66 protein-coding genes and 2 tRNA genes are annotated in these 52,204 nt (G+C 66.8%); 20 read left to right on the top strand and 48 right to left on the bottom strand.

The genetic code is table 11. The features are described 5' to 3' along the window. Positions 1 to 45: 45 nt before the first annotated feature. A complete protein-coding gene (locus tag ACK4JY_RS03945; RefSeq protein ID WP_409603025.1) occupies positions 46 to 1,581 on the bottom strand; it encodes an alpha/beta hydrolase in 1,536 nt (511 codons plus the stop codon). Positions 1,582 to 1,931: 350 nt separating this feature from the next. On the opposite strand from ACK4JY_RS03945, the gene ACK4JY_RS03940 reads away from it, so the two are divergent. Beyond that, entirely contained in the window at positions 1,932 to 3,362 is a 1,431-nt protein-coding gene (locus tag ACK4JY_RS03940) for a tyrosine-type recombinase/integrase (RefSeq protein ID WP_409603023.1), read from the top strand. On the opposite strand, the gene ACK4JY_RS03935 is transcribed toward ACK4JY_RS03940, so the two are convergent. Further along, complete coding sequence (locus tag ACK4JY_RS03935) at positions 3,359 to 3,541, bottom strand: helix-turn-helix domain-containing protein (protein ID WP_409603021.1); 183 nt, start codon at positions 3,539 to 3,541, stop codon at positions 3,359 to 3,361. The two genes, ACK4JY_RS03940 and ACK4JY_RS03935, sit on opposite strands and share 4 nt — an antisense overlap. Positions 3,542 to 3,804: 263 nt before the next feature. Between ACK4JY_RS03935 and ACK4JY_RS03930 the strand changes: the two genes are divergently transcribed. Continuing rightward, complete coding sequence (locus ACK4JY_RS03930) at positions 3,805 to 3,981, top strand: hypothetical protein (protein ID WP_409603019.1); 177 nt, start codon at positions 3,805 to 3,807, stop codon at positions 3,979 to 3,981. Here ACK4JY_RS03930 and ACK4JY_RS03925 read toward each other — a convergent pair. The 3 genes from ACK4JY_RS03925 to ACK4JY_RS03915 are packed head-to-tail and all read right to left on the bottom strand — an operon-like array spanning position 3,953 to position 5,369. Then, a complete protein-coding gene (locus tag ACK4JY_RS03925) occupies positions 3,953 to 4,462 on the bottom strand; it encodes a hypothetical protein (protein ID WP_409603017.1) in 510 nt (169 codons plus the stop codon). The two genes, ACK4JY_RS03930 and ACK4JY_RS03925, sit on opposite strands and share 29 nt — an antisense overlap. Continuing rightward, positions 4,459 to 4,623: a hypothetical protein gene (locus ACK4JY_RS03920; RefSeq protein ID WP_409603015.1), complete on the bottom strand. Its 165-nt coding sequence runs from the start codon at positions 4,621 to 4,623 to the stop codon at positions 4,459 to 4,461. Before ACK4JY_RS03920 ends, ACK4JY_RS03925 begins: the two co-directional genes overlap by 4 nt. A gap of 41 nt (positions 4,624 to 4,664) precedes the next feature. Further along, entirely contained in the window at positions 4,665 to 5,369 is a 705-nt protein-coding gene (locus ACK4JY_RS03915; RefSeq protein ID WP_409603013.1) for a hypothetical protein, read from the bottom strand. 124 nt (positions 5,370 to 5,493) lie between these two features. On the opposite strand from ACK4JY_RS03915, the gene ACK4JY_RS03910 reads away from it, so the two are divergent. Further along, a complete protein-coding gene (locus ACK4JY_RS03910) occupies positions 5,494 to 5,778 on the top strand; it encodes a hypothetical protein (protein WP_409603011.1) in 285 nt (94 codons plus the stop codon). 315 nt (positions 5,779 to 6,093) lie between these two features. On the opposite strand, the gene ACK4JY_RS03905 is transcribed toward ACK4JY_RS03910, so the two are convergent. From ACK4JY_RS03905 to ACK4JY_RS03895, 3 genes are read right to left on the bottom strand one after another with little or no spacing between them, the layout of a single operon-like run. Beyond that, positions 6,094 to 7,395 carry a hypothetical protein gene (locus ACK4JY_RS03905; RefSeq protein WP_409603009.1) on the bottom strand — a complete coding sequence of 434 codons (1,302 nt, stop codon included), beginning with the start codon at positions 7,393 to 7,395 and terminating at the stop codon, positions 6,094 to 6,096. A 3-nt stretch (positions 7,396 to 7,398) separates the two neighbouring features. Next, positions 7,399 to 7,545, bottom strand: coding sequence for a hypothetical protein (locus tag ACK4JY_RS03900; RefSeq protein ID WP_409603007.1), 147 nt, complete (start codon positions 7,543 to 7,545; stop codon positions 7,399 to 7,401). Continuing rightward, a complete protein-coding gene (locus tag ACK4JY_RS03895) occupies positions 7,545 to 8,078 on the bottom strand; it encodes a hypothetical protein (RefSeq protein WP_409603005.1) in 534 nt (177 codons plus the stop codon). Before ACK4JY_RS03895 ends, ACK4JY_RS03900 begins: the two co-directional genes overlap by 1 nt. A 285-nt stretch (positions 8,079 to 8,363) precedes the next feature. Between ACK4JY_RS03895 and ACK4JY_RS03890 the strand changes: the two genes are divergently transcribed. From ACK4JY_RS03890 to ACK4JY_RS03880, 3 genes are all read left to right on the top strand, one after another. Next, a complete protein-coding gene (locus ACK4JY_RS03890) occupies positions 8,364 to 8,903 on the top strand; it encodes a hypothetical protein (RefSeq protein WP_409603003.1) in 540 nt (179 codons plus the stop codon). Positions 8,904 to 9,015: 112 nt separating this feature from the next. Beyond that, positions 9,016 to 9,504: a hypothetical protein gene (locus ACK4JY_RS03885; RefSeq protein WP_409603002.1), complete on the top strand. Its 489-nt coding sequence runs from the start codon at positions 9,016 to 9,018 to the stop codon at positions 9,502 to 9,504. 125 nt (positions 9,505 to 9,629) lie between these two features. Further along, a complete protein-coding gene (locus ACK4JY_RS03880) occupies positions 9,630 to 10,172 on the top strand; it encodes a T4SS efffector SepA family protein (RefSeq protein WP_409603000.1) in 543 nt (180 codons plus the stop codon). 123 nt (positions 10,173 to 10,295) lie between these two features. Here the strand turns inward: ACK4JY_RS03880 and ACK4JY_RS03875 are convergent, their stop codons facing one another. After that, positions 10,296 to 10,541, bottom strand: a complete 246-nt coding sequence (locus tag ACK4JY_RS03875) for a hypothetical protein (RefSeq protein ID WP_409602999.1) — start codon at positions 10,539 to 10,541, stop codon at positions 10,296 to 10,298. A 136-nt stretch (positions 10,542 to 10,677) separates the two neighbouring features. Between ACK4JY_RS03875 and ACK4JY_RS03870 the strand changes: the two genes are divergently transcribed. The 6 genes from ACK4JY_RS03870 (at position 10,678) to ACK4JY_RS03845 (ending at position 13,849) form a co-directional block, all read left to right on the top strand. Further along, positions 10,678 to 11,598 (top strand): hypothetical protein, encoded by a 921-nt coding sequence (locus tag ACK4JY_RS03870; protein WP_409602997.1) that lies wholly within the window; start codon positions 10,678 to 10,680, stop codon positions 11,596 to 11,598. Next, positions 11,598 to 11,852 carry a hypothetical protein gene (locus ACK4JY_RS03865; protein ID WP_409602995.1) on the top strand — a complete coding sequence of 85 codons (255 nt, stop codon included), beginning with the start codon at positions 11,598 to 11,600 and terminating at the stop codon, positions 11,850 to 11,852. The genes ACK4JY_RS03870 and ACK4JY_RS03865 overlap by 1 nt, the downstream gene beginning before the upstream one ends. Continuing rightward, positions 11,849 to 12,046, top strand: a complete 198-nt coding sequence (locus tag ACK4JY_RS03860; RefSeq protein ID WP_409602993.1) for a hypothetical protein — start codon at positions 11,849 to 11,851, stop codon at positions 12,044 to 12,046. The genes ACK4JY_RS03865 and ACK4JY_RS03860 overlap by 4 nt, the downstream gene beginning before the upstream one ends. Positions 12,047 to 12,418: 372 nt before the next feature. Beyond that, positions 12,419 to 12,751: a hypothetical protein gene (locus tag ACK4JY_RS03855; protein ID WP_409602991.1), complete on the top strand. Its 333-nt coding sequence runs from the start codon at positions 12,419 to 12,421 to the stop codon at positions 12,749 to 12,751. Then, positions 12,751 to 13,305, top strand: coding sequence for a hypothetical protein (locus ACK4JY_RS03850; protein WP_409602989.1), 555 nt, complete (start codon positions 12,751 to 12,753; stop codon positions 13,303 to 13,305). The genes ACK4JY_RS03855 and ACK4JY_RS03850 overlap by 1 nt, the downstream gene beginning before the upstream one ends. 10 nt (positions 13,306 to 13,315) lie before the next feature. Then, positions 13,316 to 13,849, top strand: coding sequence for a hypothetical protein (locus ACK4JY_RS03845; RefSeq protein ID WP_409602986.1), 534 nt, complete (start codon positions 13,316 to 13,318; stop codon positions 13,847 to 13,849). Between the two features lie 3 nt (positions 13,850 to 13,852). Here ACK4JY_RS03845 and ACK4JY_RS03840 read toward each other — a convergent pair whose 3' ends face one another. Next, positions 13,853 to 14,263: a hypothetical protein gene (locus tag ACK4JY_RS03840; RefSeq protein ID WP_409602984.1), complete on the bottom strand. Its 411-nt coding sequence runs from the start codon at positions 14,261 to 14,263 to the stop codon at positions 13,853 to 13,855. 83 nt (positions 14,264 to 14,346) lie between these two features. Between ACK4JY_RS03840 and ACK4JY_RS03835 the strand changes: the two genes are divergently transcribed. Further along, entirely contained in the window at positions 14,347 to 14,946 is a 600-nt protein-coding gene (locus ACK4JY_RS03835; protein ID WP_409602982.1) for a hypothetical protein, read from the top strand. On the opposite strand, the gene ACK4JY_RS03830 is transcribed toward ACK4JY_RS03835, so the two are convergent. From ACK4JY_RS03830 to ACK4JY_RS03655, 36 genes are all read right to left on the bottom strand, one after another. Further along, complete coding sequence (locus ACK4JY_RS03830; RefSeq protein ID WP_409602980.1) at positions 14,918 to 16,045, bottom strand: DNA-methyltransferase; 1,128 nt, start codon at positions 16,043 to 16,045, stop codon at positions 14,918 to 14,920. The genes ACK4JY_RS03835 and ACK4JY_RS03830 overlap by 29 nt on opposite strands. Positions 16,046 to 16,112: 67 nt before the next feature. Further along, positions 16,113 to 17,309: a glycine-rich domain-containing protein gene (locus ACK4JY_RS03825; protein ID WP_409603294.1), complete on the bottom strand. Its 1,197-nt coding sequence runs from the start codon at positions 17,307 to 17,309 to the stop codon at positions 16,113 to 16,115. 62 nt (positions 17,310 to 17,371) lie between these two features. After that, entirely contained in the window at positions 17,372 to 17,752 is a 381-nt protein-coding gene (locus ACK4JY_RS03820; RefSeq protein ID WP_409602978.1) for a hypothetical protein, read from the bottom strand. Positions 17,753 to 17,755: 3 nt separating this feature from the next. Further along, positions 17,756 to 18,292 carry a hypothetical protein gene (locus tag ACK4JY_RS03815; RefSeq protein WP_409602976.1) on the bottom strand — a complete coding sequence of 179 codons (537 nt, stop codon included), beginning with the start codon at positions 18,290 to 18,292 and terminating at the stop codon, positions 17,756 to 17,758. 229 nt (positions 18,293 to 18,521) lie between these two features. Then, positions 18,522 to 18,905, bottom strand: coding sequence for a hypothetical protein (locus tag ACK4JY_RS03810; protein WP_409602975.1), 384 nt, complete (start codon positions 18,903 to 18,905; stop codon positions 18,522 to 18,524). A gap of 105 nt (positions 18,906 to 19,010) precedes the next feature. Continuing rightward, entirely contained in the window at positions 19,011 to 19,358 is a 348-nt protein-coding gene (locus ACK4JY_RS03805) for a hypothetical protein (RefSeq protein ID WP_409602972.1), read from the bottom strand. 110 nt (positions 19,359 to 19,468) lie between these two features. After that, positions 19,469 to 19,657 (bottom strand): hypothetical protein, encoded by a 189-nt coding sequence (locus tag ACK4JY_RS03800; RefSeq protein ID WP_409602970.1) that lies wholly within the window; start codon positions 19,655 to 19,657, stop codon positions 19,469 to 19,471. 10 nt (positions 19,658 to 19,667) lie between these two features. Then, on the bottom strand, positions 19,668 to 20,423 hold the full coding sequence (locus ACK4JY_RS03795) for a hypothetical protein (RefSeq protein ID WP_409602968.1): 756 nt from the start codon (positions 20,421 to 20,423) through the stop codon (positions 19,668 to 19,670). A 3-nt stretch (positions 20,424 to 20,426) separates the two neighbouring features. After that, complete coding sequence (locus ACK4JY_RS03790) at positions 20,427 to 20,696, bottom strand: hypothetical protein (protein WP_409602966.1); 270 nt, start codon at positions 20,694 to 20,696, stop codon at positions 20,427 to 20,429. Next, positions 20,696 to 24,511 carry a phage tail protein gene (locus ACK4JY_RS03785; protein WP_409602964.1) on the bottom strand — a complete coding sequence of 1,272 codons (3,816 nt, stop codon included), beginning with the start codon at positions 24,509 to 24,511 and terminating at the stop codon, positions 20,696 to 20,698. Before ACK4JY_RS03785 ends, ACK4JY_RS03790 begins: the two co-directional genes overlap by 1 nt. A gap of 3 nt (positions 24,512 to 24,514) precedes the next feature. Continuing rightward, a complete protein-coding gene (locus ACK4JY_RS03780; protein WP_409602962.1) occupies positions 24,515 to 24,934 on the bottom strand; it encodes a DUF6950 family protein in 420 nt (139 codons plus the stop codon). A gap of 24 nt (positions 24,935 to 24,958) precedes the next feature. After that, a complete protein-coding gene (locus ACK4JY_RS03775) occupies positions 24,959 to 25,600 on the bottom strand; it encodes a hypothetical protein (RefSeq protein WP_409602960.1) in 642 nt (213 codons plus the stop codon). Next, positions 25,600 to 26,187 carry a hypothetical protein gene (locus ACK4JY_RS03770; protein ID WP_409602958.1) on the bottom strand — a complete coding sequence of 196 codons (588 nt, stop codon included), beginning with the start codon at positions 26,185 to 26,187 and terminating at the stop codon, positions 25,600 to 25,602. The genes ACK4JY_RS03775 and ACK4JY_RS03770 overlap by 1 nt, the downstream gene beginning before the upstream one ends. Then, on the bottom strand, positions 26,188 to 28,656 hold the full coding sequence (locus ACK4JY_RS03765) for a phage tail length tape measure family protein (RefSeq protein WP_409602956.1): 2,469 nt from the start codon (positions 28,654 to 28,656) through the stop codon (positions 26,188 to 26,190). Between the two features lie 4 nt (positions 28,657 to 28,660). Beyond that, positions 28,661 to 28,834: a hypothetical protein gene (locus ACK4JY_RS03760; RefSeq protein ID WP_409602954.1), complete on the bottom strand. Its 174-nt coding sequence runs from the start codon at positions 28,832 to 28,834 to the stop codon at positions 28,661 to 28,663. Positions 28,835 to 28,923: 89 nt separating this feature from the next. Further along, positions 28,924 to 29,220: a hypothetical protein gene (locus ACK4JY_RS03755; RefSeq protein ID WP_409602952.1), complete on the bottom strand. Its 297-nt coding sequence runs from the start codon at positions 29,218 to 29,220 to the stop codon at positions 28,924 to 28,926. Between the two features lie 51 nt (positions 29,221 to 29,271). Then, the gene (locus ACK4JY_RS03750) at positions 29,272 to 29,706 is read right to left on the bottom strand and encodes a phage tail tube protein (protein WP_409602950.1); all 435 of its coding nucleotides are present in this window, start codon (positions 29,704 to 29,706) and stop codon (positions 29,272 to 29,274) included. Positions 29,707 to 29,725: 19 nt separating this feature from the next. Beyond that, the gene (locus ACK4JY_RS03745) at positions 29,726 to 30,109 is read right to left on the bottom strand and encodes a DUF3168 domain-containing protein (protein WP_409602948.1); all 384 of its coding nucleotides are present in this window, start codon (positions 30,107 to 30,109) and stop codon (positions 29,726 to 29,728) included. Positions 30,110 to 30,114: 5 nt separating this feature from the next. Further along, positions 30,115 to 30,648: a hypothetical protein gene (locus ACK4JY_RS03740; RefSeq protein ID WP_409602947.1), complete on the bottom strand. Its 534-nt coding sequence runs from the start codon at positions 30,646 to 30,648 to the stop codon at positions 30,115 to 30,117. Further along, positions 30,645 to 30,953 carry a head-tail adaptor protein gene (locus ACK4JY_RS03735; RefSeq protein WP_409602945.1) on the bottom strand — a complete coding sequence of 103 codons (309 nt, stop codon included), beginning with the start codon at positions 30,951 to 30,953 and terminating at the stop codon, positions 30,645 to 30,647. The genes ACK4JY_RS03740 and ACK4JY_RS03735 overlap by 4 nt, the downstream gene beginning before the upstream one ends. Before the next feature lie 2 nt (positions 30,954 to 30,955). Then, positions 30,956 to 31,234 (bottom strand): hypothetical protein, encoded by a 279-nt coding sequence (locus tag ACK4JY_RS03730; RefSeq protein WP_409602943.1) that lies wholly within the window; start codon positions 31,232 to 31,234, stop codon positions 30,956 to 30,958. Then, positions 31,227 to 31,391 carry a hypothetical protein gene (locus ACK4JY_RS03725; RefSeq protein WP_409602941.1) on the bottom strand — a complete coding sequence of 55 codons (165 nt, stop codon included), beginning with the start codon at positions 31,389 to 31,391 and terminating at the stop codon, positions 31,227 to 31,229. The genes ACK4JY_RS03730 and ACK4JY_RS03725 overlap by 8 nt, the downstream gene beginning before the upstream one ends. A 2-nt stretch (positions 31,392 to 31,393) precedes the next feature. Beyond that, a complete protein-coding gene (locus ACK4JY_RS03720) occupies positions 31,394 to 31,678 on the bottom strand; it encodes a head-tail connector protein (protein ID WP_409602940.1) in 285 nt (94 codons plus the stop codon). 3 nt (positions 31,679 to 31,681) lie between these two features. Continuing rightward, positions 31,682 to 31,837 carry a hypothetical protein gene (locus ACK4JY_RS03715; RefSeq protein WP_409602938.1) on the bottom strand — a complete coding sequence of 52 codons (156 nt, stop codon included), beginning with the start codon at positions 31,835 to 31,837 and terminating at the stop codon, positions 31,682 to 31,684. A gap of 116 nt (positions 31,838 to 31,953) precedes the next feature. Further along, entirely contained in the window at positions 31,954 to 33,207 is a 1,254-nt protein-coding gene (locus tag ACK4JY_RS03710) for a phage major capsid protein (protein WP_409602936.1), read from the bottom strand. An 18-nt stretch (positions 33,208 to 33,225) separates the two neighbouring features. Next, on the bottom strand, positions 33,226 to 34,086 hold the full coding sequence (locus tag ACK4JY_RS03705) for a head maturation protease, ClpP-related (protein ID WP_409602934.1): 861 nt from the start codon (positions 34,084 to 34,086) through the stop codon (positions 33,226 to 33,228). Continuing rightward, complete coding sequence (locus tag ACK4JY_RS03700) at positions 34,087 to 35,379, bottom strand: phage portal protein (RefSeq protein ID WP_409602932.1); 1,293 nt, start codon at positions 35,377 to 35,379, stop codon at positions 34,087 to 34,089. Positions 35,380 to 35,381: 2 nt separating this feature from the next. Then, on the bottom strand, positions 35,382 to 37,097 hold the full coding sequence (locus ACK4JY_RS03695) for a terminase large subunit (protein ID WP_409602930.1): 1,716 nt from the start codon (positions 37,095 to 37,097) through the stop codon (positions 35,382 to 35,384). Between the two features lie 169 nt (positions 37,098 to 37,266). Further along, positions 37,267 to 37,743, bottom strand: coding sequence for a phage terminase small subunit P27 family (locus tag ACK4JY_RS03690; protein WP_409602929.1), 477 nt, complete (start codon positions 37,741 to 37,743; stop codon positions 37,267 to 37,269). Between the two features lie 130 nt (positions 37,744 to 37,873). Continuing rightward, positions 37,874 to 38,236, bottom strand: coding sequence for a hypothetical protein (locus ACK4JY_RS03685; RefSeq protein ID WP_409602927.1), 363 nt, complete (start codon positions 38,234 to 38,236; stop codon positions 37,874 to 37,876). After that, on the bottom strand, positions 38,217 to 38,420 hold the full coding sequence (locus tag ACK4JY_RS03680; RefSeq protein WP_409602925.1) for a hypothetical protein: 204 nt from the start codon (positions 38,418 to 38,420) through the stop codon (positions 38,217 to 38,219). The genes ACK4JY_RS03685 and ACK4JY_RS03680 overlap by 20 nt, the downstream gene beginning before the upstream one ends. A gap of 197 nt (positions 38,421 to 38,617) precedes the next feature. After that, positions 38,618 to 38,884: a hypothetical protein gene (locus ACK4JY_RS03675; RefSeq protein WP_409602923.1), complete on the bottom strand. Its 267-nt coding sequence runs from the start codon at positions 38,882 to 38,884 to the stop codon at positions 38,618 to 38,620. Between the two features lie 572 nt (positions 38,885 to 39,456). After that, on the bottom strand, positions 39,457 to 39,783 hold the full coding sequence (locus ACK4JY_RS03670) for a hypothetical protein (RefSeq protein ID WP_409602922.1): 327 nt from the start codon (positions 39,781 to 39,783) through the stop codon (positions 39,457 to 39,459). An 88-nt stretch (positions 39,784 to 39,871) separates the two neighbouring features. Further along, a complete protein-coding gene (locus ACK4JY_RS03665) occupies positions 39,872 to 40,378 on the bottom strand; it encodes a transcription termination/antitermination NusG family protein (RefSeq protein ID WP_409602920.1) in 507 nt (168 codons plus the stop codon). Positions 40,379 to 40,511: 133 nt separating this feature from the next. Further along, complete coding sequence (locus ACK4JY_RS03660; RefSeq protein WP_409602918.1) at positions 40,512 to 41,423, bottom strand: hypothetical protein; 912 nt, start codon at positions 41,421 to 41,423, stop codon at positions 40,512 to 40,514. Between the two features lie 196 nt (positions 41,424 to 41,619). Continuing rightward, positions 41,620 to 41,694: transfer RNA gene (locus ACK4JY_RS03655), tRNA-Asn, on the bottom strand. A gap of 68 nt (positions 41,695 to 41,762) precedes the next feature. On the opposite strand from ACK4JY_RS03655, the gene ACK4JY_RS03650 reads away from it, so the two are divergent. Continuing rightward, complete coding sequence (locus ACK4JY_RS03650) at positions 41,763 to 42,560, top strand: TrmH family RNA methyltransferase (protein WP_409602916.1); 798 nt, start codon at positions 41,763 to 41,765, stop codon at positions 42,558 to 42,560. A gap of 234 nt (positions 42,561 to 42,794) precedes the next feature. Here ACK4JY_RS03650 and ACK4JY_RS03645 read toward each other — a convergent pair. After that, positions 42,795 to 42,868: transfer RNA gene (locus tag ACK4JY_RS03645), tRNA-Cys, on the bottom strand. 142 nt (positions 42,869 to 43,010) lie between these two features. Between ACK4JY_RS03645 and ACK4JY_RS03640 the strand changes: the two genes are divergently transcribed. From ACK4JY_RS03640 to ACK4JY_RS03620, 5 genes are all read left to right on the top strand, one after another. Beyond that, a complete protein-coding gene (locus ACK4JY_RS03640) occupies positions 43,011 to 43,640 on the top strand; it encodes a protein-L-isoaspartate O-methyltransferase family protein (protein ID WP_409602914.1) in 630 nt (209 codons plus the stop codon). 123 nt (positions 43,641 to 43,763) lie between these two features. Next, positions 43,764 to 45,305, top strand: a complete 1,542-nt coding sequence (locus tag ACK4JY_RS03635) for a TolC family outer membrane protein (protein WP_409602911.1) — start codon at positions 43,764 to 43,766, stop codon at positions 45,303 to 45,305. Between the two features lie 144 nt (positions 45,306 to 45,449). Further along, the gene (locus ACK4JY_RS03630) at positions 45,450 to 46,118 is read left to right on the top strand and encodes a DUF2497 domain-containing protein (RefSeq protein ID WP_409602909.1); all 669 of its coding nucleotides are present in this window, start codon (positions 45,450 to 45,452) and stop codon (positions 46,116 to 46,118) included. Positions 46,119 to 46,204: 86 nt separating this feature from the next. Further along, positions 46,205 to 48,922 carry a valine--tRNA ligase gene (locus ACK4JY_RS03625; protein ID WP_409602907.1) on the top strand — a complete coding sequence of 906 codons (2,718 nt, stop codon included), beginning with the start codon at positions 46,205 to 46,207 and terminating at the stop codon, positions 48,920 to 48,922. Next, on the top strand, positions 48,919 to 49,656 hold the full coding sequence (locus tag ACK4JY_RS03620; RefSeq protein ID WP_409602905.1) for a TlyA family RNA methyltransferase: 738 nt from the start codon (positions 48,919 to 48,921) through the stop codon (positions 49,654 to 49,656). The genes ACK4JY_RS03625 and ACK4JY_RS03620 overlap by 4 nt, the downstream gene beginning before the upstream one ends. Before the next feature lie 248 nt (positions 49,657 to 49,904). Here the strand turns inward: ACK4JY_RS03620 and ACK4JY_RS03615 are convergent, their stop codons facing one another. Further along, positions 49,905 to 50,684: a glycine zipper 2TM domain-containing protein gene (locus ACK4JY_RS03615; protein ID WP_409602903.1), complete on the bottom strand. Its 780-nt coding sequence runs from the start codon at positions 50,682 to 50,684 to the stop codon at positions 49,905 to 49,907. A gap of 162 nt (positions 50,685 to 50,846) precedes the next feature. Here ACK4JY_RS03615 and ACK4JY_RS03610 point away from each other — a divergent pair, with 162 nt between their 5' ends. Next, positions 50,847 to 52,088, top strand: a complete 1,242-nt coding sequence (locus ACK4JY_RS03610; RefSeq protein ID WP_409603292.1) for a class I SAM-dependent RNA methyltransferase — start codon at positions 50,847 to 50,849, stop codon at positions 52,086 to 52,088. The last annotated feature ends 116 nt before the right edge of the window (positions 52,089 to 52,204 follow it).

Below are 52,204 nucleotides of genomic sequence, written 5' to 3'. Positions count from 1 at the left end.
GCGCTCGCGTCGGGCTTTTTTTCTTGAGGCCCTGCTGGAGGTCCGTCAGGGCCTCGCCGCCGGCATCGGGCCCGGGTCAACCAGCGGCGAGTCCGGCCGCGCCCTACGCCACATTTGCCAGGCCATGACCCGGTGGAGAGCCTGGCGCTCCGTACCTTCGGAATAGAGATCGAAATGCCCCTTGCCCGGGGCGAAGGTGAAATCGGCCTGTCCGCCGGCGGCTTTCACCGCGGCCTCAAGATGGCGTGTGGATCGTTCAAGGCCGAACTCGTCGTTCGCGCCGACCCAGACGTGCAGTTTGCCGTCGAGATCGCGGTGCTGCGCCGGCCATCGGCTACGTACGATCTGCGAAACATCCCAGTTCTCTCTCCAGTGCCGCGCCACGTCCGGGTCGATCTCCCCCGTGATCCGGTCATAGAGTGGCATCGGCCGACCATCGTCGCCGCGCGGTGAGAAGACGGCCTCGAACGACGAGGCCTGCCCGCCATATGCACCGAGGACCGCTTCCATTCGACCCATCGGCGAGATGATGCGCGAGTCGGGCCGGGTGATGTCGACGCCCTCGAAATCCGTGAAGTCGGTGATATCCGGAGAACTGATCCAGGCGCCGCCGAACCGGTCCGGATAGTTGAGCTGCAGCCAGAGCATCGCCCAGCCGCCGGAGGAGTGCCCCATAAGGAAGCGGCTCGCCGGCGCCGGGTCCACGCGGTAGCGGCTTTCAAGGTCCGGGATCAGCTCGCGTATCAGCGCCGTCGCCCACGGGCCGTTGTTGACGCTGTCGGCGAACTCATGCGTGCCGAAGGGACTGCTCTGGTCCAGCATGACCCAGATCATCGGCGGCAGGCGGCCGGCATGGGTCGCGGTGAGTATGCCGACGGCGGAGTCGCTCAGCGACGTCATTCCGGCGGTGAACCCGTGGGTGAAATAGACCACCGGATAGGTATCCTTGCCGGCGTCGTAGCCCTCGGGCGTGATGACCAGGCCCCGCATGGTCACCGGTCGTCCCTGGAAGGCGCTGAGCGCCGGGCTGACGAATTCGAACGGCTTGATGCGCGCCTCGACGATCGCCCGGTCCTCGGCGCTGAACATCGGCCCCCGCGCCGTTTCCCACAGAGGGTAGTCAACGATGGTTTCGGACAGCGCGAGGATGGGCGTTGGTCCCGTCAGGGGCAGGGCGATCCTCGCTACCGGCGAAACAAGATCGCCCCCGTCCGGCCGCCCACGGTAGGCGTAGTCATGGTCGCGATCGAGGACGGTCTGCACCCAATAGTGCCCCGGGGCCAGGTCGTTCATCGACGCCGGATAGGCGCCGTCGTCGCCGTCGAGACCGATCCTGACGCCGGGCTGGATCCCGGCGATCTCGCGCGCCGCGACGAAATTGTTCTTCTTGAAGAAGGGGTCGGCGCTAACCGATGTCGGCGCCGCCGCCTCGGGATCCTCGACGCGTTCGGCGAAGAGAAGGAGGCGTCCGGGGCCGGTGGGCTCGTCCGTTTCGACTTCGACGCGGGGCGACTGCTGCGCCAGCACGGGGGAACTGAAAGCCAGAAGGAAGGCGAGGGCGGCGATCGTGCTGCGGGCCATGAAGACGCTCCGATTGTTCGGAAAGCCTAGGTGGGGGTTTGGCCCGGCCTCAAGTGAAGCTTCGGTAAGGTCCGGCTCGCTCCATGCCGGAGAACCAACGGAAGCCCACGACAAGGCCCGACATGACCACGCGCTCACAGCAGCGGGTCACTGAGTCTGACGACCATGAATCATGGGAAACCAGGACCGGAGTGGCTCCGCGGGTAGAGGCCTAGGCATGGGCAACGGTGTGCAATCCTAACAAGGCGTTGTAAAGGAATGTTCATTCCTAACAATCTGTTAGATGGCTTTGCACAGTCCTGCGCATCGCTGCCTGGACATGCACGCAGCGACCGAAAGTGGGGTCGAAAGTGGGGGAAGAACTTGCCTCCAGCACGGTGAAGCTGCGACATTGGGGAATGGCTAGAGCATTAAATCGACTGAACCCGAAGGCCCTCGCGGCGGTCAAAAATCCGCTGCCGCCCGGCAGGCACGCCGACGGCGGCGGCCTCTACGTCGAGGTCGACAAGCCGGGCGCCAACGGTCAACCGGGCGCCAAGCGGTTCATCTGCTTCTACCAGTGGAACGGCAAGCGCCAGCAGTTGGGCTTGGGCTCGGTGAACGCCGTGACCTTGGAGAGGGCGCGCGAACTGGCGAAGGAAGTGCGCGAGAAGGTCGCGGCCGACATCGACCCCAAGGTGGAGCGCGAGGCGGCGAAGGTGGAGCCGGTCGCCGTGCCGACGTTCGGCGCCTACGGCCTGGAGGTCCTGGCGGTGAAGAAGGTCGGCTGGTTCGGCCGGAAGACCGAGGCGCGCTGGCTGAACACGATCCGCAATCACTGCGCCGCGATCCACGACATGCCGATCGACCGAGTGGGGACGGAAGAGGTGCTGGCGGTGTTCGAGCCGATCTGGCGGAAGATTCCAGAGGGCGCCGAGAAGAGCCGCGCCACCGTTGAGACGATCTTGGACTCGGCGAGGGCGCGCGGTCTGCGCACCGGCGAGAACCCCGCCAGGTGGGACGGCCACCTGAAGGAGTTGCTGTCGGAGCGGGTGAAGGGGTCGAAGGGGCCGCACGCCGCTCTGGCGCATGAAGGCGTCGCCGATCTGATGGTCCAGGTGCGCGGACGTGAGGGCGTCGGCGCGGCGGCTTTGGAGTTGCTGATCCTCACCGGCGCGCGCACTACCGAGATTCGAGAGGCCGTCTGGCCCGAGTTCGACCTGGACGCGGCGCTCTGGACCATCCCCAGGAACCGGGTGAAGGAACGCAAGGCGCTGATCCGCGCCAAGGTCATGACCAAGCGCATCCCGTTGAGCCCGTCGGCCGTGGCGCTGATGCGCCGGCTGCGCGCCGAGTCCGACGGTGTCGGCTATGTGTTCCCAGGACCCGAGGTGGGCTCCGCCCTGGGCGACAACGGCATGTCGAGCGTGCTGAAGCGCCTGGGCGTGGCCGACGCGACGGTCCACGGGTTCCGTTCGACGTTCCGCGACTGGGCCGGCGCGGCGCGGATCACGCTGGCGAATGGCCGCAAGGTGCCCGCCTACTCGTTCGAGGCGTGCGAGATCAGCCTGGGGCACTCGGTCGGTAACACGACCACCCAGGCCTACTTCCGAGGCGATCTGCTGGATGAACGCCGCGACCTGATGACGGACTGGGCGCTGGTTTGCGCCGGCGAACAGCCGACCTATGCCGAGACAACGTCGGACATGGCGAAGCTGTTGGCGTTCCTTGCCCAGGAGCCCCAGTTTGCGGCGCGCTGGGCGGCGTTTCAGGCCGGGGGTGGTCTGGCGACTGCCGCCTAGTTCAGCAGCGCCTTGAGGGCGTCCGCGCGGATCAGGCGGCGCCCGCCGCGCTGGCTGTAGGGCAGGTCGCCCGACTTCATCAGATAGTAGATTTGGCGACGCGACACGCTGATCGCGGCGGCGGCTTCATCGACCGTGAAGGCCAGCTTGTCGACGTCGGGCTTGTGGGCGTAGGGCAAAGGCTTCTCGGGTCTGGTCGTCGTCCGAGATATGACCTTGGCCGCCGTCCGCGTCAAGAAAATGCACAGTAACAGAATGTTGGCGTGCGAGTGTTGACAGACAAAGTGGGGTCAGCGTGAGAGTGTTGACAGACAACCAGACAGCTAACCTTGGAGCGTGGTGAGAAAGCCTACACCAAGTGAGTGAAATCGGCTTGCACTGTCTTGCACGGTCCTGCGCGTTCGTCTTAGGTCGCTTCAAATCCGACCCCAAGGAGGGGACCATGCAACTGAACACCGATCGCGAACTGATCACCGAGAGCGCCGACCTTCATTTCCTGACGCTGGAGCCGCTGACCGACGCCAGCATGGCCGCGATGGGCGACCTGCTGGACCGGATGGAAGCGAAGATGCTGCGGTGGCGCGCCGCCGCTACGCCGCCGGCCAGGGTGCAAGCGTAAGGGGCTTCGGAGGCGTCAGCTTCAGCGACAGCGCGCCCCACAAGGCGATCAACGCCGCCTCGGCCCTGCCGTCGTCCTTCACCCGCGCGAACAGGCTGGCGGCGGACGGGAAGAGTGCGACCGCTCGGGCTCTCGCTTGGTTCTTGTCACGGGGGACTTGGAGTGCCGCCTTCCAGACCGTCGGCTTTACCGGCGTGAGCGAGGACGAAGCCGACGCGGCGCCGAGCACGATGCCCAAGCTGCGGCCGAACGAGAAGCTGGAGGCGACGCCGGCTTGTGGCGAACTCCAGACGTCCTCGACGAACGAGTAGTCGGCGTCAGCGGCGGCGATCGCCTGCGCGGTCAGCGTGGGCGAGACGCCCTTGCGCCCGGCCTTGCCCACCTCTTGCGGCATGTCCAGCACGGCGATGGTCCAGGCGTCGGTGTCGAGCAAACACAGACCACCGGTGATGCCCGGATCGACGCCCAGGATGCGGCTCACCAGTCGTTGTCCTGTTCGCGGACGCTGGAGGCGAGGTCGGCGTAGTCGCCGACGGGATCAGAGGGTTCTTCGTCCCAAGCGCGGGGGATCATGGCGGGGACGCGATCGAGCCAGTCTTCGACGGGCGCGCGGAACTTCTCGGTGTTGGGCTTGGGCTTCAAGATGGTGGGGTTCTCTTTGGGGTGGGGGTTGGGCGGCGGTGTCAGGCGGCGCGCTTCATCTCGGCTTCGACCGCGTAGCCGCCCCACTGGGCGGCCATGGCATCGGCGATGCCGCCGAACGTCTTCGATCGGACCGCCCACCGGTCGGGTCCGGGCGGTGCGCGGTGGATCGCCGACCACAACTTGTGTTCCGGGGTCCCAGTCTTGGGAGGCGTCAGGCGGTTGGTCGGCGTGAGCGGCGGAAGGCCGCGCAGGTAGAAGCCGGTTCCCTTGAAGGCGGGGTCGCCGAACCACCACGGCTGGACGGTCTGGGCGGCGGGCTCGAAGTTGCGGATCAGAGCCTTGGCGTGCTTGTGCATCACCGGGTTCTCGACCGCCACGCGCGGGATCGGGGCGTTCCAGCAGTCGGAGAAGAGGGCGGCGCCTTCTTCGAGTTCAGCCCACATCTGTTCGCGGGTCTTGCCCGGCGGCGGCGTGTGGAGCCACCTGACACCCGAGTTGCAGAGCCGCGTACAGGGCGGATGCATGACGGCCAGCAGGTCCCACCCGTCATTAAGATGATCACGGATGTCACCCCTGATGTGGCGGTTCGAGCCGTGGAGGTCCGGCAGGAGATCGCAGGACCACGCGTCGTGGCCCAGGTCCTGGAAGGCGCGGCGGACGGTGCCGGTGAACTCGCAGCCGATGAGAACGCGCAACGGGCGGACGTCGTTGATTGGAGGTAGGCGAGGGTGGTGGGTGTGCAAACTGAAGTCGACCTGGGCGGGGGTGAGGGGAGCGCCCGAGGTGTGATCGCTTGGACCACCGTCGAGCCTCTATTGCCTGCCACCGATCCGGCTGCTGTCAAGAATTCCGTGATATGGTCGAGCGATGCCAAAGCCGATCGACATGGAAACCATCGAGGGCTTCATCGAGGTCGTCCGGGCGGTCGGCGTCATCATTGTCCGCAAGCTGGCGGAGCGTGGGGTCCAAAGCGCCGACGACCTGACCACGGCCGAAGCTGGGGCTCTGCTGGAGGCGGCCTACCTCGAAATGCGGGAGTTGACTGGGTTGAGCGACGAGGCTGCGCGCATGACCGAGCGGCTGGCGGTCATCTTCGACGTGGCTGTCATGAACGGCATGGGCAACGCCCCGACCAGCAGCCGGCGCCAGTAGGTCGTTCGCCACTCGCTGGCCTTCGGCTGCGCTCGCTCGGGCTTCGCCCCCTCCGGTCAGCACCGCGTCACCGCGACCACCATCACCGAAGACCACCGGAAGGTCGGAAGGAGACCCGGTCCTCCACCCCTTCTTATAAGTGTGAAAATAGGTATGAAAGTCAGTATATATTAGGAGAAATGAGGGTTGATCGGCGGCGTTGTCCTAAATCCTCCTGACTTTCATACCTATTTTGAATAGTAGAGAATGGGGCCGAACTCGCCTTCGGGATTAGAACCTCCTAAATTCTCCTGATTTCCATACCTATTTTGAGTGTTAAACTTCGGACGCTTCGGTCGCGCGGCGTTCTTGGGCCTTCGTCACGACATCGAGCAAGCGAGCGTCTTCGACTCCACGCGGGCGGCCCTGCTGATATTCGAGTTCGCGGTCGCGCTTGGCGTCCCGAGCCCCCAAGGTCTCCCAAGTGGGTTGGACGCGCTCGATGCGGATGCGGGGTCCTCGGGTGTCGATCTGGAGGACGCCGCGACTGGCGCTGACCGGGTCGATGCCGAGCGCAGCCGCCAGCGTTTCGTAGAAGGAGACCGGCGCGCGCAGATGCAAGTTCGTTCCGTAGCCGACGCCGCCGACCTCGAACCGCTCCAACATGTCAGCCATCGCCTCGACGCTCTTGTGGGCTCCCCGCCGCTGATCTCGGAAGCCCTCCACCTCGTCCCTGGTGGCGCCGGCGGCGCGCATGGCCTCGACCTGCTTCGCCGTCTCGGCTCGGTGGATGCTGCGGTTGTTGCCGTCGATGGTGCGGTCGCGCGCCAGGTCGAGCAAGGCGGCGTAGACTGCCTTGCGGCTGGCGAGGTCCAGCAGTGTCAGCCCTCGGGCCTCGCGAGCGGTGGCGAAGACGTGACCGACACATGCGAACATGACGTCGCGTTCGGCGAAGTAGCTGCCCTCGCGCTTCAGGTCCTCATGGGTCGCCTTAATCATCAGCGCCTTCACGCTGCCGCGCAGCGTCAGCCCGTTCAGTTGGTCGAGCGGCAGGTTGTAATACTTGCACGCCCACTCACCGGTGCCGCCGATCTCGGGGTAGTCCTGCCGGATGCGCTCGCTGGTCCTCAAGACGTTGTTGATCTGCTTGTAGCCCCAGGTGTTGTAGGGGTCGAAGCGGGTCAGCTTTTCGTCGCCCGGCTTGTAGTTCTTCCAGAACTCCCGCTTGCGCAGGGCACGCAACTCGGCTCGCTCTTCGCCGTGGGGTCGTTCATCGAACACTTCCATGATCTCGGCCCACGTCGCGAAACCGCCGGCGTCGCGGATGATCTCAACGATCGACTGTTCGGTCGCGTCATACGACGACACGCCACCGCCCTTGCGGTTTACGTTGCCGTGGACCCGGTAGAGCCCCTTGCGTTCGGGATCGCGCTTCAGCTTCCCACCGGCCGCCATGTTGACCAGCGTCTTGCTGACCAGTGCGCGGCCTTCCTTGGTGTCCCACTCGGGGCCGAGGGCGAGGATCAGGTCCGGCATCGAGCCGGCGCCGTCTTCCATCCCGTTCAGGGCGTCGACGATCGCGCGGCGGAAGGCGGCGGCGGTCACCGGGACGCCGTTGACGGTCTTCTGTTGGGCCATGGCCTAGACCTCCCGCTCGACCGGCTCGGGTGCCGGGACGTAATCAGGGAAGACAGGGAAGATCGGCGCGGCGGGGCGGCCGGCAGCCCAGAGGTCGGCGGGCTCGCTTTCCACGGCTTCGATCAAACGGGGCGGGGCCTTGACCGTCATCAGGCGCGAGCCCCGGCGCCAACTTCACGACGGATGGTGATCATCATCTTCATGGCGGGGGGACCCGCCATGCCCAGGGCCTTGCGAAAGCGGGCGAAGGTGGCGGAGCGGTAGTCGACGGCGGGGTCGTCGGCCACGATCGCGCGCGCGACGACATCGACCTCCGCGTCGGACGAGTCGCGGTTCAGGCTGTCGATCAGCGCGTTCAGATCGACCGGCGCGGCGTTCACCTGCTGGGTAGAGGCGAAGGTGAAGCGGTCGTCGCCCAGCGGCACGACGTCGGCCATGGCGTCCAACCCCGCCATTCGCGCGGCCAGGAAGTCCGCCACGGCGCCTGCGCGAAACAGCATGGGGCTGCGCGCCGTCATGCGGATGCCGGGGACGAAGTCGCCCTTGCGGGCCGACTTTTCGATCGTCGCGCGCTGGGGCGCGTGCGGGGCCATCAACCAAGCGAACTGGTCGTAGGTGATCAAGGCGTCGCGCGGCAGGTCGGCCGGCGTGACGGGCGGTGCGGGTTCATACTTTGCGGGCATGGGCTCTCATTCGCCGGCAGAGCCGGCGTTGTGGTCTCGACAAGACGGTGGGGAAGGGGTCGGGTTCGATCAGCGCCGGGCACGCTGATGTGTTTCCTTATACGCCCCATAGGCCCTAACGTCAAGATCATTCGGCCAACCACCGAGTCTTCGTTCTTGTCAACACTCTCGCGCCAACGCAGAACATTCCTTTACAACTGCAATTACCGGCAGGAATAATTAGCACGGGCCGGATTCGACTCTAACTAAACTTGCTGTATAACCATCGGACTCATGAATACTTTCATGAGCCTGATCGCAGCCGTGGTCCTCACCGCCGCTGCGCCCGCAACCGCCGAAGTCACCACCGCCCGCACCAGCTACGCGCCGGTCGTGCGGATCACCTGTCCAGGCAACATCCACTCCAGTGCGGTGGTCATCGCCCCGAACCGCGTCATTGGTGCCGAGCACGGCTTCGCCGCCGGCGGGTGCGGCACCGAGCCGATCTGGTATGACCGCGACCTCGACCTCTATGTCGGCGGGACCAGCGAGGCGTTCACGACCCAGGCCGCCGTGTCCTGCGACGGCGTCATCGCCGGCCGGACCTATCGCCTGATCGGCTTCGAACGTGAGTTCAGCGGCGCGGCGCTCGCCGGCTATCGGACGATCGAGTCCGAGACCGGAACGAAGGACAACATGATGGCGGTCGAGGGCGGCGCGCAGATCGGGATGTCCGGCGGCGCCGTTCTGGACGACAAGGGCGCGCTGGTCGGGATCATCAGCGCCACCAACGGCGAGGTCACCTACGTCCGCGAGTTCTCGACGACCTCGCTCTGCATGGCCTGATCACTCGCTGGCCTTCGGCTGCGCTCGCTCGGGCTTCGCCCCCTCCGGTCGAGCACCGAGCACCGAACCACCGCACGCATTGAGTTCCGCCGGCGCGGGGGTAGCGTGCCCCATGACGTCACCACCGCTCTTCCCGCTCGCCGAAATTCTGGGCCACCCTCGGGAGTTCTTCGAACAGCTTGTGCGCCCAGCCGTGGAGGCCGTGCCCGGCAACGACTCCGACACCGTCCGGGTGTTCTCGGCCTTCATCCTGTTGCACTCGATGAAGGACTGGGCGGCGAGGGGAGAGATCATCGCCAACGAGAAGACCGACTACTTCGACCAATGCCCGTTCGCGCAGATCGTGATGGAGATCGCGACCGGCGCGAAGCATCAGACGGTGTCGAGCGCCGCCATCGTCGCCGATCCATCGGTGCTGCGTTTCCGCAAGGTGAGCGGCGGTTACGGCAAGGGCGCCTACGGCCTCGGTGCGTATGGCGGCGGCGTCGCCAACTTCCAGGTCGAGGGGCGGCGGCTGAAATCCGACGCGCCCGGATGGCACGGTATTAGGACCGTCCTGCGCGAGCCCTGCGAATGGTGGGCGGCGAAGTTCGGTGCCTGATCACCACCGCACGGAACCACCAAGCCATGGCGTACCGCCATACCGGTATAAACAGCTTGATCGAGTGGTTATACCGGTATACCTATCGCCATAGACGCCCCGTTCCGGTGGTGAGAGGAGCCGACATGATGCCCGCTGTAGAGTTGACGACCGCGACCTTCACCCGTCTGCAAAAGCACGCGGAACCGTTCGTCGACACGCCCGACACCATCGTGAACCGCGCGCTGGATGCGCTGGAGAAGAATCTGTCGCCGGCCACGGCACTCGACGCCCTCACCCAGTTCGACCCCGCCTCGCCGCCGAACCTGACGCACACCCGTCCGAAGTCGATCGAACTGGAGCACAAGAAGTTCCCGCCCGAGTTGACCTACTGGAACAACCTGCTGACCCACCTCGTCCGCCGCGCGGCCGAAAAGGGTAAGACGCCCGAAGAGATCAAAAAGCTGGTCGCCGTGAACGCCGTTGTCGGCGAGAAGACCGTCAACGGCTACAAGCACATCGCCGAAGCGGGCATCTCGGTCCAAGGTCAGGATGCCGAGGGCGCGTGGAAGGCCATCTATTCGCTCGCGGACGGCTTGGGCCTTCCGTTGCAGGTCGAGTTCTTCTGGTATGACAAGCCGGAGGCCGCCCAGCCTGGCGGCAAGGGACGTTTCGCCGTGAACGTCTAGGACGAGTCTGACGGCCCAGCGACCCGAGCCCGGCCGGAAGGTCGGGCTTTTCGTTGCGCGCCACCCCAACGAAAAAGGCCCCCGGCATGAACCGGGGGCCTTCTGTTTTAGCGTCGCCGCCAGCTAGTCGTCCTTTGACGCGAGCCGTTCGACTTCGTTGTCCGTCGCTTCATCGAGGGCTTCGCTGACGATGTCGTAGGGCTCGCCGCGCACCTCTTTCATGTCTTCGATGGTGATGCCTTCGGCCTTCGCATCTTTGATCAGTTGCTCGGCCAACGGGTTGATCACCGCGTCGCCGGGGTCATACGGACCAGCGTTGACGTTCTCCGAGACCCACTGGTTCAGGAAGGCTGCGGTCTTGTCGATCATGTCGTTCTCCTTTGGCTTCACCATATAAGGGAGAGCATCAACCTGAAACCGAAAAGCCCTCTCATTTCGCGCGCGGGGCCTTTCGGCTATACCCGACTTAAGCGCCACCTTGGCGGGTCTCGGGGAGGGGGCGAGCATGGGCTTTAAGGGGCCGGGCGAAGTCGACGCATACCGGCGCAAGTGGGTCGAGCAAGTCGTCAGCACCATGCTGGCCGAGAACCGTCCGCGTTACTCTGACATCGAGCGGCTATATGACGGCGCCACCCGCGACGCTGCCGAACAGGCCGTGGCGGCGGGAGTATTCCCGTCCGAGCCGACCGATCGGTGGAAGACGCCGCCGTTCGACGACTACCTCCACAAGGCGGTCGAGCCGATCAACAACCTCTACTGGGCCTTCGACCGCGAGGGCGCCCGGCACAATGGCGAACTCTGGCGGCACCACCCCTCGCTTCTTCAGGATGTGAAGGGCGGGCGCATCCCCGAGTTCTCCCGATACGAGATCGAAGGGATCGCAGGCGAATACGTGAAAAGCGGGCTGAAGACCGCGACGGTTGACCGCCTGATGGTCGACTTGCTGGTCGCGCTGGAGTTCGCCCAATACGCCCAGACCACCGTCAACGCTCCGCACGTCCCGTTCTTGGCTCAAAACGTCCTGAAGCGAGGGGTCATCTTCGAATGGTTCTTCGGCCGCATCATCGCGGCGGTCATCGCCTATGTCATCCTCGCGGCCTTCTGGGGTTTGAGCCGCGTCGGGCTGTTCCCGGATAGCTGGGTCAGCGGTGTCGGGTTGATCGTGACCTGCCTCTGGCTGCTGGACGCCGCCTGGGGGACGATCATGCTGCCCAAGGTCTGGATGGCGACGCGCAAGGCGCAGCAGACGATCGGAGCCCTGTTGAACCATATGAGCCTGACCTATGCCGCCCTGGCGTCGGATGGGCCGATCAGCGCCCAGCACGTCACCGGGCTGGTGAACCGCGCCACCGAGGCGGGGGTGGTCTGGCCCGGTCCGCTGCATGTCCTGCTGGAGGACATCACCGCGCGAGGCGGGAGGTTCTGATGATCCACTTCGGCAAAGACGGGGTGGAGAGCCAGCGCCGGTCCGCCGTTCTACAGACGGGTTACGCGGCGCTCTGCTGCGCGATCGGGGCGCCGGCGCTGCTCGTGATGTGGCACTTCCGGCAGGGCGAGTGGTTCTTCCTGGTCCTCTCCGCCGTGGTCGCCGTGGGCGGCGTCGTCGCCATACTGAAGTGCATCAACGCCGGCACCGATCGGACGCCGTGCGACTGCGAAGAGCGGGATGCGGGCCGATGAACGGCGGGGTCGCGGTCTACCTCATCGGCGCCGCGATCGTCTTCGTCTGGATGATCACCCGCGTGCCCGGCTCGTTCAAAAGCCTGGTGCTGATCAACCTCGCCTTTTGGTATGCCGTGGGTTGGCCGTTCTTCCTTATCGGGGTCGTCCTGGGACGGGTCCTGGGCTGGCTCGTGCCGGACAAGCCGGGCTGAAGCCCTCCGGTGACCATGGGCGCTGAAACGACAAAGGCCCCGGCACGGCGCCGGGGCCTTTTTCACGCCCTTACGGGCGGTTTTCAGTCGTCGTGGGATAAATACTATTGGACATCAAGTCCAATAGGAGAACTAAAACTATGCTCATCAAAATCCGCCATCACGGGCTGCCCTTCATCACGACCAAAGACTCGTGCTTGGTCTATTATGGGCTGATCCACTGCTACGTCATCTTGACGTAAGCATCAGGCTGGCTCCGGTTGACCATTCTGGTCATCCGGGGCTGGTCGTCCGCGCCAGCGCCAGGCGCCGGGCCTGGTTGCGGTCGAACCGTCCGGTCGATAGCTTCGCGCTTGCTTTGGGGAGGGTCTGATGATTGCAGCGCTGTGGGTCGCGACGTCCATGATGTTCGCGCCAGTCTATCTGGAATGTCAGATGACCACGAGCCTGGAAGGCGACACGCCGGCCGAGGCACCGTGGAACTGGAAGATCACGATCCACGAGTCCGAAGGTCGTGTGGACTTCACTCACTCCCAGGGCAGTCATAGCGTGGCCGCGATCTTCAGCGCCGACGAAGTCCGCTTCGACGGCAACGTCATCAGTCGGACCGACCTGACGTTCACTCGCAACTTTGACTTCATTGGGGAGAACAAGGTCAGTCGCGGACGTTGCCGAGTGGTTGAAGCACCGCGCCGGGCATTCTGATGCGCGCTCTGGCCCTGCTGATGGTGATCGGTGTAGCCGCTTGCTCACCCGCGCCAGAGGCCACGCCAGCCGCGCCGGAACCGATGTCCATTCCGGCTGCCAAAGCGCTGCCGTCGTTCGACTTCCGAGGCCTGAAGCCCGACACGACGACCATGGCGGATGCGGTGGCGGCCGAGACCGTGACCCGCTGTTCGGACAGCGGAAGTTGCGAGTTCACAAAGTATGGGATCGGTGACGTCGGCACCGGCCGCTCGATGGTGATCTTCAAGGACGGCAAGTTCGACTGGTTCAGTGTGAAGATGTCGCCTCGCTCGTTCGAGGCCGTCGGGCGCACGCTGTCGAGCGTCTACGGCGCGCCGTGTCGCGAGGACAGCCGGCAGCTTCAGAACGCCTTCGGCGCCACCTTCTCGGGCGACGAAGTCGAGTGGTGTTTCGCCGAAGGTCACCTGATCTTGCGCCGGCATTCCGAGAACGACGTCACCGAGGGCGAGTTGGACTTCTTCACCTACCGGGAGCCGGCACCGGCGAAAGACTACAACTCGGGCAACCTGTGATCGGATCGACATGACTTTCACACCCGTTAGCGAATTCACACCGGCCCAGCGTGTCGCCACCGCCCTGTTCAAGCTGGTGAACGACAGCTTCCTGGAAGGACTGGACCAGACTGGCGGCGAGTGGATGATCGCCAACAAGGCGACGGCCGCCAAGGTCTTCCGCTTCCACCATGCGATGGCGTGGTTCTGGGCGGATCAGATCATCCAGGCCGAAAACATCACGGACCCGTCGCCGGAAGAGTTCATGGGCCTGTTCCGCGAGATCGTCTTCACCAGGGTGCTGGAGTTCTTCCCCGGCATGTCCGAGCGGGGCGGCAACCTGCTCTGGGCCACGTTGACTGGCGACGACGACAAGACGCCGGGGCTGATCAGCGAGGTGCTGGCCCGGAATCCGCCCTACCTCTCGCACGCGATCCTGAAGGAGTGGATGGCGGCCCAAGGCGTGTCGATCGACAATCCCACTCTCCAGAAGTCGTGGATGCTGACTTCGATGTCGGCGCCGACCGCCGATAAGGTGCGGGCAGCGCTCAAAGCCGGCGGCTGAAGCCTAGCGAGCACCACGCCGTTCATGGTCGACGTCCACATCGACGCGTTTGGTCGATGGATCACGGTCAGGATCGTCGGCGGTGGTCTCGATCGCGACGGACAGGCCGCCGGGACCGCTGACGCGCAGACCCTTCACGATGCCCAGCAGCGCGACCACGACCAGGCCCCAGAGGGCCATCGAGCCGATCAGCGCCATGCCCATGAAGTTCAGGGACTGGGCGGCCTGTTCAGGGCCGTAGCCCAGCCAGACGATCAGCGCGAAGCCGACCATGGTGGGCCACATGATGAAGCCCGAACCGATGATCGACAGGCGCTGGAGGTGATCCGGCCGGGCGCAGAGTTCGTCCAGGGTCCGGCGCAGCCAGGAGGAGAGCCGGCTGGTGTTCTTGGGGAGATTCAGGGGGCTGGGCATCAGGTCAACAGGGAAGGGTGCCGCTAGACTTCGTGCACGGCTTCGGCCACCTTCTCGCGCCTAACGCGAGGGGGAAGGCGCCTATGCCCACACGGGAAGTGGTCGATAAGTCGAAGTCGAATACGAACGCCATTTTGCCGTTTCAACTGCGTGTGGCGGACTTCGAGATCGCTATGCAGGACGTCTATGATTTCTTCTTCGACGTGAACACGCTGTTCTACGAGAAGGGGCTGCCGAGGCTGGAGGAAACGCTACGCGCTGCGAACATGTCCGGGATGATTTCCGACATGCTGACGGTCAGCCTCGCGAAGCATTCTCGGAGCCTATGTCAGAACAACTTCCACAACGGGCATCCCGATCTGATCGTCCGGGGGCGCTACGCCAACGATTCAGTCCAGTCCGGGACGGACGGCGTCGAGATCAAAACCACCCGCAAGAAGGGCGGCGCTGTCGACACACATGGCGGACGCCAACAGTGGATGTGTGTGTTCGTCTACCAGATCGACAACACCACCGAACCCGCCCAGGACCGGCGCGCGACGCGGTTCAGTGAAGTCTATCTCGCTGACGTCGGCATCGATGACTTCAGGAAGAACGCACGCGGTGAACTGGGCACGCGCACGGCGACGCTCCACGCGGCAGGCGTGGCGAAGCTTAGGTCGCAGTGGGTGTATTTAGCTTAAGCTTCGCCAGCTTCGGGATCGCTTCGTCGGCGAGCCGAACGAACTTCGGGTCTGCCTCGACGCCGATGCTTCGATAGCCGACGGCGTTTGCAGCGGCCAGCGTGGAGCCCGAGCCGGCGAACGGGTCCAGCACCACGCCTTCGCCCAAGGGTAGAGACGCCAGCACCACCTGTCGAAGGAAGTCCTGCGGCTTCAGGGACGGATGCGGAGCGATTGTCTTCTCGGCTTTGCTCGTCGGGTTCGACCGGATCACGTCGCCAAACGGGCGGTCGTCGGACGGCCGGCGGAAGCCGCCAGTCTTCCATTTACGCAGGTTGTCCTGAACACGCCCTTCCAAAGGCTTGCGCAGCACGACCCACGGCTCCCACTGGGAACGAGGCATCACCGACACGCCGCTGAACTCTTCGTGGGCGTTCTTCGGCCGGTCGCCGCCGCGCATCGTCATGGTCAGGCGGGCGAGATAGCCCCGCATTTCGAGGCCGGATTCTTCCATGGCCGAGGTGACCAGGTGCGACAGCAGCGGATTACTGGCGACGACGACGTTGCCGCCTGGAACCACCACGCGCGCCAGATGCGTCCCGAGCCGCCGGAAGAAGGCATAAAGCTGGACCAGTTCAGCGTCGTTCAGGACGGTGAAGCGTGGAAGGGGCGCCCGGCGGTGACCGTCGAAGGAGGGCGGCACGCGCCACACTCCGCCTTTGCCGCTTCGCAGCTTCGCCATTTCCTTTTCAGTGTATTCTATGACCCCATAGGGCGGGTCGGTGACGACCGCATGGACCGAGTTTGCCTCTCGTGCGGCCAGCCATTCGAAACAGTCGGCGTGATAGAGGGTGGCCTTTCCGTGCGCGACAGCCGGCTCCAGGTGAACGTGGTGGACGTTCGCTTCGGCCAGGACGCATTGGAGTCGATACTTGCCACGTCCCGTGCGGGCGAAGATTTTGGGGACGTTCAGATTCAGGTAGGAGCGGACCGAAGAAGCTGGAACGCTGCCGAGTTGCAAGGCGACAGCGGCGGTGATTTCCGAAGCGGTCGCCTCGCCGTCGACGGCCGATAGGTAGTCGATGATCGAATCGCGTATGCTCCCCGGCGCTGCTGACATCGACGTTCCCCTATTGTTCAGAGGAAGCTTTGACGTCCAGACGTCAAACAGTCAAGCGGTATTGGTCCTACAGCCAGCGGAATGAGCGTTGGCTGCGCGCGGCCGGACCTTCGACGAGGTCGTAAACGAGGTGGGCGCCGGTGATGCGGAGCGAATTGTCAGCAATGGGCGGCGTGCCAGTCCGTTGATCGGCGGTCGAGAGCGCGACTTGGAACGTGGGCGATCGGCTGATGGTGACCGGCAGTTCGAAGTCGGCCGCGACCGCACCGGAGATCGGGGCGGACCCCAGCAGGGTCTTCGACGCCAGGTCGGTGCCGGGGATGAACGCGGACGCATCCGCCGAGAACGTATGTTGGCGCGCCTCGATCAGGCTCGCGCCGTAGTTCTCGGCGACCGCGAGGACGATCTTCGCGTTGGCGATCGCTCCCGGCGGAATCGAGGACGTGTCGAACGTCAGGAAGGACTGACAAATCTCATATTGCGAACCGCTGAAATACTGGCCGACCCAAAGAAGTCCGCCCGAAAACGCACCGAGACCCGCACGGGCGTCGGAATAGTCGACCTCGTAGGCGGCAACGCTGTGAGTGGTCGCGACGATGCCGTCGGGAGCGGCTTCGTAGGTAATGCGGATTTGCCCCCGACCGCCTACGCTCAAAGGAGTGCCGGCACCGGCGCCGGCACCCCCGCCAGGAGCACCGCCGTTTCGGCCGACTAGGGTTTGACCGAACTGGGTGCCTGGCGCACCCCCGCCGCCCCCGCCATCGAGGTGAGAGGTTCCGTCGAACTTCGGCTCACCACCGGCGCCAGCGCTCGGAGACGTCCCGCCGACGGACGTGGCGCGAGAACTAACGCCGCCGGTCGATGAACCTCCAACGCCAATAGGTGAAGCGGAAGCCCCACCAGCGGCCCCGCCGCCCGTCCCGCCAGAGAACTTCGTAGAGCCAACACTCGCTTCCGCTGAACCGCCCAACCCAGCCGCTGTAACGACCCCAGGGTTCCATCCTGACGGCATGGTGCTTGCGCCCTTACCACCAGCGGCAAGCACATCCGACACGCTCTTAAACCAGGTGTCGCCTCCCGTGCCGCCGTAGCGGCCAGTGGTGATTGACGTGCCGCCAGCACCAACGACATAGGCTAGGCTCGCGCCCGCACTAACCGCGACCGTATTGATCGCATATGCGCCGCCGCCCCCACCCAAGGCGTCACCGACAGTAGACGAAATCGAGCCCCCGCCACCCGCACCCCAGCACTCGACGGTCACCATCGTGACGCCGGCAGGGACGGTCCACGTCCCGGCACCCGTGGTGGTGAGAAAGACTACGGCCATTAGGCTGCCCGCGCGCCGATCGTGATGTCGGCCAGCGTGGCGTCGGCCGTGGCGGGCGCTTCAAGCGTCGCGAAGTCGCCGTCGGCCCAGGTCACCGGCGCCGACCAGACGCCGACAGTCGCGGCGGCCGAGAAGGTCACCGTGGCGACCTGGGTGCCGTTGCGCTTCACGACGTAGACGGTCGACGCGGTCGCCGCGACGCGAGCGCGCGCGAACGACCGGGCGGTCGTGCTGGTGAAGGCGTAGGGGGTGAAGCCGGGGTAGACCTCGCTGGCCGTGGACTTGCCGGTGATCGTCCAGACGACGCCGCGAGGGCGCGCCTTGAACTCGGCCGCGATCCGGGTGGCGAGATCGACCTGACGCTGGGTCAGGGTCGCCATGGCTTAGACCAGACCGGCTTCGAAGACGGTCACCAAGTTGGTGTCGGGGTTCCCCGCGTCCACCAGCGAGAGCGAGCCGGCGTTGGCGTTGACCTGGACCTTCTGCGGTGCCGTCAGCGCTTGCGCCGCGTCGAAGCGCAGGCGGTTTCCCAGCGCGGTCGTGATCGAGGTCAGGTCGGCCGAACTGGATGCGAAGAGGTCTTCCAGTTCCTTCAGGGTGTCGTAGGCCGCGCCGGCGCCGCCGAGGATTTCGGCCTTCACCGCCGCGCGCGCGTCGGCGATCTCGGCCAGAATCTTGGTGATCGAGTAGGTCTGGGTGGTCGAGACGGTCGAGGCGTCGTTGATCGTCGCGCCGGCGCTGGCGGCGAGGGCGTCGACCTCGGTCTTCAGTTCGTTGATCGCCGCGACCAGGTTGCCCTTGGCAGTCGTGATCAGGGCGACGTTGGAGGCCGCGTTGCCGTTCAGCAGGGTGCGGATCGACTTGGTTTCGGTCGCGACGCGGGTGGCGAGGTCCTGAAGACGGACCTGAAGGGTAGCCATGGTGGTGGGGTCTCTTAGATGAGGTGGTTGTTGAAGATGAGGGTCAGGTCACCGGGATCGGTGGCGCCGTCGCCGGGGATGCCTGGAGGACCAGGAGGACCGGGCAAACCGGTGGGGCCGATCACGGCGGCGACTGCCCCGACAACCGGAAGGCGGAGAGGGGAGGCGTTCTCGCTGGGGCCGATCCAGCGGAACCGGACCGGGCGCGCCTCACGGAAGCGAAAGCGCATCAGACGGTCACACGCTCTTGAACGGTGACCTTCTGGAGGTCCGCGATCTCGACGTGGCCCGAGGGCAGCGCAATGCGAGCGTCGACGACATAGTTGCCGATCGCAAGGTCTTCGGTCAGCGCGGCGTCGATGGTCAGGATGAAGCCGGCGCCACCGCCAGGCACGGTCTCGGTCGAGGGCACGACGGTGAAGGCGGCAGCGACGGGGGCTTCGTCGCCCGGCGCTCCGCCGTTGCGGGACAGCTTCAGGTCGGCGCGGCAGGTCGCGCCGGTCAGGTCAGCGAGGTCGAGTTCTTCCAGGGCGAGCGAAAAGGTCTCGCCCCGCGTCAGCTTAAACGTCAACGGGAGTTCCAAATGTAGGGGGCGTGGGGTGTCTGCGCTCACCGAGCGGAGACGGTCACACGGGCGACCAGAAGCAAGTCTGGACAGTAGCAGAAAAGCCCGAAAAGTCAATGAATCCGGGGGTTCGCGGGGCGCCGCGGTCGAGCCTTAAGACCCGTTGTTGGACACCATCGTGACGATGGCGCCGACCACTGCCGCCAGCAAAGCGGACCCGCCGGCGGTCAGGGGGCCGATGATGATTTCCATGCGCGTGAGCCTCTTTTCGAGGCTCAACTTGTCGGCGGTGAACTCGCGCTCCAGGCGGTCGAGTTCATCGGCCGCTTCCTTCTCGACGCGGACGATCTCGTGGGCCGCCGCCTTCAGGTCCAGTTCCAGCTTCGACAACTTGGCGGGCTGGTCCTGGGCTTCGATGCGCGTCAGGCGATCGCGCACGTCCTTCATGTCGTCGCGGAAGCCGTCGAAGCGCTGATCGACCTTGTCGACCAGGCGGTCCATCTTGTCGTTGAGGGTGGTGAACAGGCGGTCGACGGCGTCGCGGAAGCGATCGTCACCTGACATGGGCACGGGAGGAAGCGGGGTGTGCGGCATCAGCAGAAGAGGGCGGCTTAGGCGTCTTCAGGCGCGGGCGCCGCGAGGTCGTAGGCGCCGCGCAGGACGCTCTTCTGGAAGGCGATCGAGTGGGTCAGGTTGGTGAAGGCGGCGGGCCGGTCGCCATCCCAGGTGCGCGCCTCCAGGGCGGCGGTCAGGGCTTCGAGGTCAGCCACGACGGCTTCGGCAAAATCGGTGTCGTTCATAGGGGTCCCGTTAGACGATGGTGACGCTGTTCAGGCCGGTGACGTTGACCAGCATGGCCGTGCATCGGCCGGCATATTCGGACGACATCGGCCCGGTGTTGTTGGAGATCGCCAGGCCGCTGCTTTCCAGCGTGGCGCTGAAGCCGTTGTAGTTCTGGGTGAACATGAAGCTGCGGTCGTCGACCACGAACACGCCTTGGGTCGAGTTGTATTCGTAGCCGAAGCCCTTCCCGACCGGGAAACCAGGGCAGACCGCCCAGTCGGCAGTGCCGTAGTTGAAGCCGGCCGGCAGCCCGGTGACCGAACCCGGCCCGTCGATCGAGACGTTGTTCACCCGCAACGGATAGTCGGCCGCGCTGAACGCGATCGTCCCATCAGGGCGCTTGATTTCTAGACCAGCGCCGGACGGCGAGGCGGAGAACCGGGGTCCGAAGACCCAGTAGTCGAGGGTGGGGCGCGCGGACCCCGAGCCCTTACCGACGAAGCACCGCTGCCCGCCGCCGAAGCTGGAGGGCGTCCAGCCAATGCCGACCGGCAAGCCGTTGGTGCTGCGGAACGCCACCAAGGTGTCGGAGCCGCCGGGAAACGCCGAGTTGTAGTAGACGTCCCAGAGGGGGTTCTTCATCGAACTACTGATGCCGTCGTCGTATTGATAGTAGGCGTAGACGCTTTCGTTCAGCGTCAGCGACCCCTTTGCCCGCAATCCGTAGTTGGCGAACTTGCTGGAGACCTGAAGCTGCCCCGCTTCATTGTAGGATTCGAACATAGACTAGAAGGTCCCCATGACGATCTGGACCTGGTCCGATGCGGCGGTCCACGAAACGGTGTTCCCGCTCCTGGTGACGTTCGGACGGCTGTAGTTGTAGCGGCCGAGTTGGTTGACGCTGAAGAAAGGCACCTCACTGCCCGTGACCTGGATGACGAACGATCCGGCGACGCCCGGCGAGGTTACGATCACCGCCTGGATGATGCTCAAGCGGTCAGTGGTGCGGACGATCTGGGTCCCGTTCGGAGCCCAGGTTTCGAGGCCCGAGGGCATTACCAGACCCCCAGGCGGACGCGGCGCACGTTGTTGGCGTCGTAGACCTCGTAGGTCTGGTTCGTCTGGACGGTGCGCGCGCCCGAGGTCGCCGACTGGAGCGTCATCGTCCCGTCTGGCGCGACGATGAAGCGGTTGTTGATGTTGATCGAGCCGGACAGGTTCAACGACCCCGCCGACAGGACGCCGCCCGAGTAGGTGAACGGGGCGACGGTGCTGGCGCCGCTCGACACGCGGAAGATGTCGGCCTGGATGGCGAACTCGGACGAGGTGCCGTTGTTGACCGAGGACCAGCCGCTGATCTTGCCGTTGGCGTTCAGGACGACGCCGATCTTGGCGTTGACCTTGCCGTCGATGGTCGCGTCGGTGGATGCGAGCGTCGAGATTTGCGACGTATGCGTGCCGACAGTCGACGACAGGGTCGAGACCGAAGACGCCGACGCGAAGGTGCCGTTCGAAGTGACGGTCTGGAGCGCGCCGATCTGGCTGGTGTGGGTGCCCACGGTCGACGACAGGTTGGAGACCGTCGACGCCGTCGCGAAGGTGCCGTTCGAGGTGACGGTCTGGAGACCGCTGATCGCGCTGGTGTGACCGCTGACGGTCGCGGACAGGTTCGACACCGACGTCGCCGTGGCGCGGCCGTTGATGTCGGTCTGGACCGTGTTCAGGCGCGTGTTCAGAGACGCGGCACCGCCACGGGCGGTAACGATCTCGGACGACAGCGCCGACAAGCTGGAGGCCGAGGCGAACGTGCCGTTGGTCGTAACCGTCTCGACAGCGCTGATCCGCGCGTTCGAGGCGATGACCGCTTCGGCATCGGTGACGTCTTCCAGCCAGATGCCGTCGATCGCCGTGTTCACGCCGGCAGTGACGTCGTAGTTCAGGAAACACAGAAGCTGGACTTGCTTGGTGCCCGCGTTCAGGCCAGCCCCATCACGCTCGATGACACCACTAACGCGGTCGACCCAGCCGGTGTTGGCCGGAATGACTTCGCCGCCGATCACGTTGTAGACGTGGCCGCTATTGCCCCCGACGGGGTTCCCGGCAGCGTCCAGAGAGCGGCACCCGACATAAGTGCGCGACGCGCCCCCGGCGCCGACGAAGACGCTGGTGCGGATGCGATACTTGCGGCCGACTTCGAGGTTGTAGTGCTTGACGCTGTAGAGGACGGCGTCCTTGCCAACCGCCGCGACCGCGACCCGCGAGCGGTTCTGGTAGACGGCGTTGACCACGGGCGGGATCGGCCGTTGCTCGGTTCCGGTCGTGTAGCCGGCCCAGCCCGTCAGCCCGTCCGAGAAGTCGGGATTGCCATCGTTGGCGATCCCGGTGGTGAACTTGGCTTCGAGGTTCGTCACCGAGGTGGCGGAGGCCTTGCCGGTCAGATCGACGTCGACCTGGTCGAGGCGCGTGATGGTGCCGTTGACCCGGCCGTTGACCGTGTCGATACGACCGTCGAGGCGCGTGATCTCGGAGGCCTGGACCGTGCCGGCCAGTCCATCGGTGATCGTCTGCTGGACCTGCTGGAGGCGTGCCGAGAGGTTGGCGTTGCCCGAGCCACGCGCCGCCACAACCTCACTCTGGAGCGTCTGGAAAGTCGAGGCCGAGGTGTAGTTGTTCGGGATGTCGTTGACGGTCGAGGTCAGCGTGCCGATCTGGCTGCCGTGCCCGTCGATCCGGTTCACCTGGACGTTCAACTGGTCGACCGTGGCGCGGCCGTTCAGGTCGGTGACCAGGGTGCCGGTCGCGTTGAACGTGCCGGTCGGCGAGATGCCGAACGTCAGCAGCCGGCTGTTGAACGCGGCGTCGGCGTTCACCAGGGTCAGGTCGGCCGCATCCAGGCGCGCTTCGGCGGCGTCGATCGTGTCGTTGATGCGCGCTTCGGCTTCGGCGATCGCCGGGCCGACGTCGACGCCTTCGCCGACCGCATCGACGAGGTCAAGCCAGCCTTGGCCGCCACGGTTGATGTCGTCGGCGACCAGGCCCGGCGCCACATAGGGGCCGTAGACCTGACGCGTCGACGAGTTCTGGTGCCGGATATAGGTGACGGCGATGTAGTAGGTCTGGTTCGGCTGGACGCCGGTGATCGGGATCGTCGTGGCGGTCGGCGGGCCGCTGTAGGCTTGGGTCCAGGGACCGTCAGCGGCCGGACCCCACTCGACCAGGATCGCGGTCGCGGTGTCGTTCGACACCACGCCGGTCAGGTCGAAGCCGGGCACCTGACCACCACCGGGCGCCGGCGGCCGGATCACGACGTTCCAGTCCTCGGGCAGCGGCGGGCTGACCGGATCGTTCGGCGACGTCAGGGTGGGCGGCTCGGGCGGAATCGTCGATTGGCCCAGCGCGAAGGGATACTTCGCGTCGGTCTCGGAGATGAACGTCACGCGCACGACGGCTTCGGCCGGGTCGTATTCGGTGTTCATGCAAAGGCACTTCACGCCGTCCAGCAGGAAGCCGGGCTCGGAGATCGTGAAGGTGTCGCCGGGCTGGATGCGCTGGAGGTGCGGCTTCAGCGCGACCTGACCCGCCATGCCCTCGCGGGCGTTGGCGATGTCGAGGGCGGCCAGTTGGGCGGCCTGGTTCGCGTTGCTGACGTAGTGGTAGGTGACGCCGCGCGTGCGCTTGCCGCCATCCTGGTCGCGATACGCCTGCGCGGTCACCACCGGCAGCGCAGTCATCTGCCAACGGTGCTGGGGCGACCAGTAGGTCGGCTGGATCGTGTTGATCCGGTCGATGCGGCTGGCGGCGGTGTCGACTTCGATCGCGCCGATCACGTCGTCGGCGGTGATGGTCACGACCGAGGTCTTCGGCGCGGCGCGCTGGATCAGGCTGATCTTGCCCGCGCGCTGCGAATAGATCGCGCCGCCGGCCTGGAAGAAGCTGACCAGGACCTGGTGCTTGTCATCGTCGGTGTTCGGGTAGGCGGCGCAGGTCCAGCCGTTCGCGTCCGCGACGTTCGCGGCGGCGAGGAAGGCGGGGACGTCGATGCCGGACAGCTTGGAGCCGATGCCGCCGACCTGCTGGCCGACATGGGGCGTGCCCTTGCCGACGTTGTCTTCCCAGAGCCCCAGGCACCACTTCAGGGCGCAGATGAAGGGGTTCTCGGACCAGACCCAGGTCGCGGGATTGTCGAGGCGGCAGACGCCCGAGCCGCCGGGGTAGGTGGAGTCGAGACGGGGGTCCCAGCACTTGAGGCCCTTAATGACCTCCAGCGGCTTCACTTCGCCGGTCGGATAGGCGGACTGCTTGGAGTTCTCGCCCATGACCAGCATGGACAGGGCCTTGCCGGACGCGCGGTGCGAGGAAGCCCAGGCGGGCAGGGTGGCGTTGTGCTTCAGGCCGCCGGGCGTCGGCAGCCAGGTGTCGGGCTGGGCGCCGAAGCGCGTCGCCCGCCACATCTCGCCGTTCCACTCGGACGTGACGGCCATGCCGGCGCCGTTGAACGACACCGAGAAGTCGTCGGCGGTGAAGCCGTCGAAGCTGGTGATCGGCCCGGCGCCCGAGAGCACCGAGACGAAGCCGTAATACATCTTGTCGGGGCCGAAGGTCTTCTTGTGGATCACCGAGCCGGACACGCCGACGCGACCGAACGCGAAGGGGATCGGGGCGTCGGGGTTCAGCGTCCAGTCGACCGGGCGGCCGGACCCGCCGACCTTGGGCGACAGCACCGACATGGCGGCGTTGATCGCCATCGAGACGGCGGCTTGCGACGCCACCGAGACGAGGGTTGCGGTCAGGCCGGTGGACGCGGCAGCGGCAGCAGCAGCCGGGGCAGCGGCGGCAGCAGCCGTCGCGGCGAGAGGAAGCGCGAAGGGCATAGGTTAGACCCTCCAGGCCGCGACGAAGAGGTGCGGGGTGGTGGTCTCGAACCGGCCCAGAAGCTGGTCGGCGAACAGCACGCGCCCGCCGTCGACAGCGACCGCGAGCGAGCAACCGAACCCGTCACCCGGCTCGCTGGGCAGGGCGATGATGTCGCCGGGGCGCGCCATGGCGGGCGCGATGCGCTCCAGGCCGGTGGCGTCCATCAGTTCGACCAGCGAGGCGAACTTGTTGCGCTTCAGGTAGGCGAGGACCCCGCGCAGGGTGGTGGCGCGGCAGGCGTTCAGCAGCTTGGCGCTATGGCCCATCCGCATCATCGCCTGGGCAGCCAGGCGGCCGCAATGGCGGCGGACCTTCCAGTCCATCGGCTTGCCGGCGAACAGGGTCATGCACGCCTGGGTCGCCCCGGCGCGTCGGATCATTTCAGTCATAAGGGGAGGCGGTGCCTAGAGGTTGGAGATCGGCACGAAGGTCTTCAGCAGACGCTTGAAGAGGCCCGGATTTTCGGGGCGCGAACGCCACTCGTCCTTGACGGTGACGTTGGTCACGTTCGACAGGCCGGCTTCGGCGGGCCAGCAGACGCGGTGGAAGGCGTCGTTCAGACGCCAGTCTTCGTTGGGTTCAAGCTGGCGCTCGGACTGGGTCCCGCACTCCAGCGCGAGCGACCAGTTCTCGCCCACGGTCAGGCGGGCGCGGTCGAGTTCGCCGTCGAACTTCAGCAGCGGCTGGCCCAGCAGGCCGCCGGTGTTCCAGTCGACCACCGCTTCCCACCACTGGACACGGATGCCCTGGATGGTCGGCGAGGCAAGGGCGACAGCGCCTTCGTTGGTCGCCGGCAGGATCACGATGTCGAGGCGCGGGGTCTCGGCTTCGGCCCCATCGGTGACCGACGGAACGGAGTCCAGGACGCCGTAGACGGGGTGGGCGTCGACGTAGACTTCCACGCCTTGCCCCTCGCCGGCGTCGAACAGGCTGAAGCCGCCGTCGGTCAGGCAAAGGGGCGAGCCGGGGAGATCGAACCGCACCAGGGTCGCCTTGATCGGCGACGGCTCCTGGAGCGCGGCGATGTGGTTGGCCTCCATGTCCATCAGCGGCGCTCGCGGATGGTGAAGGACAGGACGACCTCGTGATCGACCGCGATCTCGGGATCGGCGAACTCACGCACAAACCCCTCGATCATCGGCGCTTCGATCTCGACGACGTCGTTGTCCGCCGGCGGCCGGCGCAGCATCGTCTGGAGCGGCACGTTGACCGCGCCGCCGGCGCTCGCGGTCGCCGCCTGGGCGGCGCGGTAGAGGTAGCGCTGCCCGGCGGTGATGACGCTGAAGAACTGACCCTTGCGGATGACGTAGTTCGCCGGCAGCCCCTTGATCGGCAGCGACGCGCCGGCATAGCCGGACCCGTTGACGGTGGGCGTGCCGGCGGCGGGGACGACGAGGCCCGGCTGACAGACCTCCAGGACGACGGTGTCGCCTTCGGCCGCCAGGTCGGTCATCCACGGCAGCGCCGTGACGTAGTCCATCGACGGCATGGTGAAGGTCAGCGCATAGCGCGAGCCCTTGCGGCGGATTTGCTGATCCGCGCCGCTGAACGACGGGGACAGGTCATTGACCGCCTTGACCATGCCGATCGACATCGTCGCCGGCGCGGGGAAGTTGGGGAGAAGAAGGGGCATTTAGCGACGCTTGAGGTTGTAGCGATCGGACTTGGCCCGATCGGCCGGCACGGCGACGCGCGCGGTGCGCAGGGCGTTGCCGCCGGACTGGGCCGCCATCCGTTCGGCCTGGGCCATCAGGTCGGCCGTCATGACGGCGCCGCGCATGTCGAAGTGGATGGGGGCGTTGTTGTTGGCGGCCTGGAGTTGACCAGGGCGACGGACGTCGACCATTTCGCCCGGCGTCAGGCGCATCGAGACCAGCTTGGAGTCCGCACCGCCCGAGCCGCCGACGCGGAACGAGCCGCCCGTGGCGAAGCCCGGAATCTTGCCGAACAGCGAGCCCAGGCCCTTGGCGATCGAGCCGAAGTCGAAGCCCTTGCCGCCGGCGCCGCCGCCCATCTTGTCGAAGATCGAGCCGCCCAGGTTGCGCAGGGCGTCCTGGAGCGTGCCGCCGAAAATCTGTTCGACGATGGTCTGGAGAACCGAGGTCCAGTCGTCGTTCATCGCGGCTTCGATGCCGTAGGAGAAGGCGTCGGCGAAGTCGGCGCGGCTGTTCGCGATGGTCTCCGCCATCTCTTCGGCCAGCTTCTTCTGGTATTCAGCGAAGCGCAGCAGAACCGGCGGGATTTCGAGTTCGGTGATCTCGCGTCGGGCGATCGGCGTCAGGACCTCGACGTTGGCCTCGTTCCGTTCGGCACGGGCGCGGCGTTCGAGTTCGGTCAGAAGGTTCTGGTCAGCGCCGGGCGCGCGGCGCGCGGCGGTGATGGTCGCCATCCGCGCCTGGAACTGGAGTTCCGCGCGCTCGATGTCGGTCATCAGGTCTTGCATGATGCCGCGCACGTCGTCGCGCAGCGTCTTGAACCGCTCGGCCGTCGTCTGGGTGGCGGCGGTCGCAGGGTCGACCATCAGCCCTTGAAGGCGAGCGAACCACTGGCCGGTCTCTTCGACCATGTCGGGGACGTAGGAGTGCCCGACGACCCGGTCGTAGAGGCGGAAGAAGGCGTCGCCGACTTCCTTCACCTTGCCGATGACGCCGCCGAAGACCGAGTTCAGCTTGTTGGTCAGCCACTCGCGGACGCCGGTCACCAGCTTGCCCATCGACTCGATGACGCCTGGGAAGAGGGTGCGGAAGGCGTTCAGGACGCCGTGCGTCATGGCCGCGACGGCGCTGCCCAGCGCGTTCCACATCGTGGACCAGTCGCCGGTCAGGAGCGCACCGAGGGCGCGCATGATCTGGGTGATGACGTTGATCGCGCCGGTGATCAGGTCGACGGCGGCGCCGAAGACCTGGGCAATGATCCGGCCGAAGTCCATCAGGTTCTTGGAGGCGGAACCGCTGTCGCTGGAGAAGAAGGCGGAGAAGGCGGCGCCCAGTTGGACGACCATGCCCTTCACCGCTTCGAACAGCGGGGCCAGCTTGGGACCGACGTGCTCCTGGATCGCCGCGCCGAACGCCTGGAGGACCGGAATGATGTCGTCGCGGAACATCCAAAAGGCAGCGGCGACAGCAGCGACAGCGATCGCGATCGGGCCGAGGAAGGGCACGATCATGGCGAGCGCGCCGCCGGCTCCGAAGGCCGCACCGATGGCGCCGACGGCGGTGAGGACACTGCCGAACGCGACCAGGATCGGACCAACAGCGGCGGCGATCGCCGCACCGATGACGATGAAGTTCTGCATCGCCGGCGACAGGCCGTTGAAGCGGTCCGCGAGGCTGGCGATCTTGTCGAGGAAGGGCGCGAGGTAGTTGTTGACGATCGCGCCGAACGATTCCTGGAGCGACCCGAGGGAGTCGCGCAGCTTGTCGTAGGGGTCGGTCGCCTGGGCGGCGGCTGCCGCGCCTCCGAACTGCTTCTCCAGTTCGCCCAGCATGATCGACTGGGCGCCGGCGGCGTTGCCGGCGGCGACCATCGCCTTGATCTGGGCCTTCTGGGCGTCGGTGAACTGGATGCCGGCGCGGCCCAGGGCGGAGAGGCCCTTGATCGGGTCGTTCAGCGCCTTGCCGATCATCAGCGTGGCGCCTTGAAGGTCCCCGCCCATGCGGGTCGCCAGGTCGACGGCGGCTTGCTGCGCGCGGTCGAACTGGGTGCCGGCGACGTTGCCGAAGGTCAGCAGGTTCGCCGTGACCTTGCGGAGGATTTCGTCGTCGTCATACAGCGAGTTGCGCATCAGGCCTTCGGCCATCCCCGCAAGCTGATCCTTGGTCCGGCCGGACACCCCGCCCATGGACGTCAGGGCCGCCTCGACCTGCCCCATGGCGTCGGCCGCCTCTTGCGCCGCCTTGGACGAAGAGACGGCGAACGCGATGAACGGCGCGGTGATCGCGACGCTCAAGCCGGCGCCGATGCCCGCCATCTTCTTGCCGACGGACGAGAAGCGGGCGGAGGTCGCCTGGAGTTGTTGTTGGGCGGCAGTCAGCCCCGACGTGAACTGGGCCGAGTTGAGGCCCAGGGTCACGCGCAGAGCGCCGATAACGGCGGAAGTCATATGGTCAGGCGTTCTCGCGCATGGACGCAAAGGCGGCGCGCATGGCGTCGGGCGTCATCTTCTTGATTTGAGGGCGGACGCCGGTGAGGTCCGAAAGCGGGGGCATCTTCTCGACGCGGCCCAGGACGGCGGTGTGCCAAGCGAGCCAGCCCCGTTGCTGGTGGTCGGCCTCGGCCATGCGCGCCCGCGCCTTCATCACGATGGTGAAGAGGCGAGGGGTCTGGCGCCAGAAGTCCGAGGCGGGCTGCCCCGCCTCGATCCAGTTGCCTAGCGCGGCTTCCCAGTCCCAGCCTTCGCCGGGACCTTCCGAGGGTTTGCGGTGGGTTCACCGGCCTCCGCCGTCGGGAAGCTGGCGGCCATCGCTTCGGTCACGGCGTTGGCCGCGTCCGAGATGCCGGCGTCGTGGATGATCTCACCGACTTCGCGGTCGGTCAGGTCGGGGTGGTGGGCCGCCAACGCGTGGCGAACCAAGGTGCGGATCGAACGGAACGAACGGACGTCGACTTCGCCTTGCATGATGCCGGGGAAGTCTTCCTCGGCATCACACAGGGCGTTGAAGTCCATGCGAAGCGTGTAGTCGCCCAGGCGGACGTCTCCCTTCACAGTCGCCATGGGTTATTCGCCCGCGACGTAGACGGGCAGGCCGGTGACCTTGATGGGGCAGTTGAGGGTCAGCTTGCCCTCGACCTCACCACCTTCGGTCGGCTTTCCGGTCAGGAAGCCCGAGAAGGTCTCGGTGGCGCCGTCGGGATAGCCGACCTGGAACTCCTGGATGCCTTCGGCGATGAACAGGGCGTCGATCTTGGCGCGGGTTTCCGGCGTGTAGTTGAGCGTGACGTTGGCTTCGCCCGGCTCGATCATCGACGGCTTGTGCTCGCGCGTCTTGTTCGGCGACTTCAGGTGGGTGAAGTCGACGCTCGAACGCGAGGGGTTCGGCGGGGTGATCGAAACGGCTTCGCCGAGTTCGGTCCAGACCTTGGGCGTGATTTCCGGCGCCGAGGTGCGGTGCGAGAACGACATGCCGTCGGCGGTGATTCCTTGGGATTCCATAGGGTAGAGCGGCCCTCCTTTAGGCCGTGTTGGTTGCGACCCGGACGTCGATGCGAGTCCGGTGAAGTTGGTTGGGGGTTTCGCCGGACCGGTCGCGATCGGTGCCGAGGACGGTGCAGGCGAGGAAGCGGACCTCGCCGATGACGGAGTGACGCGCGGGGAGGGCGGCGATCACCGCGTTCCCGATCTGCTTCGCCTTGAGGAAGGTGTCGGCCCAGCAGTCGATTTGGACGCGGGCTTCGACGAGACCGGACTGGCCGGCGAGGGTGGTGTCGGGGATCGACGTAATCAGGTGGAGGGCGATGGACGGCGAGGCGCCGCGCGCGGTCCACTCGATCCGATCGGACACGAGGGCTCGAACCCCGCCGTTCGCGGCGAGGTGAGCGAGAAGTGCTTCTTCCATGATGGTTAGGGGACGACGCTCTGGATGATGGGCGCGGGCGCCGAGGCCGCCCGTGCGGCGCGGCGCGAGGCGTTGGCGGCCCGGCGTTGGGCGCGGGCGGTGGCCTTGGCGATCTCATCCGCGATGGCGACGCGCAGGCGATCGAGGGTGTCCATCTTCTCCTTCTCCCAGGCGGGCCTGACGAAGGGTTGGGGACCGTGGTTCTCGTTGCCGAACTCCTGCTGGACGCCCGACGGGAGGTGCTTGCCGCCGACGTCAGCGACACCGGCGTGGACTTCGACGAAGGAGCCGGCACCGCCAGCGGCGCGGCGGGCGGCCTTCTTCTGGCGCGGACCTAGCTTGTCGCTGACGGCGATCGCGTCCTTCAGGCGTCCACCGCCAACGGCGGCTTCAGGCGCGCCCTGGCGCATCTCTTCGGCCATCGGCTCCAGAGCCTCGATCGCGGCGCGCTTCAGGATGTTGCGGGCGGAGGCCTTGGTGAACTGGGCGAGGGCCGCGTCCAGGGCGTCGAAGCCGTGGGTCTGGACGGTGATGCTCACTGCGCCACCGCGTGGATTTCGATCACGTCGTCGAACGGCCGGACGTCCTTGACGTCCCAGGTGTGGCCGGCGGCGACGATGGTGGTCTTCTGGTCGACGTCGCGCCGCGCATACATGCGGATCACGGCCTTCTTCTCGGTCGACACGCCGTCCTGGTTCAGGAACTCACGGCCGCCGGGGTAGGTCAGCTTGGCCCAGGGGCGGGCGACCTCACGGCGTTCGATGATGGGGGCGCCGGCCGCGTCGCGTCCGAGTTGGACGTCCATGACAAGGCTGACGCGGGTGTTGAACTCGCCGGGGTCCACGGTTAGTCGGCGACCTTCGCCTGCGACTCTTCGAGAAGCGCCATCTGGGCTTCGATCCGGTCGAGGTCAGCCTGCTGGGCGGCCGACGGGGTGAAGTTGCGTTCACGGCCCACGACGGCGCACCAGGCGTCGACAAGTGCCTTGGCTTCGGCGCCCTGGACCGCACATTCGTCGGCGATCGTTTGGGCGTTGTGTGCCCAGAGCGTCTTCCATTCGGCGTCGGTGAAGATGTCTTCGGCGGCGATGGTCAGTTGGACGATCTCGTCGGCTTGATCAGACATCCGCGACCTTCTTCGATGCGGGGGCCAGGACGCCGGCGGCCTTGGCGCGGGCGGCACGGTCGTCGGTGACCTCACCGGACCAGCCGGCGGGATATTCTTCGCGGGTCACCGGATCGACTTGGTCGATCCAGCGCGCCTTCAGCGTGATGGTCTTCATGTTCAGATGTTCCAGTGGCGGTGGCGCGAGATCAGCGCGTCGACCGCGTGCGGCAGTTCGACGACGGCGCCGGCGGTGACCGCCATGCGGTTGCGATACCAATGGCCGACGATCAGGAGCGCGGCCTGGCGGAACACCAGTTCCGAGCCCACGGGGACCTCGGTGCGGTTGCAGTGCTCCAGGCAGTATTGCTCCGCCGCGTCGATGTAGACCTGGATCAGCGAGTCCTCTTCGTCGTGGTCGACGCGGAGGTGTTGCTTGGCCTCGACGAGGCTCACCATCGGCATCGCTTAGGCGCGGCCCTGCGGGTCGTTCATGTCGACGCGTTCGTGGTCGGGGACCCAGCCGGCGACATTGCCGTCGGCATCCTTCACCGGGGCGAAGGTCTTGGACGCGGGGGCGGGCTTGGCGGCCGGGGCCGCCTTGGTTTCGTTCTTCTTGGTCATGGGGTTCTGCTGTCTTGCGGGTGTCTGAACGACCCGGCTTGTCGGACAGGGCGCAGTCACGCCCGGTCGGAAAAGCCGGGGCCGGCGTGAGCCAGCCCCGACAGTTCGAAGGTCGCTTAGACGGCGATCTTCAGGGCGCGCATGGCCTCGGGGTTCTGGACCCCGCCGCCGACGCGCTTGACGGTGTAGAACTTGACGTAGGGCTTCGCCGTCAGGTTATCGCGCAGGATGCGCACGCCGACGCGGTCCACGACCAGGTAGGTCGCGGCCATGTCGCCGAACAGGATCGGCACCGAGTTGGCGGCGATGTCCGGCATGTCCGGCAGTTCGACCACGTTGTAGCCAGCGAGGGTCGCGGGCTGACCGGCCTGGTAGGACGGCTGCCACAGGTAGTTGCCGTCACCGTCCTTCAGCTTGCGCACGGCCGCCTGGGTCAGGCGGTTCATGTAGAAGCTGGCGTTGGCGCGGTGCTCGGCCGGCAGATCGTAGATCAGGTCGAGCAGCTTGTCGGAGTCGGTCAGCGCGGCGGCGGCGCCCGAGTTCTTCACCTTGATGGCGCCGAACGGGTGGCGGGCGGCGTTCGCGGCGCCGGTGATGTAGGTGAGCAGGCCGTGGGGCTTGTTCACGCCATCGCCGGTCAGGAACGCGATGTTCTCCTGGCGGGAGAACTCCGACTGGACTTCGCCAGCCAGCCAGGCTTCCAGGTCGATCGCGGCGTCGTCCAGCATTTGCTGGGTGGCGCGCGGTTCGGCGTAGAGTTCACCCGGCACGAACGACAGGGCCGAGAAGCCCGGCGTGGTGGTTTCGGCGCGGGCGGCGGCTTCGCCGACCCAGCCCGAGGTCAGGGCGCGGTCCGTGAAGACCTTGGTGAAGCCGGCGGTGCTGATGGAGATGACCGACGAGTTCGCGCGGACCGGCGAGGACTCGACCAGCTTGCCGGTGATGGTGCGGTCCCACTCGACCGGAGCCAGGAAGCCGCCTTCTTCAGCGACACCCTTGTTCAGGGCGGCTTGGACGTCGCCCTTGCGCATGTGGGCCTTGAAGGAGCCGACGTATTCCGGGTCGGCCTTGATGTCGCCGATGACGGCGGTGCCGTTCAGCTTCAGCGCGGCGACTTCCTTCGACTGGGCGTCGACGGTCGACTGCATGGTGTCGATCGCGGCGTCGAGACGCGTCAGCTTGTCGGTCAGGACGACGTCGTCGACCTTGGCCTTCAGGCGCTCTTCGTTGGTGGCCTTGAACTCGGCGAACGCGGCGTTCAGCGAGGTGATGGCGACGGTGGCGTCGGCGCGGACGGTGCCGCAGAGGGCAGCGGGCGCGGACATGTTGAGGGCGGCGATCGCGACGATCGCCATGTTGTTCTTACGCATAGTTTCCTTTGGTGCGCGTTAGGCGCGGATGGTTTGGAGGAGGTCGGCCAAAGAGGCCTGGAGGTCGGCTGCATCTCGCTCGCCGGTGTCGGAGGCCGCATCTCGCTTGCCTCGAATGGAGTCGACGCGGTCACGCGCGTCGTCGCGGGAAAGGCCGGCCTTGATCAGGCTCCGCTCCATTCCGCGCAGTTCGTTGACGCGACGATCTTCAGATCGGATCGCCTCGTCGACGGTGATTTGATCGGCCGGCAGAAGGGCGTTCGCGAATCCCTTCTCGATGGCGATGGAGCCCGACAGCCAGGTCTCGTCGTCGAGCATCTTGGTGATGACGTCGGCCGCCAGGCCGGTGCGCTGGGCGTAGACCGAGGTCATGGCGGCGTCGAAGGGTTCGAGCCATTCGGCCGCTTCGCGCAGGGCGTTGCGGTTGCCGACGGCCATGATCCAGCAGTTGTGGATCATCAGGAACGACGAAGCGCCGATCTCGACGTGGTCGCCAGCCATGGCGATGATCGAGGCGGCCGATGCGGCGACGCCCATCACCTTGATGGTGACCGGGTGCGGATGCTCGCGCAGCACGTTGTAGATCGCGATGCCCTCGAACATGTCGCCGCCGGGCGAGTTGAGTTGGATTTCGACCGGTCCGCCGATGGCGCGCAGTTGGGCGGCGACCTTCTTGGCGGTGATGCCGCCACCGGTCCAAGGGTCCTCGCCGACGCTGTCGAACATCGTGATGACGTTGTCGCCGATGCCCAAAGCGCGGACGCCGGCGCCGTGCTCAATCCAGCGATCGAAGACCGCCGGCGGGGTGTAGGCGTTCACGCCGCGACGGGCAGGGAGGGGGAGGGCCGCCGGGCGGGCGGAGGTGGAGGGCGTGGTCATCTAGGTGTTGAGGTCCGTGGGCGCGGCGTCGGTGTTGTCGTTGCCGGGGTTGGGGGCCGGGGTTCCGGCGGCGACCAGGCCGTCACCGTCGGGGTGAGCCGGCATGTTCATCAGCTTGCGAATCTCGTTCGCGGTCATCCAGGGCTTGTGGCCGCCGGCGCCGGAAGCCTTGGCGAAGACCTCGGATTGCTCCTTGGTCGTGCCGTTCAGCAGGGCGTCGGGGTTGAACTTGGCGACAAGGTCGGCGTCGTGGGCCAGCAGGGACCGGCCGATCGCTTCTTCCCAGGCGGTGAACCAGGAGTTCAGCGCGTAGCGGACGAAGCCCGTCGACAGTTGTTCGATGCCCGAGCCCCAGGACGTGTCATCGACCATCGCCAGCGAGCGCGGCACGCCGAACACGCGAAGGATTTCTTCGACCTGGAACTTGCGCGCCTCGGCGGACTGGGCGTCGCGGGCGTTGATCGCCAGCGGGACGTAGGTGGAGCCGCCTTCCAGGATCGGCGTGGAGCCGGCGTTGCCGGAGCCTTCGTAGCGTTCAGCCCACTGGGCCTTCAGGCGGTTGAAGGCTTCCTCGGTCAGTTCGCCGGGGATGCTCACGGCGCCGGTGGCGAAGACGCCCTTGCGGAACATGTTCGCGACGGCGCGCTCGGCGGCGATGGCGATGCCGATGGCCTCGGCGGCGCGCTTGACGCGCGAGACGCCGTGGACGCCGTCGAAGGTCATGCCGCGAAGGTGGAGAACGTCACGAGGATCGAGACGGACGCGGCCCTTCTGGGTCGTGCGGGTGTAGACCGGCTGATAGGTGTCGGTCAGGTCGATCTCGATCTCCGAGGGATCGAGCGGCCAGAGGGCGATGGGCTTGCCGCCCGAGCGGACGATCAGCGCGACGGCGCCGTTGTCCTCGGTCAGCGCCCGATATTGCATCAGGAACTTGAACTCGAACGGGGTCTGAAGATCGTTCGGCCGGCGGCGGAGAAGGCGGTAGACGGGGTCGTCCTTGGCCTTCTCGGTGTCGCCGTTTTCCAGTTCGCGGTGGACGTTCAGCGGCAGCATGGCGATGCTGGAGCAAATCAGGTCGACGCAGCGGAAGACCGTCGCGTTCTTGAGGGCTTCGCAGGTCGTGACCTCGACGCCGGCGTTGCTGACGTGACCGCCACGAAGGAACTCACCGACGGCGGCGTCGTGAAGGTCCAGGAAGGTGGCGGTCTCGCCCAGCGCGCGCGGCGCCGGCGTGGTGATGGGGGCGGGCGCCGGTTCGGCGGAGACGCCCATCAGGCGGTCGAAGAACCCCACGCTTACATGAACCGCATGGGGCGGTCGTTGTAGGGCGAGCCCTTCTTGACCGGCTCGACGTCGCCCATGGCGGACGCGCCGACCGCCATCGCGAGGCTGACCAGCGGGTCGATCCGCTGGGTCGCCTTGTTCTTGTGGAAGTATTCGTTGCCCATGGGGTCGATGCCTACGGCGGCCGACATACAGGCGGAGATCAGGACTGGATTAGCCAGGAGCCGGATGCGCTGGTCGAGGATCAGTTCCTCAAGGCGCAACTTCGACTTCGGCATCCAGAGCCCTTGCGGGGGCTCGCGCCCTGACGACTTCGCTTGGTCGATCAGTTCTTGGGGTGGCTTGGAGGGGCGCTGCGCAGCTTGCGGGTGCGAGGCCTGGGTGATGTTGAGGCCCAGCGCGTCGATCTCGTCGGACAGCTTGTCCCAGACGTATCGGTCGAACGCCAAAAGGCTGATCTTGTAGGTCTGGTCGACCTCGGCCAGATAGGCGGCGACGAAGTCCATGCGGATGCGCTCACCGGGGGGTGCGCGCAGCCAGACCTTGCGGCCCTCGGCTTCGGCGATGCTTTCGTCGGCCCAGTCGGCGTAGGGCGCCTGGTCCTTCTCCGAGCGGTCGCGGATGTTGTCGCCCGGCGTCCAGGCTTCGATCCACGCGTCGTAGGTGGGCATCGCGATCTCACCGACGCCATCAGGCGCAGGCCGCATCACGGTGCCCGTCTCGACGACGTGCGCGATCGCGGTCAGGTCGCGGTGACCCGAGAGGTCGATGCCCAGGGCGACGGACTTGCCGGCGTGCTCGGCCGGGTCGAACGTGGCGAGCACCTTGTTCAGGGTCTCGCGGCCGATCCAGGCGGTGTCGGAGTCAGTCCAGACGCAGAAGTGAAGGCGCAGGATGCCGTTGCGCTTGCCCGGCATGTTCTTGGCCTGGTTCACCGCCTTCTGGATGTCCTCGGGTTGGAGGATGGTGCCCAGGAGAGGGTTCGCCTTGACCCAGCAGGTAGGGTCGTTGAGCGCGTCGTCGTCGTTGTCGAGGGCGCAGACGTAGGAGAAGGTCGAGTCGTCGACGATGGTCTCGCCGACGTATTCGTGGTCGGGGCCGGGGGTCATGGTGCCGGCGGCGACGCGGATGGCGTGCTGGTGTTCGTCCCAGCAGATCGACTTCCGATCGGAGCCCGAGTTGGTCGCCATGACCAGCAGCGGCTGGGTGCGGGACTTGAAGCCGCGCTCCAGGGTCTCGATGGTGCCGCCGTCGGGGTGTTCGTGAACCTCGTCGATCAGCGCGAAGTGGGGGCGAGGACCGGAGCCGCTGCGCTTGGTCTCGCGCGACACGGGGCGGAAGAACGACGCCGACTCCAGGTGAGCGATGTTGTTCTCGCGACCAGCGCCGCCGCTGAACTCCAGCCGTGCGGCCAGAGCGGGCGATTGGCGGACCATCTTCACCGCGTCGGCAAAGAGGACCTTGGCTTGGTCGCGGGTGGCGCCGGCGGCGTAGACCTGGGCGCTGTTCTCGCCGTCGGCGTGTAGGCCGTAGAGCCCGATGCCGCCCAGCAACGGCGACTTACCGTTGCCCTTGCCTTGCTCCAGGTAGGCCCGGCGGAAGCGTCGGACGATGCCGTGGTGGCGGTGGTGAGTCTTCCAGCCGAAGAGCGAGCCCAGGATGAAAGCCTGGGACGGGTCCAGCAGGAACGGGATGCCGTCGAACTGCCCCTCGGACAGCTTCAGCACCGTCTCGAAGTAGGTGAAGACGCGCTGGGCGGCCTCGGTGTCGAAGAACAGGCCGCGCTCGGCGCCGTGCTCCAGGTCGTCGAGGTGGCGCCGGCAGGAGTTCCGAACGTGAGGTCCGGCGATGATGTCGCCCGCCAGGACGGCCTTGGCGTAGGCGGTCGTGCGGTCGTTAGAAGAAGGCGTCGGCGGGGTCGGAGTGCGGGCGCGCCGACGCTTGGACGCGGGATCGGGCAGAGGGGGTCATTCCCAGTTCGGCGGCGGCCTTCATCAGGTCGGCGGCGGCCTTGTTTCGGATGCCCAGCAGAGGGTTCTGGATCACGGCGCCGTTGGGCGTTTCGACCGTGAGGCCTTCGGTCAGGGGGTTGGCCTTGGCGAGCACGGCGAGCAGGCGTTCGGCCTGGACCCACCGGCCGTAGGCCGTGCAATAGATGGCGAGGGAGGCGAGGTCGGCGACGGTGACCAGGCCAGACGCGACGAGGTCGTCGGCGACGCGGTCCCACTCTTCGCGGGCCTCGGGCAGAAGCCCGGCAGGGGGCTGGAGCGTGCGACTGGCGGGCACCGGCTCCGCCGCATTCAGCGGGCGCTTGCCGGCGTTGTTGGTCACCAGCTTCAGCACGGTGGGCTTAGGCTTACGGCCTCGGGTCATGAGCGCCGCCTATGGTTGAAGTGGGGGCCGGTGTTAATTTCGCGTCTGTGCGCTTTGTGGAAACCCGCCGGTTACCTTGAAAAGGATTTTTCAAAGTTTTGATACCCCCGTCTATTCAATGACTTAGGGATCAGGCTTGGTTGGCGGGATGACGTGGGTCGATCGGGAAACCGTCGGCTCCGACGGCAGGATTGAAGCCCAGCACCTCTTCACGTTGCTTCACCCTGGAGTGACAGCGGAAGGGGTCTTCATCGCAGAGGGATTGGAGGGCGCCTTCGAAGAAGAGCGTCACGTCACCTCGGTGCGGGATGATGTGGTCGGCGACGGTGGCGGCGGTGGTGCGGCCGAGGCGCTGACAGGTCTGACACAGTGGCTCGGCTTGAAGCTGCCGGGCACGGCGGGTCCGCCATCGGGCGGTGTGATAGAGCCGGCGATACTCGGTCGCCTCTGCGCTGCGCTTGTCGCGGCGCGGGTTAGGCGGTCGGGTCGCCACGGTCGGCGAGTGGGGGGCGGATCGTGGCGAAGTTGGTGCCGGTCGACGGTGATGCTTGGCGCCGCACCTGTGTCATGAGGTCGGGAGTCAGCACCTCACCGCGCAGATCGAAGGTCATCTCATTCCGGCGGCGCTGTGCGTTCGCGCTTTCGATCTCTTCCCTTTGCTTCACGACCAAGGCCATCAGTTCCGCGTGCTGCGCCCGACGTTGCTTCGTAAGTAGCCGGTGAGCAATCCAGGACGCGCCTAGATGTCCCATGATCAGGCCGACCAGGACGGGGATGATGTTGATGTCGGGCAGCGTGCGGTCCTTGAATGGGATGCGGTGGCGCGGGGACCCAGGGATATTCTCGACCTGGTGTGCGGCACCGCTTGTGGTTGTTAGGGGCGGATCGCGTGCTGGAGGGTCGCCACCGAGGCCGCACTGGCCTTGCCGTTGATGTCCGTCTGGACCGTGTTCAGCCGCGCGTTCAGCGAAGGGGCACCGCCGCGCGCCGCGTTGACCTCGGCATGGACGCATTGGAGGCTGGAGGCATAGGCGAACGTGCCGTTGGAGATGGCGGTCTCGATCGCGTCGAGGCGCGAGGACAGGGCGGCGAACTGTTCGACGGAGAAGACGACGTTACCGTCGTGGTCGCAGATGGTCATTGGGGGTGGCCTTGCATGGAATGGGATGCGGCGGCGCGTGGACCCAGGGATATTCTCGACCTGGTGTGCGGCACCGCCGCGACGTGTCCTCGCCCACCGCCGTCTCGCCGTAAACGGTCGGAGGCGAAAGGGGTGTGGACGAGAACACCGGGCCATCCCGGCTGCCTGGCGGGGCAGTTCTCGTCCGCGATCCGCCCGTGAAGGCAGAAGCGATTAGGTGTGCGACGGAGCGGCTAACCGCAAATACGCGCGGCGCACCACAAGAGCCCGAACAACCGTGGTGTCTGTCCTGCCCCGTCGCAGTTCCGTCCCGGCAAGAAAGCGACAGGACGAAGGGGGGAAATGTTGGTGGGCGGTGGTTGGACACCGCTTCGCACTTGGCCTCACGCGGGTGGTGGGGCCGGCTGGTCCGCTATCACTATTGACGGCTGGAACGGCCGCTGCATTCGGATGCGCGGCAAGGTCAGACTTCTACTGGAAAACGCCCCGCGTGTCAAGGATTCATGAGTCTTGTCAACGATCTCGCGCCAGCTTCTGATGTTGTCTGTCAACGATCTCACGCCAAGATATTGTTAGGGCGGCGCGTCCCACCAGATGATCTCGAACCAGGCGTCGGGGTCTCGCCCGTAGCCGACCTCGGCCAGGAGCCAGAGCCATTCGTCCTTCAGCGGCATGAACGGCGTGCCTGATCCGCTCGATCCATAGAGCGTTCTAGGCGCGCCGCAGGGGCACACACTGATCTCGTTCCAGAGGGAGTAGTTGGGGCCGGCGGTGCGGTGGTAGTCGGCCAGGTCCAGAGGCTCGGCGCGGGCGCAGCCCTGACACATCCACTTGAACGTGGCGCCGCGCTGCTGGGCAACCACCATCCCGCCAATGGTGGCATACCAGTCCAGCTTCATCCGGTTTCGGAGTCCTCCGCCCATGGCGAAGGTAAAGAACGAAAGCGGAACGCGTTGTAATGGTGAGGCCGGCCGGCCTCGGGGATAACTAGGCCGCCAGGCGCTGGGCGACGTCGGGGTAGAAGGCCTTCATGACCTCGGTCAGTTGATCCTTGAAGGCACCCTTCAGCGTCTTCACCTGGGGGGCCTCGGTCTTCTCACGCGGGCGGAAGTCGAAGGCGCCGGCGGCCTCGCGCTTCTTCAGGTGATCCACGAAGTCGACGCGCCAGCCGTCGACGATCTGGGGGCGGATCGGGTGGACGCCGCCGCCGGGCGAGCGGGGCAGGGCGCGCACCGCCGGCAGGTTCAGCAGCTTGAAGATCGGGTGGGGGTGGTCGGGCGAGTTGATGTCGGCGATCGGCGGGACCTTGGAGCCGACGAACACGATGGATGCCATCAACGGGTGCTGGACGACAAAGCGGCCCTTGCGGGTCCGGCGCAGGCGGGTCTCTTGCGGGCAGTAGGTCTCGAACTCGCCCAGCGCGTCGATCTCGGCGAGGGCGGCGTATTCACGGTTCGGGCGCGTCTCAACGGCGAACCAATAGGTGGTGCTCAAGTGGAGTGATCTCGATTGCGCACGACGGCGGATCGACCCTGTTCAGGCGGGGCGATCGCGGCGCGGATTCAATGGTTGCGGGGATGATCAGACCTACCCGAAATTCATCGAATTGTCAAGGATTCCCGGCCGTCTAGTCCTTGGGTCGGCTTCCCATCACGCCGTGGTTTGCGGTGATTTCGACGACCGATCGAACGTTCTTCAGGCGATCCTCGACACCGACACCGTCAGGGTCGCCCAGAGACAATGGCGATATGAACAGACGGCGTCGTTCCGCAGGTTTGAGGCGTCGAGCCTGGGTCAGAAGTCGATCGCTCAAGTGGACCTTGGGGATCGGGTTCTTGAAGATCGCAATCGCTTCGGTCTGGTTGTCGAGCCGGACGACGAAGTAGCCTAGTCGGCGCTCGCCGTTGAAGTAGACGTCGACGGGCTTCTGCGCACGCAGGAACAACTCCAGTCGCTCGGGCGGCGCTTCCTTGATCTCGCGCTTGATGCTGATCGGGTCCATCGGCCCCGCCAGTTCGAGGGGCGGGAACGACTGGTATTGCATCCGCACGGATCGGCACTGCGTTTGCTCCGCCACCGCCTTCATCTCGTCCAGGGGCGCTCGCTGCCCCTGCGCCATTTGGGCGGCGCAGAACTCGGCCAGCCTCGCCTCGGGTCCGTAGGTCGGCTCTTCCGACGCGCCGCTGAAGGCCAGCATGATGGATGCCGCGACCACGCCGCCGATGGCGTTGACGCCGACGTCCTGGGCAAGCCGCTTCAGGTCTCGGGCGCCCTCGGTCGGCGGGCGTTTCGATTTGGGGTTAGCCCGCTTGAACTCCGCTTTCACGTCCAGCTTGAACTGGAAGCGAAGGCTACCGACTACGGGCGATCCGACCAGGATCAGAGAGACGTCGCCGAACTCCAGGTCCATGATGTCGATGCTCTTCACCAGTCCCGTGACGGTCTGCTGGAAGGTGTCGATCAGCGGCCGAAGCCTACTCCAGGGGAGTTCGTGGCCGTCTTCAGCGGGTTCGAGCGTCAGGTAGATGGGGTCGTTCATGGGCGGGATGATCCAAGGCAGAGAACAACGCTACCCCGCCGGTTGTGCGTGCGTCCATGATTCGCCTCGACGTCCGTCCATGCACAGAAGCCGCGACCTCGAAGTGAGGGTCGCGGGCACGCGCTAGGCGTTTGTGGGGTTGAAAGTGGGGGAAGTTGTGGATCGTTCCAAAAAACTGAACGAAATCAAAGGTGAATGGCTCCGCGGGTAGGATTCGAACCTACGACCAGCCGATTAACAGTCGGCTGCTCTACCACTGAGCTACCGCGGAACACTTCCTCTCGGGAAGGCGGGCGCTATAGCAGCGGGACTCAGGCTCACGCAACGGGAAATATCCGATTGGCCCTAATCCACATCGACGATCCGCTCGACACGCGCGTCACCGCCTTCCGCGATATCCGTGAGCGCGACCTGACCGGGCGTCAGGGCCTGTTCGTGGCCGAGGGCGAGGTGGTGCTGCGGGTGCTGGCCTCGCCGACCTCCCTGTGCCGTCCGGTCGCCGCCCTGATCGCGGAGAAACGCATCGCCGCGCTCGCTGATATCCTCGCCGCCCTGCCGCCGGAGGTCCCGGTCTATTCGGCGACCCAGCCTGTTCTCGACGGCGTGGCCGGCTTCCATCTGCACCGCGGCATTCTCGCCCTCGGCCACAAGCCGGCGCCGCGCCCACTGGAGGAAATGCTCGCCGACATCGGCGGGGAGGCGGTCGTGGTGGTCGGCTGCGGCATTGGCAATCACGACAACATGGGCGGAATCTTCCGCGCCGCCGCCGCCTTCGGGGCCGCCGCCGTGCTGCTGGACGAGCAGTGCTGCGATCCCTTCTACCGCAAGGCCATCCGTGTCTCCGTCGGCGCGGTGCTGCGCACGGCAATGTCCACCGGTCTGGCCGCCGGCGATCTGGTCGACGGTCTGAAGGCGGCGGGCTTCCGCGTCCTGGCCATGACCCCGGCGTCGACCTCACCTCTGCATCTCGCGCCCCGGGGCGGGCGGCTGGCCATCGCGCTCGGCGCCGAGGGGCCGGGCCTGCCGCAAGACGTGCTGGCTCGGTGCGAGCCGGTCGGAATCCCGATGTCCGGCGGCTTCGACTCGCTCAATGTGGCCACGGCGGGGGCCATCGCCCTGCATCATTTCACCCGATAGGCGAACAACGGTCACCAATCCGCGATTAACCCTTCGTACACCTTGATGAACGGTGTGATCTGTGGCGCTGTGCCGGGGTCCGGGGGAGTTGGGTTATGTTCGACAGCATTCTGTTCTTCGTCAGCCGCAATGCGCGGGTCGCCGTAACGGCCGCCATCGTCGCCGCGACGGTCAGCGCCGCCACGGTCATCGGCTGGATCACCGCGCCGGTCTGATCTGTCGTAAGGGTCGCGATGGAGGCCTGACCGAGAATCGAACTCGGGTGCGCGGATTTGCAGTCCGCTGCGTAACCACTCCGCCATCAGGCCGTAGCCCCTGTCTACAGAAGGGCCGCGTCGTCGCGAGGCGCGTTCGCTATCAGATCGGATTGTCGCCCGCAACGCACAGACCTATAAGCGCTGCAGATTTCCGGCGCGTTACCGCGCCTGCCCCTATTCAGGACAGCGACAGATGGATTTCGCCGCCGCGCGCAAGGTCATGGTGGACAGTCAGGTCCGCGTGAACGATGTTACCGACCGTGATCTGCAGGCGGCCCTGCTAGCCGTGCCGCGCGAGCGCTTTCTGCCCGCCGACCGCGCCTTCGCCGCCTATGCCGAGATCGAGCCGGAGATCGCCGGCGGCCGACGTCTGATGCTGCCGCGCGACCTGTCCAAACTGCTGATGGCGCTGCAACCGCGCACCGGCGAGACGGCCTTGGCCATCGCCGCGCCCTACGCCGCCGCCGTCCTCGAGCAGATGGGCCTGACCGTCACCGCCCAGGAGGCCGACCCCGCCGTGCTCGAGGTCGTGGCCCCGGCCCTGGCCGAGGCGGGCGTCGAGGGCGTGGCCGCGCCCTTCGCCGCGCCGGTCGGCGAGGGCTATGACCTGATCGTCTCGGAAGCCGCGACCCCGGTCCGGCCGGACGCCTGGCTCACCGCGCTCAAGGTCGGCGGACGCCTCGCCGTGGTCGAGCGCGCCGGCCCTGCCGGCAAGGCTGTGCTCTACGTCAAAGGCGCCTCCGGCCTGTCCCGGCGCGAACTGTTCGACGCGGCCCCGCCGGTGCTCGCGGAACTCGCGGCCGAGCCGGCCTTCGCGCTCTAGAGCCTCCGACGGACTTGCGGCCGCCTGCGTGAAAAAAACTTAACTGGTGCGGGAGGAAACCGTCCCGCATCAGGCCTATGGGATACACAGGGCGCGAGTCTTCCGCGCCAGGCAGGAACCATCATGCTGAAACGTTCGCGCGCGCTCGCCTCGGTCGCCATCATCGCCGTCGTAACCGGCCTGGCTGCGCCGGTGTGGGCCGACACGCTGCAGGAAGCGATCGCCCTGGCCTACCGGACCAACCCATCCCTGCTGGCGCAGCGCGCCAGCCAGCGGTCGCTCGACGAATCGATCGTTCAGGCCCGCGCCGGCCTGCGGCCCCAGCTCGATGTCACCGCCACCAGCGGGTATTCCTGGAGCGAGAGCGCGGGCGGCCCGCGCGAGGTCGACACAGATGGCGACGGCGTTCCCGACACCACCATCAATGTGCCAGCCTCGAACAGCGACAGCACCTCCGGCGGCCTCTCGATCGGCCTGTCGCAAACCATCTGGTCCGGCGGCCGCATCGGCCACGGCATCACCGCGGCCGAGGCCAATATCCTGGCCGGGCGCGAGAACCTGCGCGATATCGAGCAGACCGTCCTCGCCTCGGTCATCCAGGCCTATGCCGATGTTATTCGCGACACCGAGATCCTGGACATCCGCCAGTCCAATCTCGGCGTGCTGCAACGCCAGCTGGACGAATCCTCGGCCCGGTTCGAGGTCGGCGAAATCACCCGCACGGACGTGGCCCAGTCCGAAGCCCGGCTGGCCCAGTCCGAGGCGGATCTGGCCAACGCCCAGGCCCAGCTGTCTGTGTCGCGCGCCGTCTATGCGGCCGTCGTCGGCCAGGCCCCCGGCGATCTCGCCCCCATGCCGGCGCTGCCGAACCTGCCCGGCGATTTCGACAGCGCCCTCGACGTCGCCCTCCTCGACAATCCGGGCATCCGCGCCGCTGGCTACAACCTGCGCGCGGCCGAGGCCAATGTCGCGGCGGCCAAGGCCGAGTACATGCCCTCGGCCCGGCTGACGGCGTCGTACGGCGGCTCCACCAATGACCTCGGCAGCCCGGGCGACATCGCTGACAACACCAGCTTCACGGCGGGGGCCTCGATCTCCGTGCCCCTGTTTACCGGCGGGCTGAACGGCTCGCGTGTCGCCCAGGTGCGCGAACAGGCCAACATCGCCCAGATCAATCTTGAGGGCGAGCGCCGCTCCACCCTGCAGTCGGTCAGCTCGGCCTATGCCCAGTCCCTGTCGGCCCGCTCGACCCTGACGGCCGGGCAGGAAGCCGTCCGCGCCGCCACCGTGGCGGCCGAGGGCGTCCGCCAAGAAGCCCAGGTCGGCCTGCGCACGACCCTGGATGTTCTCAACCAGGAGCTGGAGCTGCGCAGCGCCGAGGTCACCCTGGCCAGCGCCCGGCGCGACGAATACGTCGCCCAGGCCAATCTGCTGGCGGCCATGGGCCGGCTGGAAGGCGCCGATCTGGATCCGACCCTGACCCTCTACGACCCGGTCGACAACTATGAGCGGGTGCGCAATCGCGGCGCCCTGCCGTGGGACGGTCTGATCGAAGCCATCGACCGCATCGCCGCGCCGCCGGTTGTGCCGGCCAACGACTCGGTCGACGCGCCGATTGACGCGCAACTGAAGTCCGAGATCATCCAGACCGCCCCCCGGGACTAGGGGCCACGGAGCGTTAATCCGGCGCAAAAAAACGCCCGTTGATTCCAGCGGGCTGAGATGCGACGACAGCCAGGGTGGGGCAGGGGCCTGGTTCCACGCCGCCATCCGTTTTGATTTGCGTTCGCCGCGCCTCGGGGTTTCGACATGACCGACCAGTCCGCCCAGGAACCGACGATGGAGGAAATCCTGGCGTCGATCCGCCGGATCATCTCCGAGGACGACGCACCGGCCGAGACGGCGCCGGCCGCGGCCGCGGAAGCGCCCGCCGACGCCGAGCCCCAACCCGAGCCCGAGCCGGCCGCCCCGGTCGAGGCGTCGCCCGTCATGGCCGACGAACCACCCGCGACGGCTGAGCCCGCCGCGGACGAGGACGTGCTGGAGCTGACCGACACCTATGAGGCGCCGGTCGCCGAGAGCATCGGTGATCTCGACGTCTCGCCGGCCCAGCCCGAGGTCGATCCTTTCCCCGTCGAGGCCGTCAGCGAATCGGCCTTCGCGCCCGAGCCAGAACCCGAGCCTCGGCCCGAGCCGGTTCACGCTGCCGATACCTTCCCCGCCGCCTCCACCGGCTACGACACCCTCGTCGGCGACAGCGCCGCGGCCAGCGCCGCCTCGGCCTTCGCCGGACTGGCCTCATCCCTCAAGAAGCCCGAGCCCATGGAAACCTCGATCCCTACCGGCCCGACCCTCGACGAACTGGCCCGCTCGCTGCTGCGGCCGATGCTGAAGGAATGGCTCGACGCCAATCTGCCGGGCATCGTCGAGGCCGAGGTGCGCAAGGAAGTCGAACGCATCGCCCGCACCGCCGGCTAGCTTCACCTGCGACCTGATCAAGGCTAGATCATTCCGGGGCGGCTCCAGTCGGAGCCGCCCTTCTTCTTTGCAGTAAGACCGACCTCATGCTCGACAAGACCTTCGATCCGAAAGCCGCCGAACCCCGCCTGTACGCCGCTTGGGAACACAGCGGCGTGTTCGCGCCCAAGGCCGATGGCGCCGCCGAGGCGTATTCGATCGTCATTCCGCCGCCGAACGTGACCGGCTCGCTGCACATCGGCCACGCGCTGAACAACACCCTGCAGGACATCCTCGCCCGCTACCACCGGATGAAGGGCAAGGCCGTCCTGTGGCTGCCCGGCACCGACCACGCCGGCATCGCCACCCAGATGGTGGTCGAGCGCCAGCTGGCCGCCGCGGGCAATGTCGGCCGGCGCGAGATGGGTCGCGAGGCCTTTGTCGACAAGGTCTGGGAATGGAAGGCCGAGAGCGGCGGAACCATCGTCCAGCAACTGCGCCGCCTCGGCGCGTCCTGCGACTGGAGCCGCGAGCGCTTCACCCTCGACGAGGGGCTCAACGCCGCCGTCCGCAAGGTCTTCGTCCAGCTGCACAGGGAAGGGCTGATCTATCGCGACAAGCGGCTGGTCAACTGGGACCCGCATTTCCAGACCGCCATCTCCGACCTCGAGGTCGAGCAGCGCGAGATGGACGGGTCCTACTGGCATTTCGCCTATCCGCTGGCCGACGGCGTCACCTACGAGCACCCGGTCGCCTGGGACGGCGACGGCCAGCCGACCGAACACGAGACCCGCGACTACATCGTGGTCGCCACGACCCGGCCGGAGACCATGCTCGGCGACACCGGCGTGGCAGTCCATCCCAACGACCCCCGCTACGCCTCGCTGGTCGGCCAGTCCGTGATCCTGCCCATCGTCGGCCGTCGCATCCCGATCGTCGCCGATGAATATGCCGATCCGACCAAGGGCTCGGGCGCGGTCAAGATCACCCCGGCGCACGACTTCAACGACTTCCAGGTCGGCAAGCGCGCCGGGCTGGCCGCCTTGAACGTGACGGACGCCTTCGGCCGCATCACCGCCGCCGACACCCCCGACGTGCCCGCCGCCTACGAAGGCATGGACCGTTTCGCCGCCCGCAAGGCCATCGTGGCCCGGGCGGAAGAAGAGGGCTGGCTCAAGGACATCGAAAAGACCCGCCACGTCATCCCGCACGGCGACCGCTCCGGCGTGGTCATCGAGCCGTGGCTGACGGACCAGTGGTACGTCGACGCCCACACCCTCGCCCAGCCGGCCCTCAAGGCGGTGGAGCAGGGCGACACGACCTTCGAGCCGAAGAGCTACGAGAAGATCTATTTCGAATGGCTGCGCAACATCGAGCCGTGGTGCATCAGCCGTCAGCTCTGGTGGGGCCACCGCATCCCGGCCTGGTACGACGAAGAGGGAAACATCTACGTCGCCGAGAACGAGGAGGCGGCGCAGGCCGCCGCCGGCGGCAAGACCCTGCGGCAGGACGAGGACGTCCTCGACACCTGGTTCTCCTCCGCCCTGTGGCCCTTCTCGACCATGGGCTGGCCGGACAAGACCGAAGACCTGAACCGCTTCTATCCGACCTCCGACCTCGTCACGGCCGCCGACATCATCTTCTTCTGGGTCGCCCGTATGATGATGATGGGTCTTCACTTCATGTATGAGGTTCCGTTCAAACGGGTCATCATCAATGGCCTGGTCCGCGACGAGAAGGGCCAGAAGATGAGCAAGTCGAAGGGTAACGTCATCGATCCCCTGACCATCATCGACGAGCTCGGGGCCGACCCGCTGCGTTTCACCATGGCTATCCTGTCGGGCACGCGCGACATCAAGCTGTCGCGCCAACGCATTGAAGGGTATCGCAACTTCGGCACCAAGCTGTGGAACGCCGCGCGCTTCTCGCAGATGAACGAGGCGCGCCGCGTCGAGGGCTTCGACCCGGCCGCCGTCGACCAGACCATCAACCGCTGGATCCGCGGCGAGCTGACCAGGGCCGAGCGCCAGGTGTCGGCCGCGATCGAGGCCGGCCGGTTCGACGACGCCGCCTCGGCCCTCTACCGCTTCGTCTGGAACGTCTTCTGCGACTGGTATCTGGAGCTGGCCAAGCCGGTCTTCACCGGCGCCGACGAGGCGGCCAAGGCCGAGACCCGCGCCATGACCGCCTGGACCCTCGACCAGACGCTGAAGCTGATGCACCCGGTAATGCCCTTCATCACCGAGGAGCTGTGGGCCCAGCTGGCCGCCGACGGCGCCCCGCGCGCCGAACCGACCCTGATCGGCGCCGCCTGGCCAGACCTGCCGCAGGCCTTCATCGACCCCCCGGCCGAGGCGGAGATCGGCTGGCTGGTCGATCTCGTCACCGAGATCCGGGCCCTGCGCGCCGAGATGAACCTGGCGCCCTCGGCCAAGCCGCCGCTGACCTTCGTCGCCCCCGACGACGCCACGGCCGACCGCATCGCCCGCCATCGCGATCTGATCCTGACCCTCGCCCGGGTGTCCGAAGTGGGGACCGCCGAGGCCGCGCCGGCCGGGGCGGTGACGATCGTCTCTGGCGGCGCGACCGCCGCCCTGTCGCTGGCCGGGATCATCGATCTCACCGCCGAGCGCGCGCGACTGGAGAAGGAGATCGCGGCCTTCGACAGCGACATCGGTCACGTCAACAAGAAGCTGGGCAATCCGAACTTCGTCGCCCGCGCCGCGCCCGAGGTGGTCGACGAACAGCGCGAGAAACTGGCCGAGGCCGAGGCCGGCAAGGCGCGCCTGCAGGCGGCCCTGACCCGTCTGGACGCGGTGGGGTGAGCCGGATCCGGCTCGACCAGCTGCTGGTCGCGCGCGGCCTGGCCGAGAGCCGGTCCAAGGCGAGGGCGGCGATCGACGCCGGCGGGGTCACGCTCGACGGCGCCCCGGCGACCTCCGCGTCCCGGATGGTCGACGCGGACGCGGTCGTCACCTATGCCGACGCCCACCGTTGGGTCGGGCGCGGGGCGCTGAAGCTGGATCACGCCCTGACGCTGTGGCCGGTCGAGGTCGAGGGCCGTACGGTGCTCGACATCGGCGCCTCGACCGGCGGGTTCACCGAAGTCTGCCTCGAACGCGGCGCGGCCCGAGTCTTCGCCGTCGACGTCGGCTCGGGACAGATGCACCCGCGCATCGCCGCCGATCCCCGGGTGATCGACCTCGAACAGACCGACGCCCGCCACCTGACGCCGGCGCTTATCCCCGAGCCGCCGGGCCTGATCGTCTGCGACGCCAGTTTCATCGGCCTCGCCAAGGTCCTCCCCGCCGCCCTCGCCCTGGCCGCGCCGGGGACCGATCTCGTGACGCTGGTGAAGCCGCAGTTCGAGGCGGGCCGCCCTGGCGGCGGCAACCGCCGCGGCGTGGTCAAGGATCCGGCCGCGCATCAGGCCGCGGTCGCCTCGGTCTCGACCTGGCTGGAAGGGCAGGGCTGGACGGTCCAGGCGACGACCGAAAGTCCGATCACCGGCGCGGATGGCAACATCGAATTCCTGCTTTGGGCCCGACTGGCTGGTTAGCGCCTGCTTCGCGCTCAAGCAGCGAGCCGCCGCGCGGCGAGCGATAGCGCAAAGTCCGCGCTCAAGCAGCGAGCGACCGCGTCGCGAGCGATAGCGCAAAGTCCGCGCTCAAGCAGCGAGCCGCCGCGCGGCAAGCGTTAGCGCCCCTCTTCCAAAATGGAAAAACCCCCGGTGGATTGCTCCACCGGGGGTCTCCGTCACATCGCCGATCGACAGGGGGGCTGAAAATAATCGGCGACGCGATTCGGTCAGTAGCGGTCCGGGCAGGACTGCTCGTAACGGGTAATGATCCGGCCGCTGCGGTCATAGCTGCGGGTCTCGATCGTGCGGCAGGCGTAGGAGTCGGGGCCATGGCCTGACTGATACCGGCTGCGGTCGTAGTCGTAGCCCGACCGCCCGGATTCGTACCGGTCGTAGCCATAGGCCTGGGACTCGTAGCCGTAGGTCTGCTGCTGACTGTAACCATAGCCGCCGCGGTCGTCGTAGCGGTTGTCGGCCGGATAGCCGTAGCTGTCGCCATACTGGCTGTGGCCATACTGGCTGCCGCCGTACTGGTCCGCGTAGCGGCTGTCGCTGTAGCGATAGTCCGAGCCGTAGCGGTCGCAATCGCGGGCCGAGCTGCCGCCGACGCCGGCGCCGACGACGGCTCCGAGCACGCCGCCCAGCACGCTCCCTTCGGTCCGGCGACCGCGCGCGCCCAGCTGGGATCCGACCACGGCCCCGAGGGTGGCGCCGACGACGGCGCCGCCGGCCTGGCGATTGTTGCGGCTGTCGCGGCATTCGTCCTGGCCGTAGCGGCCGTCGCGATAACGGTCGTCGTAGCCGTAGCGGTCGTCCTGACCGTAGCGGCTGTCGTAGCGATCCGCCTGGGGGTAGCGGTTGTCGTAGTCGTACGGCTGGCTGTAGGCGCCCGTGCCGTAGTTCTGCGGCCCCTGATAGGGATAGGACTGGGCCGAAGCCGAAGCCGGGGCCAGCAGCATGCCGGCGGCGGCAGCGGCGGCGGTTATGGCGGACAGGCGGGCGAACATCGTTTCGATCCTGGACTCGGTTGCAGAGATGAAGCCCGAACGAACGGCGCCCCGGTCTGTTGCAAACACTCTTAAGGTCGCGAAGCTGAACGGCCTTTGAGTGCGTCGTTCATCTTCGTTCAGGTTTCGTCCTTGGCCCGGACCCTCTAGAAGCGCGCGATGATGGAAACGCTGACCATCGCGCGCGTGGGCGGGCAGGGCGACGGGATCGCCGAGACGGCCGCCGGCCCGGTGTTCGCGCCCCTGACCCTGCCGGGCGAGACCGTGCGCGCCGAGGTCCGCGACGGCCGCGCCGAAGCGGTCGAGATCATCACCGCCAGCCCGGACCGGATCGCGCCCATCTCGCCGCAGTACGGCGATTGCGGCGGCTGCTCGTTGCAGCACTGGGCCAGCGGCCCCTATCTGGACTGGAAGCGCGAACAGGTCCGGCTCGCCCTCGCCCGGGAGGGGATCGAGACGGAGATCGAGCCAACCGTGGCCGTGCCGCCCGGCACGCGCCGCCGCCTCGCCCTGCATGCGCGCCGCGGCGAGGACAGCCGCGTCATCCTCGGCTTCAAGGCGCGCAAAAGCTGGCGGCTGGTCGAGGTCAACGCCTGCCCGGTGGCCGACCCCCGGCTGGTCGCGGCCTTTCCGGCCCTGGCCCGGGTCGCCGAGCCATTCCTCGAACACCCCAAATCCGCCCCGACCCTGCACGTGACCCTGACCCTGACCGGGTTGGACGTCGATGTCACCGGCGTCGAGCGGCGCAGCGGCGGCCTGTCCCGCGACGCCCAGATGCGGGCCATTCAGGCGGCCGGCGCGGCGGATCTGGCCCGGCTCAGCCTCGCCGGCGACACCCTGGTGATGTCGCGCCAGCCCCAGGTCGCCTTCGGGCCGGCCTCCGTGCCCCTGCCAGCCGGCGGCTTCCTTCAGGCCGTGCCCGAGGCCGAGGCGGCCATGGTCGCGCGCGCGATCGCGGCCGTGCGCGGGGCGAAGAAGATCGCCGACCTGTTCTGCGGCGCCGGGACCTTCACCTTCCCGCTGGCCACGGTCGCGCCGGTGCTGGCCGCCGACTCCGCCGCCGCCTCGATCGCCGCGCTGAAGGCCGGCGTCGGCACGGCCAAGGGCCTCAAGCCGATCACCGCCGAGGCGCGCGACCTGTTCCGCCGCCCGCTCGCGCCCTACGACCTGCGCGGTTGCGACGCCATCGTGCTGGACCCGCCGCGCGCCGGGGCGTTGGACCAGACCGCCCAGCTCGGGGCGACGAAGGCGCACACCGTCGTCTATGTCTCGTGCAACCCGGTCACCTTCGCCCGCGACGCCCGCGTGCTGATCGACGCCGGCTTCCGGCTGGAGCGGGTCACCCCGGTGGACCAGTTCCTCTGGTCCGCCCACGTCGAGCTGGTCGGGGTGTTCCGCCGCTAGGTTCTGAACCCATAAAGCTTGCGGTGACCCGGTCTCGCTGATTCAAGGATTCCGGAAGGAGCCTTGGCATGGCGCGATACGATCTGAGCGAGGTGGAGTGGCGGCTGATCGAGCCG

The organism is Brevundimonas sp., from assembly GCF_046295595.1.
Taxonomy (GTDB): domain Bacteria; phylum Pseudomonadota; class Alphaproteobacteria; order Caulobacterales; family Caulobacteraceae; genus Brevundimonas.
The sequence above is the reverse complement of the archived record's forward strand: the minus strand, read 5'-3'. Positions and strand labels throughout refer to the sequence as shown.

What these genes read in the sequence shown, in the direction of transcription:
- ACK4JY_RS03860 (WP_409602993.1), top strand. Translation starts at nt 11,849, where the DNA reads ATGAACGGCGGGGTCGCGGTCTACCTCATCGGCGCCGCGATCGTCTTC.
- ACK4JY_RS03780 (WP_409602962.1), bottom strand. Translation starts at nt 24,934, where the DNA reads ATGATCCGACGCGCCGGGGCGACCCAGGCGTGCATGACCCTGTTCGCC.
- ACK4JY_RS03815 (WP_409602976.1), bottom strand. Translation starts at nt 18,292, where the DNA reads ATGGCTACCCTTCAGGTCCGTCTTCAGGACCTCGCCACCCGCGTCGCG.
- ACK4JY_RS03725 (WP_409602941.1), bottom strand. Translation starts at nt 31,391, where the DNA reads ATGAAGACCATCACGCTGAAGGCGCGCTGGATCGACCAAGTCGATCCG.
- ACK4JY_RS03885 (WP_409603002.1), top strand. Translation starts at nt 9,016, where the DNA reads ATGACGTCACCACCGCTCTTCCCGCTCGCCGAAATTCTGGGCCACCCT.
- ACK4JY_RS03830 (WP_409602980.1), bottom strand. Translation starts at nt 16,045, where the DNA reads ATGTCAGCAGCGCCGGGGAGCATACGCGATTCGATCATCGACTACCTA.
- ACK4JY_RS03755 (WP_409602952.1), bottom strand. Translation starts at nt 29,220, where the DNA reads ATGGACTTCAACGCCCTGTGTGATGCCGAGGAAGACTTCCCCGGCATC.
- ACK4JY_RS03670 (WP_409602922.1), bottom strand. Translation starts at nt 39,783, where the DNA reads ATGAAGCTGGACTGGTATGCCACCATTGGCGGGATGGTGGTTGCCCAG.
- ACK4JY_RS03790 (WP_409602966.1), bottom strand. Translation starts at nt 20,696, where the DNA reads ATGCCCTCGGGCCTCGAAACCTGGGCTCCGAACGGGACCCAGATCGTC.
- ACK4JY_RS03630 (WP_409602909.1), top strand. Translation starts at nt 45,450, where the DNA reads ATGACCGACCAGTCCGCCCAGGAACCGACGATGGAGGAAATCCTGGCG.
- ACK4JY_RS03880 (WP_409603000.1), top strand. Translation starts at nt 9,630, where the DNA reads ATGATGCCCGCTGTAGAGTTGACGACCGCGACCTTCACCCGTCTGCAA.
- ACK4JY_RS03805 (WP_409602972.1), bottom strand. Translation starts at nt 19,358, where the DNA reads ATGGACCGCCTGGTCGACAAGGTCGATCAGCGCTTCGACGGCTTCCGC.
- ACK4JY_RS03890 (WP_409603003.1), top strand. Translation starts at nt 8,364, where the DNA reads ATGAGCCTGATCGCAGCCGTGGTCCTCACCGCCGCTGCGCCCGCAACC.
- ACK4JY_RS03775 (WP_409602960.1), bottom strand. Translation starts at nt 25,600, where the DNA reads ATGGACATGGAGGCCAACCACATCGCCGCGCTCCAGGAGCCGTCGCCG.
- ACK4JY_RS03610 (WP_409603292.1), top strand. Translation starts at nt 50,847, where the DNA reads ATGGAAACGCTGACCATCGCGCGCGTGGGCGGGCAGGGCGACGGGATC.
- ACK4JY_RS03870 (WP_409602997.1), top strand. Translation starts at nt 10,678, where the DNA reads ATGGGCTTTAAGGGGCCGGGCGAAGTCGACGCATACCGGCGCAAGTGG.
- ACK4JY_RS03730 (WP_409602943.1), bottom strand. Translation starts at nt 31,234, where the DNA reads ATGTCTGATCAAGCCGACGAGATCGTCCAACTGACCATCGCCGCCGAA.
- ACK4JY_RS03845 (WP_409602986.1), top strand. Translation starts at nt 13,316, where the DNA reads ATGACTTTCACACCCGTTAGCGAATTCACACCGGCCCAGCGTGTCGCC.
- ACK4JY_RS03675 (WP_409602923.1), bottom strand. Translation starts at nt 38,884, where the DNA reads ATGACCATCTGCGACCACGACGGTAACGTCGTCTTCTCCGTCGAACAG.
- ACK4JY_RS03795 (WP_409602968.1), bottom strand. Translation starts at nt 20,423, where the DNA reads ATGTTCGAATCCTACAATGAAGCGGGGCAGCTTCAGGTCTCCAGCAAG.
- ACK4JY_RS03855 (WP_409602991.1), top strand. Translation starts at nt 12,419, where the DNA reads ATGATTGCAGCGCTGTGGGTCGCGACGTCCATGATGTTCGCGCCAGTC.
- ACK4JY_RS03945 (WP_409603025.1), bottom strand. Translation starts at nt 1,581, where the DNA reads ATGGCCCGCAGCACGATCGCCGCCCTCGCCTTCCTTCTGGCTTTCAGT.
- ACK4JY_RS03800 (WP_409602970.1), bottom strand. Translation starts at nt 19,657, where the DNA reads ATGAACGACACCGATTTTGCCGAAGCCGTCGTGGCTGACCTCGAAGCC.
- ACK4JY_RS03910 (WP_409603011.1), top strand. Translation starts at nt 5,494, where the DNA reads ATGCCAAAGCCGATCGACATGGAAACCATCGAGGGCTTCATCGAGGTC.
- ACK4JY_RS03835 (WP_409602982.1), top strand. Translation starts at nt 14,347, where the DNA reads ATGCCCACACGGGAAGTGGTCGATAAGTCGAAGTCGAATACGAACGCC.
- ACK4JY_RS03760 (WP_409602954.1), bottom strand. Translation starts at nt 28,834, where the DNA reads ATGGCCGAGGCCGACCACCAGCAACGGGGCTGGCTCGCTTGGCACACC.
- ACK4JY_RS03720 (WP_409602940.1), bottom strand. Translation starts at nt 31,678, where the DNA reads ATGCCGATGGTGAGCCTCGTCGAGGCCAAGCAACACCTCCGCGTCGAC.
- ACK4JY_RS03690 (WP_409602929.1), bottom strand. Translation starts at nt 37,743, where the DNA reads ATGACCCGAGGCCGTAAGCCTAAGCCCACCGTGCTGAAGCTGGTGACC.
- ACK4JY_RS03680 (WP_409602925.1), bottom strand. Translation starts at nt 38,420, where the DNA reads ATGGCCTTGGTCGTGAAGCAAAGGGAAGAGATCGAAAGCGCGAACGCA.
- ACK4JY_RS03820 (WP_409602978.1), bottom strand. Translation starts at nt 17,752, where the DNA reads ATGGCGACCCTGACCCAGCGTCAGGTCGATCTCGCCACCCGGATCGCG.
- ACK4JY_RS03930 (WP_409603019.1), top strand. Translation starts at nt 3,805, where the DNA reads ATGCAACTGAACACCGATCGCGAACTGATCACCGAGAGCGCCGACCTT.
- ACK4JY_RS03710 (WP_409602936.1), bottom strand. Translation starts at nt 33,207, where the DNA reads ATGCGTAAGAACAACATGGCGATCGTCGCGATCGCCGCCCTCAACATG.
- ACK4JY_RS03745 (WP_409602948.1), bottom strand. Translation starts at nt 30,109, where the DNA reads ATGGAAGAAGCACTTCTCGCTCACCTCGCCGCGAACGGCGGGGTTCGA.
- ACK4JY_RS03640 (WP_409602914.1), top strand. Translation starts at nt 43,011, where the DNA reads ATGGATTTCGCCGCCGCGCGCAAGGTCATGGTGGACAGTCAGGTCCGC.
- ACK4JY_RS03635 (WP_409602911.1), top strand. Translation starts at nt 43,764, where the DNA reads ATGCTGAAACGTTCGCGCGCGCTCGCCTCGGTCGCCATCATCGCCGTC.
- ACK4JY_RS03900 (WP_409603007.1), bottom strand. Translation starts at nt 7,545, where the DNA reads ATGACGGTCAAGGCCCCGCCCCGTTTGATCGAAGCCGTGGAAAGCGAG.
- ACK4JY_RS03840 (WP_409602984.1), bottom strand. Translation starts at nt 14,263, where the DNA reads ATGCCCAGCCCCCTGAATCTCCCCAAGAACACCAGCCGGCTCTCCTCC.
- ACK4JY_RS03905 (WP_409603009.1), bottom strand. Translation starts at nt 7,395, where the DNA reads ATGGCCCAACAGAAGACCGTCAACGGCGTCCCGGTGACCGCCGCCGCC.
- ACK4JY_RS03715 (WP_409602938.1), bottom strand. Translation starts at nt 31,837, where the DNA reads ATGACCAAGAAGAACGAAACCAAGGCGGCCCCGGCCGCCAAGCCCGCC.
- ACK4JY_RS03825 (WP_409603294.1), bottom strand. Translation starts at nt 17,309, where the DNA reads ATGGTGACCGTCGAGTGCTGGGGTGCGGGTGGCGGGGGCTCGATTTCG.
- ACK4JY_RS03865 (WP_409602995.1), top strand. Translation starts at nt 11,598, where the DNA reads ATGATCCACTTCGGCAAAGACGGGGTGGAGAGCCAGCGCCGGTCCGCC.
- ACK4JY_RS03850 (WP_409602989.1), top strand. Translation starts at nt 12,751, where the DNA reads ATGCGCGCTCTGGCCCTGCTGATGGTGATCGGTGTAGCCGCTTGCTCA.
- ACK4JY_RS03660 (WP_409602918.1), bottom strand. Translation starts at nt 41,423, where the DNA reads ATGAACGACCCCATCTACCTGACGCTCGAACCCGCTGAAGACGGCCAC.
- ACK4JY_RS03615 (WP_409602903.1), bottom strand. Translation starts at nt 50,684, where the DNA reads ATGTTCGCCCGCCTGTCCGCCATAACCGCCGCCGCTGCCGCCGCCGGC.
- ACK4JY_RS03785 (WP_409602964.1), bottom strand. Translation starts at nt 24,511, where the DNA reads ATGCCCTTCGCGCTTCCTCTCGCCGCGACGGCTGCTGCCGCCGCTGCC.
- ACK4JY_RS03625 (WP_409602907.1), top strand. Translation starts at nt 46,205, where the DNA reads ATGCTCGACAAGACCTTCGATCCGAAAGCCGCCGAACCCCGCCTGTAC.
- ACK4JY_RS03895 (WP_409603005.1), bottom strand. Translation starts at nt 8,078, where the DNA reads ATGCCCGCAAAGTATGAACCCGCACCGCCCGTCACGCCGGCCGACCTG.
- ACK4JY_RS03765 (WP_409602956.1), bottom strand. Translation starts at nt 28,656, where the DNA reads ATGACTTCCGCCGTTATCGGCGCTCTGCGCGTGACCCTGGGCCTCAAC.
- ACK4JY_RS03875 (WP_409602999.1), bottom strand. Translation starts at nt 10,541, where the DNA reads ATGATCGACAAGACCGCAGCCTTCCTGAACCAGTGGGTCTCGGAGAAC.
- ACK4JY_RS03770 (WP_409602958.1), bottom strand. Translation starts at nt 26,187, where the DNA reads ATGCCCCTTCTTCTCCCCAACTTCCCCGCGCCGGCGACGATGTCGATC.
- ACK4JY_RS03750 (WP_409602950.1), bottom strand. Translation starts at nt 29,706, where the DNA reads ATGGAATCCCAAGGAATCACCGCCGACGGCATGTCGTTCTCGCACCGC.
- ACK4JY_RS03705 (WP_409602934.1), bottom strand. Translation starts at nt 34,086, where the DNA reads ATGACCACGCCCTCCACCTCCGCCCGCCCGGCGGCCCTCCCCCTCCCT.